Source organism: Nocardia albiluteola (assembly GCF_018860155.1).
In the GTDB taxonomy this organism is placed as follows: Bacteria; Actinomycetota; Actinomycetes; order Mycobacteriales; family Mycobacteriaceae; genus Nocardia; species Nocardia albiluteola.
The window spans coordinates 113,757-171,427 of the sequence record NZ_JAHKNI010000015.1; the positions used below are offsets into that span (position 1 = coordinate 113,757).

Below are 57,671 nucleotides of genomic sequence, written 5' to 3' on the forward strand. Positions count from 1 at the left end.
CTCGGTGTCCCGGCAGGCCAGCGCGATCCTGGTGAGCGCACCGGCATCGACCGGGGGACCGGGCGGGCCGTTCCAGCCGCCGGCGACGGTCATCTCCCGGACCGCCTCGACCCGGCGCCGCAGCCGTGGCGGCATTACCTGTATCAGCTTGGCCAGGGCCCGCACCGACGATTCCGCCACGTCGGGAGCGGACATGCCCGCGGCGGCCTGCAGCCCGGCCACCAGCGCGATCGCCTCGTCGTCGTCGACCATCAACGGCGGCAGCGCGGCGCCCGCCGCGAGTTGATAGCCGCCGTCCACCCCGCGGCGCGCCTGCACCGGATAGCCCAGCGCCCGGAGCCGGTCGACGTCGCGGCGCAGGGTTCGCGGTGACACCTCGAGCCGATCGGCCAATTCGGCACCGGGCCAGTACTTGTGCGTCTGCAGCAGGGACAGCAGGCGAAGCGTCCGCGTGCTCGTATTCGCCATGATTCCGATTCTCCCCGTATTGAGGTCGGAAAGTGGCCGCTATGGGCCATAGCGTGGTTCTCGAACCAGCCGAACACCACCACGACGAAGGGCGAACATCATGGCCGAGACCTCCCTCAGCAACCCGACGACCAGCGGCACCCTCTCGGGCGAGCGCGCCGACCTGCTCGCGCAGCTCGCCGAGGCCCGGCACTTCCTGCGTTTCACCACTCGGGAGATGTCCGACGAGCAGCTCGCGGCGCATCCGACGCCCAGCGAGCTGTGCCTGGGCGGACTGGTCAAGCACGTCACCTCGTGCGAACGCGGCTGGACGGATTTCATCCGGGAGGGCAAGGGCAAGGGAACGGCGATGAAGGACTTCGACGACATGACCGAGGAGGACTTCGCCCGCCGCGCCGACGATTTCCAGATGCAGCCGGGCGACACCCTGGCCGGAATACTTGCCGCCTACGACGAGGTGGCCGCTCGCACCGATGAATTGATCGCGACGGTGCCGGACCTGGACGCCACCCGCGAACTGCCCGCCGCACCGTGGAACCAGGAGACCCGGTGGTCGTTCCGGCGGGTGCTGCTGCACATCATCGCCGAGACCACCCAGCACGCCGGCCACGCCGACATCATTCGCGAGGCCATCGACGGGGCCAAGACGATGGGCTGAGGCCGCGCCCGCGCCGACTACCGGCAGAGGCGGGGTCGCGCGCCCCGGGCAGCGTGCCCGGGGCGCAGCCGACCGGCCGCGTAGCGTGCCGAGGACCATGGCGGCACGAAGCGACGATCGCCTTCGGGATGCGGCCGGATCTACCCGCCCGCGCGGCGGCGGAAGGTGCGCTTGCCGCCGGCTTGGGCGTGGGCGCCGCGTACTTTGGCGGCGTTCTGGGAGGTCCCGCCGGCGGCGGCGTGACCGTTCTTGCGTTCGAGGGCCTCGCGGAACTTGCGCTTGGTTGCCTCTTCCTGTGACTCGTCGGGGTCCGCGAGCGGCTCGGCGGTGACTTCCTTTTCATCGGCCATGATCACAGCCTGCCATCTGCGCGAGGTCGGCGCTGCTTTCCCGGGGTCGTGTCCGAATTCAGGCTCCCGGTTCGCCGTAGGCGGCGGCAATGTCCTCGGACGAGGTCCAGCGGCTGTAGGTGGGGTGCTGGGGCCAGCCCTCGGGGGAGTCCTGCCATTCCTCCTGGCGGCCGTAGGGCAGCAGGTCCAGGAGGCCGAAGGTATGGCCGAGCTGTTCGGTGCCGCGGCCGTTGGTGTGCCAGGTGCGGTAGACGGTGTCACCGTCGCGGAGGAAGACGTTGACGGCGAAGCCCGCGCCGGGAGGGGCGCCGACGTCGGCGCCGAAGGGGCTGTTCGCGGTGGAGTACCAGGTCATGCGGTTGCCGACGCGGCGCTGGTAGGCCAGGGCCTGGTCGATCGGGCCCTGGGTGACGATGACGAAGCGGGCGTCCCAGTTGTCCAGGAATTCCAGGCGGGTGTACTGCGAGGTGAATCCGGTGCAGCCGGCGCACTGCCATTCCTGGTCGGGGAACCACATGTGGTTGTAGACGATGAGCTGGGATTTCCCCTCGAACACATCGGCCAGCCGGACCGGTCCGGCCGCGCCCTCGAGGGTGTAGTCGGGCATCCGGACCATCGGCAGGCGGCGGCGCTGGGCGGCGATCGCGTCGAGCTCGCGGGTGGCGGCCTTCTCCCGGACGCGCAGCGCGTCGAGTTCGCGCTGCCAGGTTTCCTGATCGGTGACGGGCGGCAAGCCTGTGCTCATGGGTCCTCACTTGTCATGCGCGGTGGACGGGTCTGTCGGTACAGACCGGTCCCGGTCGTCGAATTCATCGGTGCCGCACAACATCGCAGCTCACGCCGGTGAGTAGACGACCAGGACCTGCTCGGGGGCGTCGGTGACGGCCAGGGCGGCGTGGCCGAGGGTGAGTTCGCCGCGGACGGGGTGGCGTATCCGTTTGGTGCCGGAGTGATTGGTCGCGATGTCGTAGCGCGGCCACCAGACGGCCGCCTCGGCGCTGTGCTCGCACAGGTCGGCGGTGAGGCGGGCGAAGCGGGGGTCGTTCGGATGCCGTCCGGCGTTGGTGCGCAGCCGCGCGAGCACCGACTGTGCTGTTGCGGTCCAGTCGACCAGGATGTCCCGGGCGGCGGGATCGAGGAAGACCCAGCGCGCGAGATTCGGTGTGCCGGAACGTGATTGCTCGATCAGGCCCGGAAAGTATTCGGCCGCGGCGGCGTTCCAGGCGAGCAGATCGGTCGTCGCGCCGGTGATGTAGGCCGGGGCCGGATGCACCATGGCGGGGATGGCGGCGACCTCGGGCGCAACGGTTTCGGCGGGCGGCGGCGGCGGGGCGGCGCCGTCGGCTCCGCCCGCCAGCGTGCGCAGGTACGCGCGCTCATCGTCGTTGAGCAGCAAAGCATTCGCGATCGCGGTCAGGACCTGATCGGAGGGACGCACGTCCCGGCCCTGCTCCAGATACGCGTACCAGGTCGTGCTGACGCCCGCGATGACCGCCAGTTCCTCCCGCCGCAGCCCGGGGGTGCGCCGCCGGGCCGAACCGGGCAGGCCCACCTCGTCCGGGCTGGTGCGCTCCCGTCGAGCGCGCAGGAATGCGCCCAGCTCGCGCTGCCGCGCCTGCTGAACCGTGCCCGGTTCCGACACCGGCGAGGGCCCGTCCGCGTGGGCGGCTCGCGTGCCCGCGCTCGGTTCCGGCACGGGCGCGGGCCCGTCCGCATCGGCGACGCGCTCACTCATGGCGGCGCTCGGCATCGGCGCGAGGAAGAGCCGCGGTCGGCTCGCTCGAGGCTGGTACTCCCGGTTCCACGATCATCTCGTTCTGGATACCACGCCGGGCCGGGCGTGAACTAGGGGCATGAAGGCATGGCAGATGACAACACCCGACGGCGGCCTGCACCTCGCGGACGTCCCCGAACCCCGGCTGCGCGGCGGCGGCGCCACGCTCGACGTGCTCTCCGCGCTCGTCCCCTCCTACACCGGCGAACTGGTGTCCGGGGGACGCGGCGGGTTCCCGACGCCGATCGTGCTGGGCCCCACCGGAATCGGGCGCGTGACCGCGACCGCCGACGACGTCTTCGGGGTGCGGCAGGGCGATGTCGTCGTCGCCACCGCGCTGTTCCGCTCGCACCGCGTCGCCGATCCGCAGGAGGTCTTGCTGGGCTGGACCGGAATCGGCGGTGACGGGCACCCGACCGAGACGACCGATCGCATGCGCGAGGTCTGGCGCGACGGCCTGTTCGCCGAGCGCGCGCTGCAACCCGAGCGCACGCTCGTCGCGCTGCCGGGTGCGGACGACTATCCGGAGCCGGAGCGCCTGTCGGTGCTGCCCTGGCTGGCTATCGCGGGCGAGGGGATCGAGCGGGCCGGGGTGCGCGCGGGGCAGACCGTTGCGGTGGTCGGTGCGACCGGGCAACTGGGGACCGCGGCGGTGCTGATCGCGCTGGCCCGCGGGGCCGCGGCGGTGGTCGCAGTCGGCCGTAATCGGGCGACGCTGGACATGCTCGCGGGCCTGGACCGGCGGGTGGTGACGGTGCCCCTGACCGGTGACCGCGGCGTGGACGGACGTGCGATCGCCGCGGCGGCCGGGCCGGTCGACGCGGTCCTCGACACGCTCGGCCCGGTGCCCTCCGCGCTGCCGACGATGGCCGGATTCGACGCGATCCGCCCGGACGGGAGCTGGGTTCTCGTCGGCGGGGTGCGTCAGGAGCTGCCCATCCCGTACAACGATCTGATGCATCGGCGGCTGACAGTGCGAGGATCGTGGATGGCCAGCGACACGACCGTGCTCGAGCTGTGGTCCGCGATCCGCGGTGGTGCGCTGGATCTTTCGGCTCTCGATGTCACCGTCGTCGGGCTCGATGATCCCGCGGCGGCGCTGCGGGCCGCACACGATGCGCGCGGGCTCGAGGTAGTCGTCCTGGTGCCCTGACGGGGTACCGCCTCGCAATTCCTGGTCGACCGTGGGACCTCCGGCGCGTATGTGACACGGCCGGCACGATCACCCTCCATGTGCGCCGCATCGCGAACACCGCCCCGGGCATTCGGGCTGGTCGGCGGCGTTCGAGCTGGACCCTGGGCAGATTATGGGTGAACGCACAGTGTCCGCACAGCACGAACGCTTGCCGGACGGAAATAATATGGCCCGATACTGTGACTGGGGCGCTGGCGCTCCGAGCGCCGGGTCCCCCTAGCCTAGGACTCGGCGAATCGGTGTGACATGTGCTGGTCGCGGCGGCCGGATCGAACGATGAGGGTGAGTGAGGCAAAGTATGGCGGGCGAATCCGGGCAACGTCAGCGCAGGGGCGCCGCTGGTCGGCCGGTGCGTCGGCGCGGCCGGTCGGCGCCGACGCTGGCCCAGTTGGTCGCGGCGGCCGTGGAACTGAACCCGCTGGGCATCGCGGTCGACGACGGCGATCTGTCGATGACCTATGCCGAGCTCGACCGCTGGTCCTCGCGCGCGGCGCGGGCGCTGATCGCGCGCGGCATCGGGCCCGAAGATGCTGTCGCGGTGGGTATTCCGCGATCGGTCTGGTCGGTCGCGGCGGTCTGGGCCGTGGTGAAGACCGGTGCGGCCTTCGTGCCGATCGATCCGGGCTACCCGGCCTCGCGCGTGGAGCGGATGGTGGTCGACTCCGGGGCGGTGCTCGGGCTGACGGTCGAGGCGACCGCCGGCGAGCTGCCCGGCGGTCTCGAGTGGCTGGCGGTGGACTCGCCCGAATTCGGCCGTGACATCGAGGACCGTTCCGACGAGCTGGTGCTCAACGAGGACCGGGTGCGACAGCTGCGGATCACCCATCCCGCCTATGTCATCTACACCTCGGGGTCCACGGGCGTGCCGAAGGGGGTGACCGTCACCCACGCCGGCCTGGCGAACTTCTCCGCCGAGCAGCGCGAACGCTACGGCGTGACGTCCGCCTCGCGCACCCTGCACTTCGCCTCGCCGAGTTTCGACGCCTCGGTGCTCGAGCTGCTGCTGGCCCTCGGCGCGGGCGCGACGATGGTGGTGGCGCCGGTGGACGTCTACGGCGGTGCGGACCTGGCGCAGCTGCTGCGCACGCAGCGGGTGACGCACGCCTTCATCACCCCGGCGGCCCTGGCGTCGGTGGATCCGGCCGGACTGGACGACCTGGAAGTACTGGTGGCCGGCGGCGAGGCCTGCCCGCCGGAGCTGGTCAACCGGTGGGCCGGTGGGAGCCGGCGCTTCCACAACGGCTACGGGCCCACCGAGACCACCATCATGACCAATATCAGCGATCCGCTGGTGCCCGGCGAACCCGCCACGATCGGAACGGCCATCCGGGGCATGGCCAGCCGGATCCTGACCGATCGGCTCGAGGTCGAGCCGGTCGGCGGCACCGGCGAGCTGTATCTGGCCGGTCCGGGCGTGGCGCGCGGATATCACGCCCGGCCGGGGCTGACCGCGGCGCGCTTCGTGGCCGATCCGTTCGGGGAACCGGGCTCGCGGATGTACCGTACGGGCGATCTGGGCCGGGTGGACATCGCCGACGGACCGGTACTTCACATGGGCCGCAACGACTTCCAGGTCAAGATCCGCGGATTCCGGATCGAGCTGGGCGAGATCGATTCCGTCCTGAGCGCCCACGAGGCGGTCGATTTCGCGGTGACGGTGGGGCACACCACGTCTCGAGACAACACGGTCGGGGGCAACACCGCCCTGGTCTCGTATGTCATCCCCGTCGCGGGCGCCTCGATCGACACCGCCGAACTGCTCGCCTTCGCCGGGCGGCAATTGCCCGGCTACATGGTTCCGGCGGCGCTGACCGTCCTGGACAAACTGCCGCTCACCCCGGTGGGCAAGCTCGACCGCGCGGCGCTGCCGGAGCCGGTGTTCGCCGCGGCGCAGTACCGAGAGCCGACCGGCCCCGTCGAGCGCGTCGTGGCCGAGGTCTTCGCCGATCTGCTCGGCGCCGAGCGGGTCGGCCTCGACGACGATTTCTTTGCCCTGGGCGGTAATTCGCTGCTGGCAACCCAGGCGGTCGCGCGCATCCGGGCGGCGACCGGTACCCAGTTCCCAGCGCGCGTGCTCTTCGAGGCGTCCACGGTGCAGGCACTGGCCCAGTGGGTATCCGGACTCGAGAGCACGAACCGGCCGGTGCTGGCCGCGCGCGAGCGGCCCGAGGCGATTCCGCTGGCCCCGGCGCAGCAGCGGATGTGGTTGCTCAACCAGTTCGACACCGCCTCGCCCATGTACAACGTGCCGGTCGCCATCCGGCTCACCGGCCCGCTGGACATCGCGGCGCTGGGTGCGGCCGTCGGGGATGTGATCGACCGCCACGAGATCCTGCGTACGGTCTATCCGGAGGTGAACGGCACTGTCGCGCAACGGATCCTGGATCCGGAACTGCCGGATCTGACGCCGGTCGACGCGCCCGGGCCGGACGAGTTGCGCACGGGGATCGAGCAGGTGGCGCTGTCCGGATTCGATGTGTCGGAGCAGGTTCCGTTCCGAATGGCGCTGTTCGCGCTGGGCGCTCCGGGCGAAACCGCCGATCACGCACTGGTGTTCGCCGCCCACCACATCGCCGTGGACGGCTGGTCGCTGGGCCCGCTGACCCGGGATCTGATGTACGCCTACGCCGCCCGCAGCGGTGGCGTGGCGCCGGCGTGGACTCCGCTGCCACTGCAGTACGCCGACTACAGTGTGTGGCACCGGGAACTGCTGGGCGAGGACACCGATCCGGAGTCGCTCGCCGCCGCCCACGTCGAGTTCTGGCGCAACGAGCTGGCCGGTATCCCGGAGCTGATGGGGCTGCCCGCGGACTTCCCGCGCCCGCCCGCGCCCAGTGGCGCCGGAAAGTCCTTCTCCTTCGAGATTCCCGCAGCCGTGCACGCGAAGCTCGGTGAGGTGGCCGCGGCGGCGAACGCGACGCCGTTCATGGTCGTGCACGCCGCGTTCGCGGCGTTGCTGGCGCGGATCACCGGATCGGACGACATCGTGATCGGCACCCCGGTGGCCGGTCGCGGCGAGCCCGAATTGGCCGATCTCATCGGCATGTTCGTCAACACCGTCACGCTGCGCACCCGAATCGACCCGGCGAGAACCTTCGCGGACCTGGTCGCCCACACGCGCGAGCGCGATCTGGTGGCCTTCGACCATGCCGAGCTGCCCTTCGAACGCCTGGTGGAGGTGCTGGCGCCGGGCCGCACGGCCGCCTACAACCCGCTGTTCCAGGTGGCGCTGTTCTTCCAGAACATGGCCGCACCGACTCTCGAGCTGGATGAGCTGACGGTCTCGCAGCTCGAATTGGACACCGAGGCAGCGAAATTCGACCTGCAGCTGACGATCTCCCCGGGTGCCGACGACAACCCCTGGGGTGCGCAGTTCAGCTATGCCACAGACCTTTTCGCCGCGGAGACGATCGCCGGGTTCGCCGAGCGGTTCGTGCGCCTGCTCGAGGCGGTGGCCCACGATCCGGGCGTCGTCGTCGGCGACATCGACGTCCTTGCCCCGCAGGAGCGCGGAGATCTACTGCGCGAGCTCGAGGACACCGCGCACACCGTGCCGGGCACCCTACTGCTGGAGGGCTACCGCCGCGCGGTGGCCGCCGCGCCCGAGGCGGTGGCGTTGGTATTCGACGACGACATCGCCTGGACCTACCGCGAATTCGACGCGTGGGTGAATCGGCTGGCCCACTACCTGATCGAGCAGGGCATCGGCCCCGAATCGGTGGTGGCGCTGGCGATGCCGCGCTCGCCGGAGCTGGTGGTCGCGATGTACGCGGTGATCAGCGCGGGCGGGGCGTACCTGCCGCTGGATCTGGAGCACCCGGCCGGGCGGATCGCGTACGTGCTCGAGACCGCGCAGCCGGTCTGTGTGCTGAGCAAGAGCGGCCATCGGCCGCCCGACACGGATCTGCCCGTCATCAACATCGACACACTGGACCTGTCGCACCTGCCCATCGAGCCGGTGAATGTGCCACTGTCCCAGGATCATCCGGCGTACGTGCTGTTCACCTCGGGCTCGACCGGCCGCCCCAAGGGCGTGATGGTCTCGCACGCGGCGATCCGCAATCAGATCGAGTGGATGGCCGCGCAGTACGAGGTCGATTCCGGCGATGTGTACCTGCAGAAGACCGCCACCACCTTCGACGTGTCGCTGTGGGGCTACTTCCTCCCGCTGAGCGTCGGCGCGCAGCTGGTGCTGGCCGCGCCCGACGGCCAGCGCGATCCCGAATACATCGCGAGTCTGATTGCGCTGCACGAGGTTACGCTGACCGACTTCGTGCCCTCGGTGCTGCAGGTGTTCCTGGCCGCCGCGCGGGCGGAGCAGCTGACCTGGCTGCGCGAGGTCTTCGTGATCGGCGAGGCGCTGCCGCCGTCGACGGTGGCCGCGTTTGCCGCGCTGTCGAGCGCGGGCCTGCACAACCTGTACGGCCCCACCGAGGCCGCGGTGTCGGTGACGTACTGGCCCGCGACTCCCGCGGATCGGACCACGGTGCCGATCGGCCTGCCGCAGTGGAACACCCGCACCTACGTGCTGGATTCGCGGCTGCACCTGACCCCGTTCGGCGCGGCCGGCGAATTGTATTTGGCCGGTGACCAATTGGCGCGTGGCTACCTGCGGCGCCCGGATCTGTCCGCGGACCGGTTCGTCGCGGATCCGTATGGCCCGCCGGGCGCGCGCATGTACCGCACGGGGGATCTCGTGCGCCGCCGCGCCGACGGCGTGCTGGAATACCTGGGGCGCATCGACTTCCAGGCCAAGATCCGCGGCCACCGCATCGAACTGGGCGAGGTCGAGGCGGCGCTGCTGGCCGATCCGGCGATCGCGCAGGCCGTGGCGCTGGTCGCACCCTCGCCGGCGGGGGATCAGTTGGCGGCGTATGTGGTTGCCGCGGACGGCGATATCGATACCGACGCGGTGCGCCGGGAACTGTCGCAGGTGCTGCCCTCCTACATGCTGCCCGCGGCCCTGGTCGTCCTCGACGCGTTCCCGATGAACTCGAGCGGCAAGCTGGACCGCGCCGCCCTGCCCGCCCCGGTCTTCGAGGCTCGCGAGTACCTCGCCCCGGCGACGGCGACCGAGCGGGCCGTGGCCGAGGTGTTCGGTGAGGTGCTGGGGATCGACCGGGTGGGCGCGGCGGACGGCTTCTTCGAACTGGGCGGTACCTCGTTGCTGGCATTCACGCTGCAGCGCGCCCTGAACGCGCGCCTGGGCATCGACCTGCCCATGGCCACGCTGTTCACCGCGCCGACCGTGCGCGCGCTGGCAGCCCGCGTCGACGGCACCGATTCCGCACCCGTCACGGCCGACGAGTCGGACCTGATCGCGGCGGATGCGGTCCTGGAGCCGGAGATCGGCGCGGACGATTCGGCGCCGCCCTACGATTCGGTGCTGGACGTGCTGCTCACCGGCGCCACCGGATTCCTGGGCGTGCATCTGCTGCGGGAGTTGCTGGTGCGCACCGAGTCCCGGGTCTGGTGCCTGGTCCGCGCGGATTCGGCGGAGCTGGCGCACGCGCGGATCCGGGAGTCGTTGCGGCAGTACCGGATCTGGGAGGAGGGGTTCCGCGATCGGATCGTGGCCGTGCCGGGCGATCTCGCCGCGCCCGAGTTCGGGCTCACGCCCGCCGACTACCGCCGCCTGACCGAACGCATCGACGTCATCTATCACAACGGAGCGCGGGTCAACCACATCGAACCGTATTCGCGGCTGCGCGCGGCCAATGTGGAGGGCACCCGGCAGGTGCTGCGGCTGGCCACCACGACGCGGATCAAGCCGGTGCACTTCGTCTCCACGGCCAATGCCGTCATTCCCGCCACCCTCGGGCCGGATTTCCGTGGGGCGGAGGACGATCGGCTGAGCGTCGACCAGCTGTCCGCCAACGGCTACGTGGCCAGCAAATGGGTCGCCGAACAGCTGGTGACGCAGGCCGCCGAGCGCGGCGTTCCGGTGCGGATCTACCGTCCCGCAACGATTTCCGGCGATCCGCACACCGGTGTGAACAGCGCCGACGATTCGTTCTGGAACATGATCCGGGCCGTGGCGGTGCTGGGCCTGGCCCCCGATGTCGGCGACGCGGAGATGGCGCTGGTGCCGGTGAACTACGTTGTCCGCGCGATCGTTTCGCTGGCCACCGAGCCGGCGGACGGCGCGGCCTACCACCTGGTCAACACGAACCCGGTGGCGATCACGGACATCTTCGAGGGCCTGCGCCGGCACGGAATCCCGGTCGCGCCCGCCTCGCTCGAGGAGATCGGGACCAGGCTGGCCGCCGAGGCCGCCGCGCGCGACGCCGCCGGCGACCACTCCCTGGTGCGTGCGGCGCTGCTGAGCGGCAACTACGGTGCCGCGGCGATCGCCATCGACGACACGGCGACCCGCGCGGTGCTGGCCGACCGCGGTATCGAGTGCCCGCGGATCGACGCCGAGACCCTCGACGCCTACATCGAGTCGTTCCTCGAGACCGGGTTCTTCCCGGCGCCCGGCGAGGCCCAGAGCGGCGAGTTGCTGCGGATCCAGTGACCGAACCGGTGCGGGCGAATTCGGTTCGCCCGCACCGGATCAGGTCCCGGGGCAGCTGCGCCCAGGGGCGAATTTACTTGCGGCTCTTGAACATCCGCGAGATGCCGCCCAGCGAAGGGCCGGCCGCCGCGGCGGGGGCACTCACCGCCGAGAGGGCGGCGAAATCCTCATCGCTCAGCGAGACCTGCGCCGCGGCAACATTTTCCTCCAGGTGTGCCACGCTGGAGGTGCCGGGGATCGGCAGCATCACCGGCGAGCGGCGCAGCAGCCAGGCCAGCGCGAGCTGGGAGGGCGTCGCGACGTGGTCCTTCGCGATCGCCTCCAGCGGGCCGCCCGGCCGGGCGAGTTCGCCGGTGGCCATGGGGAACCACGGTATGAACGCGATCTGATGGGCCTGGGTGTAGTCGACCAGCTTCTCCGCGCTGCGGTCGGACAGGTTGTACAGGTTCTGCACCGAGACGATGGGCGCCATCTTGCGCGCGGCCTCCAGCTGCGCGACGGTGACCTGGGACAGGCCGATGTGGCGGATCTTGCCCTCCTGCCGCAGCGCGGCCAGCTCGCCGAGCTGGTCGGCCAGCGGTACCTTGGGATCGATGCGGTGCAGCTGGAACAGGTCGATGCGCTCGACCCCGAGGTGGCGCAGGCTCAATTCCGCCTGCTGGCGCAGATACTCGGGCCGGCCCAGCGGCAGCCACTCGCCCGGGCGGGGCCGGGTCAGGCCCGCCTTGGTGGCGATGACCAGATCCTCGGGATACGGATGCAGCGCCTTGCGAATCAGCTGCTCACTGACGAACGGCCCGTACGAGTCGGCGGTATCGATGAACGTGACCCCCAGCTCGACCGCGCGCCGCAGCACGCGCACCGCCTCGTCCGGATCCTTGGGCTCGCCCCAGACACCGGTGCCGGTGAGTTGCATCGAGCCGAATCCGAGGCGATTGATCGGTAGGTCGCCACCGAGGGTGAAGCTTCCGGATGCGGCGGCGGGACGTGACTCGGTGGGGGTGGCCATGATTCCTTCCGAACGACTGATCGAACTGGGCTCCACACTAGTCATGCGGGAGTGTCTCGGCTTCCCGTTGAACCTTTTCCTCGAGGAGTGCGACGATGTTCACCACGCGACCCACCCTGCAGGGGACCTTCGGCATGGTCTCCTCCACGCACTGGCTGGCCTCGCAATCGGCGATGGCGGTGCTGGAGGCGGGCGGTAACGCCTTCGACGCCGCGGTCGCGGCGGGATTCGTGCTGCACGTGGTGGAACCCCATCTCAACGGCCCCGCGGGCGAGGTGCCGATGATTCTGGCGCCGTCGGGCGGACCGGTCCGGGTGCTGTGCGGGCAGGGGCCGGCGCCGGCGGGCGCGAGCATCGGGCGCTACACCGCGCTGGGGCTGGAATTGATTCCCGGCTCGGGCCCGCTGGCCGCGTCCGTGCCCGGATCCTTCGACGCCTGGATGGTGCTGCTGCGCGACTACGGCACGTGGCCGCTCGACGAGGTGCTGAAATATGCGATCGGGTACGCGGAGCACGGTCACCCGCCCGTACCCCGGATTGCCGCGACCGTGGAGACCGTGCGGGAACTGTTCGAGACCGAGTGGACGACCTCGGCCGAGGTGTACCTGCCCGGGGGTCGCGCGCCCGAACCGGGCACGCTGTTCCGGAATCCGGCGCTGGCCGCCACCTGGCGGCGACTGCTCGATGAGGCGGGCGCCGCGGGCGGCGACCGGGAGGCGCGGATCGAGGCGGCGCGGCGGGTGTGGCGGGAGGGATTCATCGCCGAGGCGCTCGTGGCCGCGGCCGCCCGGCCCGCCATGGACACCTCGGGCGAGCGGCACGCCGGAGTGCTCACCGGGGACGACTTCGCCTCGTACGAGGCGAGTTTCGAGGATCCGGTGCGCTTCGAGCGCGACGGGTGGACGATCTGCAAGGCGGGCCCCTGGTCGCAGGCGCCGGTGCTGGCGCAACAGCTCGCACTGCTGCCGGGCGAACTGCCCGAGTACGGCTCGGCCGAATACGTGCACCTGCTGATCGAGGGCTGCAAGCTGGCGATGGCCGATCGCGAGGCCTGGTACGGCGACGCCGCGCCGGTCCCGCTGGACGAGCTGCTATCGGCCGAATACAACACGGCCAGAAGGGCTCTCATCGGCGCGGAGGCGTCGTACGCGTTGCGGCCCGGCAGCCCGGGCGGGCGGACCCCGGTGCTGAGCAAGCATGCGCTCGCGGTCGCCGCCGGCGCGGGCGGGCAGCAAGCGGCCGCCGGGCTCGGCGCCGGTGAGCCGACGGTCGCCAAGAACGGCGAAACCCGCGGCGACACCTGCCATCTCGACATCGTCGACCGGTGGGGCAACATGATCGCCGCCACCCCGTCCGGCGGCTGGCTGCAGTCCAATCCCGTGGTGCCGGAACTGGGTTTCCCGCTCGGCTCGCGCCTGCAGATGGCCTGGCTCGATCCGGGCCTGCCCAATTCGCTCACCCCCGGCCGTCGCCCGCGCACCACCCTGAGCCCGTCGCTGGCATTGCGGGGCGGCGTGCCGGTCATGGCGTTCGGCACGCCCGGCGGCGATCAGCAGGACCAGTGGCAGCTGCACTTCTTCCTGTCGGTCGCGCTGCGGGCACCGGTGCGCGGCGGGCTGGATCTGCAGGGCGCGATCGATGCGCCCAACTGGCACAACGATTCGTTCCCGGGCTCGTTCTATCCGCGCGCGATGAATCCGGGGTCGGTGACCGTCGAGTCCCGGATCGGGCAGGACGTGATCGAGGGGTTGCGGCGGCGTGGTCACGCGGTGACCGTCGGCGAGGCATGGTCCGAGGGGCGGTTGTGTGCGGTGGCCCGCGACCCGGAGACGGGTGTGCTGTCGGCGGGTGCGAATCCGCGCGGCATGCAGGGCTATGCCGTCGGACGATGATGCTTTATTACACAAGTTAATGGCGCATGAACTATGTGCCATTGAGGGGTGGTATGTACCGTCGGATCGAGGTAGGGTTTACCACGCGCTAACCGGCGCGTTTGTATGGGAGCGCCGCGGACCGAGGATACCCCTTCGGTCTCGGTGCGCCCGCTACTGACGAAGGACTTGCTGGCACGATGACCGCCCCCACCCGCCGCGAACATGATCTGCTCGGGGATCGCGACGTCCCCGCCGACGCCTACTGGGGTGTGCATACCCTCCGTGCGAGCGAAAACTTCCCGATCACCGGCACCCGGCTGTCCAGCTACGCGCACATGGTCGACGCGCTGGCCGCGGTGAAGGAGGCGGCCGCGCGCGCCAACGAGAAGCTCGGGCTGCTCCCCTCGGACAAGGCCGCGGCGATTACTCGCGCCTGCAGGGAGATTCGCGAGGAGGGCCGTCTGCACGATCAGTTCATCGTCGACGTCATCCAGGGCGGCGCCGGTACCTCGACCAACATGAACGCCAACGAGGTGATCGCGAACCGGGCGCTCGAGATCCTGGGCCACGCGAAGGGCGAGTACGGGCACCTGCATCCGAACGAGGACGTCAACCTCAGCCAGTCCACCAACGACGCCTATCCGACCGCCGTGCGCGTGGCCACGATCCTGGCCGTACGCGAGCTGCTGGACGCGATGACGGTGCTGCGCAAGGCCTTTGCGGCCAAGTCCGTGGAATTCCACGACATCCTCAAGATGGGCCGCACCCAGTTGCAGGACGCGGTGCCGATGACCCTGGGGCAGGAGTTCTCCGCCTATGCGGTGATGCTCGAGGAGGATCAGAGCCGGCTGGCCGAGGCCGTGCTGCTGATGCACGAGATCAATCTCGGTGCCACCGCGATCGGCACCCGGCTCAACGCCCCGGAGGGGTACTGCGAGGCCGTGCGCGGGCAGCTGGCGGAGATCACCGGCATGCCGCTGGTGACCGCCTCGAATCTGGTTGAGGCGACGCAGGATTGCGGTGCGTTCGTGCAGCTGTCGGGCGTGCTCAAGCGGATCGCGGTCAAGCTGTCCAAGACGTGCAACGATCTGCGGCTGCTGTCCTCGGGTCCGCGTGCGGGCCTGAACGAGATCAATCTGCCCGCGATGCAGGCCGGTTCGTCGATCATGCCGGGCAAGGTCAATCCGGTGATCCCGGAGGTGGTCAATCAGGTGGCCTTCGAGGTCATCGGCAACGACATGACGATCACCATGGCCGCCGAGGCGGGGCAGTTGCAGCTCAACGCCTTCGAGCCGATCATCCTGCATTCGCTGTCCAAGAGCATCACCCACCTGGGCGCGGCCTGCCGTACCCTCGCCGAGCGCTGCGTCACCGGCATCACCGCCAACGCGGAGGTCACCCACGCGATGGTGCAGAACTCCATCGGCCTGGTCACCGCCCTGAACCCGTACATCGGCTATACCGCCGCCACCGAAATCGCCAAGGAGGCACTGGCTTCGGGCCGCGGCGTGGCCGAGCTGGTGCTCGAGAAGGGCCTGCTGCCGCCCGAGCGCCTGGCCGCCATCCTGCGGCCCGAGGAGCTCGCCGGGCTCGGCGAGGCGCCCGCGGTGGAGGTCGTCGCCTGAGACCGCGCCGCTGCCGATCGCTCAGGCCCGGGAGGCGAGTTCGCGATCGGCGGCGGCGCCGTGGTAGAAGTACTGCCCCAAACCGACTGTGAAGACGAGTATTCCGTACACCGAATGCTCGACCGACGCGGTGAACAGCGAATTGGTCTGCAGGTAGCGCAGCGCGAAGATCCAGCCGCCGGCCCCGCTCAGCACGACCGAGACCCAGCTGCCGAAGACGATGTGCACGTAGCCGAATGCGGCCGCGCTCGCGGCCACCAGCCCGAGGCCATCGCCGAAAACCGGTGCGTAGCGGTGGAACAGGAACGAGCGGTACACCAGCTCCTGCGGATATACGCTCAGCACCGGGTACAACACCATCACCGCCAGCCACAGCCAGGGATTGCGGCGGGGGAGTTCGAACAGCCTGTCCCGCCGCAGCGCGGCCACGGCCGCGGTGAGCCCCAGGGCGCTCGTCGCGGCCAGCGCGCCCATCGGGCGGATCTGCGTGCGCAACGCCCGGGAGCGCCACAGCGCGTCGCGATCGAAGCCGGGGGAGCGGCGCAGGTACGCGCTCGCGCCGAGGGCCAGCGCCAGCAGCGCGGGAATCGGCGGGGTGCCGCGCAGCTTGGCGTTGTACACGGTGGTGGCGCCGAAGAACAGGGCCGCGTACTCGGCGGCGAGGTAGACCCGCCGCCACCGTCGAATCCTCACGAACACACGATAGTTCGCGCCGGTGTGGCGCGCAGTGCGACGCTGCCTACCTCAGCGCGGCGCCATCCGGATGGCGCCGTCGAGACGGATGGTCTCGCCGTTGAGCATCGGGTTCTCGACGATGTGCCGGGCCAGCGCCGCGTACTCGGTCGGGTCGCCCAGGCGGGCCGGGTGCGGCACCTGCGCGCCCAGCGCGGCGATGGCCTCGTCGGGCAGCGTCGCGAACAGCGGGGTGTGGAACAGGCCCGGGGCGATGGTGACGACCCGGATGTTGACGTTCGCCAGATCGCGGGCGATCGGCAGGGTCATGCCCACGATGCCGCCCTTGGAGGCGGAGTAGGCGGCCTGTCCGATCTGGCCGTCGTAGGCCGCGACCGAAGCGGTGTTGATGATCACGCCGCGCTCCTCGCCGTCCAGCTCGGTGGCCGAGATGCGCTCGGCGGCAAGGCGGATGACATTGAACGTGCCGATCAGGTTGACCGTGACGACCTTGGTGAACGCGTCGAGCGGGAACGCGCCCTTCTTGCTGACCGTCTTGATCGCATTGCCGATGCCCGCGCAGTTCACCGCGATCCGCAGCGTGCCCAGTGCCTGCGCGGCATCCAGGGCCGCGGCCACCTGCTCCTCGCTGGTCACGTCGGTCGGCGCGAAGACCACGCCCTCGCCCAGCTCCTTGGCGATGGCCTCGCCGTTGGAGGAGGGCAGGTCCACGATGACGACCTTGGCGCCCTGGCCGTGCAGCTCCCGCACGGTCGCCAGGCCCAATCCGGAGGCGCCGCCGGTCACCACGGCGACGGCGTTGTTGATCTGCATGAGACGGTTCCCTTCTGCTCTCGTCCGCTCGAGGTTAACCGTCGCACGCGGATTAAGTAAATATTGCTTCGCTACACCAGTGAATGAAACGTGTTACAGTTTGCTTGGTGTTACGGCAGGTGGCAACGGTCTGCTTGCGAACCTGCGGCGCGACGTTGTTATTCGCACCGGCACCTATCGCAGCCGCACGGGGAACTCGGTCATGCCATGGATCAGCGTGCTGGGCTGCCAGGCGACCGTGGCCGCCTCCGGCGTCATCGACATGTCGGGGAAGCGTTGCACCAGCCCCCGGAAGGCGATATCGGCCTCCAGCCTGGCCAGCGGCGCGCCGACGCAATAGTGGATGCCGTGGCCGAAGGCCAGGTGCCCGGCGGTCTCGCCGGCCAGATCCAGATTCTCCGGATCGGCGAAGCGGGCCGGATCGCGATTGGCCGCGCCCAGCGCGACGAGCACGAATTCGCCCTCGGGGATATCGATCCCGGCGATCCGCACCGGCTCCCCGGTGTACCGGAAGGTGGACCAGCCCACCGGCCCATCGTGCCGCAGGAACTCCTCCACCGCGGCCGGGGTGCTCGACGGGTCCTCCCGCAGCGCACGCAGCTGTGCCGGATTGAACAGCAGGGCACGAGTGCCGTTGGCGATCAGGTTCACCGTCGTCTCGTGCCCCGCCACCAGCAGCAGGAAGGCCATCGAGACCAGCTCCTGCTCCGACAGGCGGTCGTCCTCGTCGCTGGCCAGGACCAGTCCGGACAGCAGATCCTCGCCCGGCTCGGCCCGCTTGCCCTCCACCAGATCGTGCAGGTAGAGCGACATCTCCGCGGCCGCGGTGCCGACCTCCTCCTCGGTGGCCTTGGCCCCGCCCAGCAGCAGCTTGGTCCAGCGCTGGAAGCGCTCGCGGTCCTCGAACGGCACCCCCAGCAGTTCGCAGATCACCGTGACCGGCAGGGGGACGGCGAAGGCCTGGAGCAGATCGACCTCGTCGCTGCCCTCCATCGCGTCCAGCAGCGCATCGGTGATCTCCTGGATGCGGGGGCGCAGCGCGTTCACCGCGCGGGCAGTGAAGGCCTTGTTGACCAGCTTGCGCAGGCGGGTGTGATCCGGCGGATCGCTGTTGAGCATGTGCACCGAGAGGTCGAAACTGCCCGGGTTCGCGAAGAACTGCTGGGTGTTCTTGCGCTCGAACACTTCCCGCATCCCGGCCACGCCCTTGAGCAGCCGGTGATCGGCCAGGGCGGCGCGCGCCTCCTCGTAGCCGATGACGACCCAGGCGGGAACGCCGTTGCGGGGCATCCGAACCCGCACCACCGGCCCGGTCTCGCGCCAGCGGGCATAGTAGACATGGGGATCGGCGAAGAAATCGTCGCCGAGCTCATCGATTCTCTGGGGGCTCTCGGTGTTGACCATCGTGTCCTCGTAATGTCCAGCGGCCGTGGGTCGGTCGCGCTCGGCTGTGCGGCGATCGGCCTCACCCCACCCAACGTACCTGTCGGTAGCGGCAACCAGTTGGGCTGCAATCGATCACGAATGTCGCGAATGGGGTTGGTGAGACGCCGGATTCGGCGGAGTGGTTAAGCTTGGTACGAAAGCGGGCGAGCCGCCCAGTGGGTACCGTCCGGTACTGCGGCTCGGGTTCAGTCCCGTGGACGGCCGCGGCTGACTCCTCTCGGCGTGTCGCGCGCGCCACGCCGTATTTTGGCCATTGTCGGCAAACGTGCGGTTTCGCCGATGGCGGTCGATCGACTATTAATGCTATGTGCCACTACCAACCGTGACCCCTTGGCTGTCGCAGAATCTCACCCTCCTGGAGGCGCGATGACCATCGAGCGCTCCGGTGAGGACGATGTCACGCATCTGGCCAGACGCGTCGAGCATGCCCGTGGCCGCCTGGCCTATCAGTTCGACCCCGCACTGACCGAAGCCCTGTCCGAAGACGAGCTGCGTGCCGAACGCGATCTCGCCGAGAAGATTCGAGAGGCCGAGCGGGATCAGCGCTGGAAGCATGTCCAGGCCGCGGCCCAAGCCTCCGACGAAGCCCGGACCACCTCTCAGAAGATCGCGAAAGCCGACATGCGTGATCTGTTGCTCGCCCGCCGCGCCCTGGCCGCGCAGCGGCGCGAATCGAGCCCGCACGCCAAACTTGCCTCGCTGTACCGGCATCGGGCGTGGTCGCTGCGCGCGCTGGCCGGTGTCGTCGCGTCCGGCATGCTCTGGTCCGCGGTCAACGTGCAGCACAACATCGCGCCCGGCGGCCCCAGTGATCCGCTGTACTGGTTCAGCTACCTGCTCGAGGCCATGATCAGCGTCTGTCTGGTCATCATCATGATCGGCACCAACAAGGTCGCCGAGTGGGGCATCCTGGACAGCCGCAGGCAGGTCGCGATTGCCGAATTGGCCCTGCTGTCACTGACTGTCGGCCTCAACACCTATCCGTACATCCGCCGCGGTGACTGGTACGACGTGGGCGTGCACGCGGTCGCCCCGGTGATGATCGGTGTCGCGCTGCTCATCCACCACGCGGCCAGCTCCCGGTACGGGCTGGCCATCGCGCACGCCACCGAGCAGGTGCGCGACCTCCCCGATCCCTCCGAGCAGATCCGGCGCACGATGCCGACGTTCGTGAGCTTCTTCCGCCAGAACGTCTCGCCCGACGTGACGCGCCCCAGCGGCGCCCTCACGGCGCTGCCCAGTGGCCACGAGCCCGCGGCGGCCGAGAGCGCCAAGCGCATGGATCCCGTTGCGGAGCAGGACAAGCCGGCCACGGTGGACGTGGACGACATCGACGCGTACCGTTCGACGCTTCCGGACGACACGACCGTCACCGCGGAGACCCACACTCCCAAACCGGAATTCCGCACCTCCTCCGACGGCTGGCTGACCAGCAAGGATGTCAACGGCCGGGAGACCAACGGCGGCAACGGAAACGGGGCCAAGCGCAACGGCAACACCAACGGATCCGCCGCCAACGGCAGGCCCGCGAGCAACGGGGCGCCCGCGGCCAACGGCCCGGATACCGATGCCGCGCAGGACGATTCCGCGAACGGGTACGACACCGGCCAGTTCCGCATCGCCGAGACCCTCGAGCAGGAGCTTGCCGAGCTGCGCGCCGAGCGTCGCCGGGCCCGCGCCAGCCGGCAGCGGACCTCCACCTTCAGCGAGGACTGACCGCGGGTAAACAACATATAGGCACCGCGTGTGAACCCTCTCCGGCCTTCGGAGAGGGTTCACACGCGTCGGAAGAGGTAAGGGCCCGAGTGGCCGGTTTGCGACGTTCGCCCGGGGTGGCGCTGCGCGCGCCGCTCGAGTGGGGCAGGGTTGGTGACGTGGACGGAATCGTTCTGGAGCAACTCGGGGTGAGTTACGGGGAAACGCCCGTATTCGCCGATATCACCGTGACCCTGCCGGGCGGGCGGTGCACCGCGATCGTGGGGCCGAGCGGCGTCGGCAAGACCACGCTGCTGCGGCTGCTCAATCGGCTCGCCGAACCGAGTGCCGGGCGGATCCTGCTGGACGGTGTGCCGATCACCGAGCTCGACGTGCTGGAGCTGCGACGGCGAGTGGGGCTGATACCGCAGCGGGCGACACTGCTCGCGGACATCGTCGTCGACGAGGTGCGGGTGGCCCGCCCCGAGCTGACCGCCACCGATGCCGCGGCGCTGCTGGTGCGGGCCGGGCTGCCCGAGACCTTCCTGCACCGTCAGTGCGCCGAGCTGTCCGGCGGCGAGGCGCAGCGGGTGTGCCTGGCGCGCGGGCTGGCCGTGCGGCCCGACGTGCTCGTGCTGGACGAGCCGACCTCGGCGCTGGACGAGGTGGCCGCCGCCGCGGTCGCGAAACTCATCGCCGAGCACACCGCGGGCGGCGGCGCGGTCGTCCTGGTCAGTCATGACAGCGGTTTCGTCGGCACGGTCGCCGACGACATCCTGCTCATGGAGGGCGGGCGCCTGTCCCGCCTCGGCGAGTCCGATGGTGGCCACCTCGGCGGGACGGACTCCGACTCGGTTCGGGGCGAAGCAGACCGGGCCGCGAGAATCGGGGCCGGCACCGAGCAGGCGGGGGTAGCTCAGGCCCACGAAGATCACGCGTCGGCCGTCGAGGCCGAGGGCGCTGACGCCGACGGGTTCCGGACCCGGGAAACCCAGGCCGAGGTGGCGCCGACGCAGGCACTCGAGGATCGGGAAGCGTGATGGTACAAGGTCTTTCGGTTCCGGACTGGACGGGCGTCGGCGCCTCGGTGCTCCTGGTGGCCCTAGCGGCCCTCATCGCCTATCGGCAGCACCTACACCTGACGCGGGAGTTGCTCATCGCCGCGTTGCGGGCCGGGGTACAGCTGATCGCCGTCGGCGCGATCCTGCTGGTTGTGTTCCGGCGCACCGGATTACCGGGCGCGCTGGTCTGGGTGGTGCTGATGATCATCATCGCCGGACAGGTCGCCGGGCGGCGCGGCGCCGGGTTGCCGCACGCGATCCGCTCGGCCACCATCGGGGTCGCCTTCGGTTCGACCATCACCCTCGGCGCGCTGATACTGCTGCACGTCATCTCCACCCAGGCCCGGGTGGTGGTCCCGGTCGGCGGCATGATCGTGTCGGGCTCGATGCAGGCCACCGGCGTCGCGCTGCGCCGCCTGCGGGAGGACGCGCGCGAGGCCCGTCCGGCCATCGAGGCCCGCCTGTGCCTCGGACTGCCCGCGCACCAGGCATTCCTGCCGTACCGGCGTTCGGCGCTGCGCACGGCGCTCGTACCGACGATCGATGCGACCAAGGTCGTCGGACTGATCAGCCTGCCCGGCGCGATGACCGGCCTGATCCTGGCCGGGGTCGAGCCCTTGACCGCCATCCGCTACCAGATCGTGGTCATGTACATGCTGCTGGCCGCGACGGCGTTGGCCGCCCTCGCCGCCGCCCGCGTGGCCGAGCGCTATCTGTTCGACGACGCGCAGCGCCTCCTGGTGCTGCCCGCGTGACTACCCGCCGGTGCGGTCGGCCAGGCGCACGACGAAGCGCAGCGCCGACCAGTCCTGGTCGACCGCGCAGATCTTGTTGTCCACCAGTCCGGCGGCCAGCCCGTACGCGCGGACCTCGGCCTCGTGGAGATCGGTGGTGAGGGCGCCGGACGCCTTGGGCCAGGCGATCCAGAGTCCCCCGGACGGGGTCAGCCGGGTGCGCCAGTGCGCGAAATGCCGTGCGAGAGCGGCACGGTCGGGGCAGAAGCCGACAATCACGTCGTAGACGCCGCGGCCGGCCCGGCGATGCACCTCGACGTCCTCCGGGAGCGGCGAGACCGTGAATCCGGCGGGCGCGTCACCCACCAGCACCCGATGTCCCGGCTTGATACCAAGTTTCCGGGGCAGCGGCGTGCCCGAGTATCCGGCCATAGAATCAGATAATCCCCGTCCGTTCGGGCGCGTGCGACAGTTCTCAGGAATCCATCAGACGTCTCTGGTGTTGCCCATACGTACAGGGGGTTTACTGAAAGTGCTGCTGATCAGCAGCGTCGGGCACAGCTGAGTCCAAGGAGGCCGGCCGTGGACAGTGCAGTTACCGCCGCGTTTTCTCGTCGCGAGTTGATCCGCGTGCCGGGCATCTCGGGCGCCTCGGTGAGCAGGCGCGGACCGCGCTCGCTCAATGCCGACGCCGCGGCCAGCTGGACCGATCAGGACACCGGGCACCTCGCATTCGTGGTCGCGGATGGCGTCGGCGATCATCTGCCCGCGGCCCGGGCCGCGCGCCTGGTCGCCGCGACGGCCGCCCAGGCCGGTGCCCGCGCTGGGGCCAAGGCCGGAATCCTTGCCGCGCAGGGGGAATTGCTGCGGCAGCTGCCCGAGCAGGAGGCCGACAGCGTCCTGGTCGTAGCGGTGCGGTCCGTGCTGGGCGGGCCGTGGGACATCGCCTGGGTCGGCGACTGCCGCGCCTACCGGTGGAACGGGCGGGTGCTGCACCAGATCACCAACGATCACACCGTGGCCGAATACTTTCGGGCGCTGGGCCGCCCCGCGCCGCCGCGGACGAGCCACCTGGTGACGACCTCCGCCCGCACCGCCGCCGCGGCGGACATCGGGCAGGCCGAGACCGGGGTCAGCGACGGCAGGCTGCTGCTGAGCACCGACGGCGTGCACAAGCGGCTGGACATGCCGGCGATCAAGGACATCCTGGCGCGCCCCGCGACGCCGGGAGTCGCCGCGGATGCCCTGGTGGAGGGCGCCCGCGCGGCCGGTAGCACCGACAACGCCACCGCGCTGGTGGTGGACTGCTTCTAAAGGCGCGCCGGTGCGCGGCGCCTCATAGCGCCGCGAGCACACAGGCGCCGAGGAACAGCACCTGTACCGCGCCGCGCAGCGGCAGCGGCATGGACTTGATGCCCAGATCCCCTCGGGCGGCACGGATATTGGCCGGAAACAGCGCGATCATCAACAGCGCCAGGCAGATTGCCGCCGCGGGCGCGACGGGCGGTATCAGAAGGCCTGCGGCGCCCGCCAATTCGAGTACCCCGGTGAGGGTCACCAGCATCGCCGCGGACGGGAGTCGCGGCGGCACCATCGCGATGAGCGCGTCGCGTCGCGGCTGCAGGAAGTGGGCGCTGGCCGTGAGCACGAGCATGGCCGCCAGGCCGAGGCGCACGGCGTGCGGCCAGGAGTCCGGCCAGTGGCCCAGATGTCCCCACCCGGCGAGGCGGGTGAGTCCGGCGACGACGACGAGAACGAGTAGCGGTGCCATCGGAAGCTCCTGTGGATCGGCCCTAATCTTTACAGTGGAAAGATTAGGGCCGATCCCGGCAACTTGTCAATGGCAAGTTTGGCTCAGTGCGTCGCGCGCGGGCCCGGTGCGGCGTGGTGGCGGCCGGTGGGGTAGGCGTCGGCGCCGAGATCCTCGTCGTCGTCGTAGTAGACCGCGTCGCGGTCGGCACGTTCTGCGAGCAGGTCGCGGATCTCGGCCAGCAGCTCCTCCTGCGTGGCCTTCTTCTCCCCGGGCTTGCCGAAGCGCTTCTTCAGTGTGTTCATCGGCAGGATGAGTACGAAGTACAGCACGGCGGCGACCATCACGAAGTCGATGGCGGCGCTGATGATCGGGCCGATCGCGACGAAGGTGGACGGCTTTCCGGAGATCAGCTGAAAGCCGAGGCCGAGCTGGCTGTTGCCGCCCAGCACCGCCAGTAGCGGTTCCACGACTCCCTTGGTGACCGAGCTCACAATGGCTGTGAACGCGGTGCCCATCACGACCGCGACGGACAGGTCGATCACGTTTCCGCGCATCAGGAAGTCTTTGAAACCCTTGAGCATGGTGCGGCGAACCCCAATCTGAACTGTGTTATTTCTTTCCTTCCGGGAGTGTAATGCAGCGAATTTTCGGCAATCGTACCGTGTCTCAAAAAGGTAACGGCGACCGTGTTTCGCTGGTGGGATGCCATTGCGATTGCGATCGCGATCGTGCGGGCCGGGCTACGCAGCGCGGGCGGCTCCTACCGGGCCGGCGCCGGGCATGGCCGAGACGCTGCCGCCCCGCCGGCGCTCTCGCGCGCCTGGGCCGAACGTGTCGCCGCGGCGCTGGTCGAGGCCCTGAACATGGGTGCGGTGTCGCTGGAGCGGGTGGCCCGGCGCCTGGCGACCAGCCCACGCACGCTGCAGCGGCGTCTCACCGAGGCGGGTACCGCCTGGCGGCAGGAGCTGGATCGGGCCCGGCTGCGGCGCGCCACGGCGGCGGGTCCGCTGAGCCGGTCCCGGCAGGCCTAGCTGCTCGGATATGCGGACGCGGCCTCGATGCGCCGAGCGGCGCAGCGCTGGACCGTCGCCGCGCAGGCGAGGTCGGTCGTCGAGGTCGAGGCGAGCAACTTCCAGGCCCGCCTCTTCATCTCGCATGGAATCGCTTCGCTACGCCCGGATATAGCTGGCCGCGATGCTCCAGAATGTCGTGCGTTCCAGCGAACCGAGGTCCCAGCTTTCCGCGATCGCATGGGAGGCGGCGACGATGCCGGGCACGTCGAAGTCCTCGCGGGTTGCGGTGCCCTTGGCCTCGAGCGCGGCGATGACGTAGGCCGTCGCGCTCTCGCTGGTGTGGTGTGAGCTGACGTGCTGGGGCAAGGCAATCTCCAATCAGTCGCGGGTTTACAGACTGTCGATCCCGAATCAGCCGGACATGTGCTCCAGGTTTGTGTGCTGAACAATTGCCTTGCTAGCCCGGAACACGCCACTTTCGGGCAAACGCGCCACATTCAGTCGCACGCATCGGTACCCGCCGCGAACTCGGATACACCCGTGCGGACCTGCCGATGTGGAAGCGTATCCGAGTCCGATCATGATCGGATCAGGATTCGGTCGACCGGCCTTTCAGGAGTTCTTCGTAGCGGTACTCGGTTTCGATCGGGGTGCCCGCGGAATGTGCCGCCAGTTCGCGGCGACGCAGCTCCACGCGCCGGATCTTGCCCGAGATGGTCTTGGGCAGCTCGGAGAACTCGATCCGGCGCACTCGCAGGTAGGGCGCGAGATGGTCGCGGGCGTATTCGAGGATGGACCGCGCGGTGTCGCGGTCGGGTTCCCATCCGGCGGCCAGGGTTATGTACGCCTTCGGGACGGTCAGGCGGGTGTCGTCGGGTTGCGGCACCACCGCGGCCTCCACCACCGCCGGATGCTCGATCAGGATGCTCTCGAGCTCGAAGGGCGAGACCTTGTAGTCCGAGGACTTGAAGACGTCGTCGGTGCGGCCGATGTAGGTGATGTACCCGTCGGCGTCTCGTGTGGCGACGTCTCCGGTGTGGTAATAGCCGCCCGCTATCGCGGCGGCATTGCGCTCGGGATCGTTCAGGTATCCGGTCATCAGGTTGACCGGATGGGCGCTCAGATCGAGGCAGATCTCGCCCTCGTCGGCGAGCTCGCCGGTGATCGGGTCCACCAGCACCACCGGCACGCCCGGCGCCGGGCGGCCCATCGACCCCGGCTTGACCGGCTGGCCCGGGGTGTTGCCGACCTGCAGCGTGGTCTCGGTCTGGCCGAAGCCGTCGCGGATGGTCAGGCCCCAGGCCTTCTCCACCTGCGCGATCACGTCCGGATTGAGCGGCTCACCGGCGCCGAGGATTTCGCGCAGCCCCGCCGGGCGTTCGCCGAGATCGGCCTGAATCAGCATGCGCCACACCGTGGGTGGCGCGCAGAAGGTGTTGACCTCCGCCCGGCGCAACTGATTCAGCAGCGCCGCCGCGTCGAAGCGGGCGTAGTTGTAGACGAAGATCGTCGCCTCGGCGATCCACGGCGCGAAGAAGCAACTCCACGCGTGCTTGGCCCAGCCCGGTGCGCTGATCGCCAGGTGCACGTCCCCGGGCCGCACGCCGATCCAGTACATCGTGCTCAGGTGGCCGACCGGATAGCTGGTCTGGTTGTGCCGCACCATCTTCGGCTTGCTCGTGGTGCCCGAGGTGAAATACACCAGCAGCTCGTCGGAAACGTCGGTCACCGCCTCGAACGGGCCCTGCGACTCGACCGCCGCGGCGCCGGAATAGGGCAGCCAGCCGGATACGTCGTCGCCCACTACGATTCGTGTGTATTCGCCGGGTACCTCGGCGAACTTCGCGGTGTCGGCCGAGTTGGCGATCGCGAAAGCGACCGCGCCGCGCTCGATCCGGTCGGACAGGTCCGCGGGCCCCAGGGCCGCGGTGGTCGGCATGATGACCGCGCCCAGCTTGGCGACGGCCAGCAGCGCCTCCCACAGCTCGACCTGATTGCCGAGCATCAGCAGGACCCGGTCGCCACGTCGCATGCCGTGCGCGGCGAACCAGGTGGCCACCCGGTCCGAGCGGGCGGCCATCTCGTCGAAGCTCACCCGCTGCTCGCGGCCGTCTTCCTCCACGATCCACAGCGCGGTGCGGTCGTTGCCGCGGGCTATCACGTCGAACCAGTCGATGGCCCAGTTGAACGTCCCGGTCGGCCGGGGCCATTCGAAGGTGGCGCGGGCCGCCTCGTAATCCGTTGCCGCGGCTATCAGTTGGTCGCGGCCGGCGCGGTAGAGCGCTGTGTTGCCGGTCATTTCGTCTCTCCTGCGTCCTCGGGGCCGAACAGTCGTGCGGAGACCTCGCGCATCTCGACCTTCCGGATCTTTCCGGTCACCGTCATCGGAAACTCCTGCACAACGTGCACATAACGGGGAATCTTGTAGCGGGCCAGGCGGCCGTCGCAGAATGCGCGCAGCGCCTGCGCGTCCAGCGGTGCGGCGCCCTCGCGCATTCGCAGCCAGGCCACCAGCTCCTCGCCGTAGCGGGCGTCGGGCACGCCGACCACCTGGGCGTCCAGGATGTCCGAGTGGGTGTAGAGGAATTCCTCGATCTCGCGCGGGTAGATGTTCTCCCCGCCGCGGATCACCATGTCCTTGATGCGACCGGTGATCGCGACGTAGCCTTCCTCGTCCATGGTGGCCAGATCCCCGGTGTGCATCCAGCGCGCGGAATCGATTGCCTCGGCGGTCTTCTCGGGGTCGTTCCAATAGCCGAGCATGACCGAGTAACCGCGTGTGCAGAATTCACCCGGCTCGCCGCGCGGCACCGTCAGCCCGGTGTCCGGGTCCACGATCTTGATCTCGAGATGCGGGCCCACCCGGCCCACGGTGGCGGTGCGCTGGGCCAGCGAATCGTTGCGGCGGGTCTGTGTCGACACCGGCGAAGTTTCGGTCATGCCGTAGCAGATGGACACCTCGGACATGCCCATCCGCTCGATGACCTGCTTCATCACCTCCACCGGGCACGGGGATCCGGCCATGATCCCGGTGCGCAGGGTGGACAGATCGTAGGTTTCGAAGTCCGGCTCGGCGAGTTCGGCAATGAACATCGTCGGCACCCCGTACAGCGACGTACACCCCTCGGCGGCAACGGTTTCCAGTGTGGCGCGCGGATCGAAACCCTCGGCCGGAATCACCATCGCCGCGCCGTGACTGGTCGCGGCGAGATTGCCCATCACCATGCCGAAGCAGTGGTAGAACGGCACCGGGATGCAGATCCGGTCGGCGGCGGTGTAGCCGCACAGCTCGCCCACGAAATAGCCGTTGTTGAGGATGTTGTGGTGCGAGAGCGTGGCGCCCTTCGGGAATCCTGTGGTGCCCGAGGTGTATTGGATGTTGATCGGGTCGTCGGGGGACAGGTTCGCCTGCGCCGCGGCGAGTTCCGCCGGATCCCCGGCGCGGCCGGTGGTGAGCAGCGCGGTCCACTCCGGCCCGTCGAGCAGGATCACCCGTGCCAAGTCCGGGCACTCCGGGCGCGCCTGTTCGATCATCGCCGCATAGTCCGCGCCCTTGAACTCCCGGGCCGCGACCAGCAGTCGAATCCCCGCCTGCTGCAGGACATATCGCAGTTCGTGGGCGCGGTAGGAGGGGTTGATATTGACCAGGATGGCGCCGATCCTGGCGGTGGCGTACTGGGTCAGCGTCCATTCCGCCCGATTGGGGGCCCAGATGCCGACCCGATCGCCCTTGCCGATCCCGGCCGCCAGCAGCCCCAGCGCCGTCGCGTCCACCTCGGCGGCGAATTCGGCATACGTCCATCGCACCCCGGCGCGGCGGTCGATCAGGGCGTCCCGGTCCCCGTACTCGGCGACCGTGCGGTCCAGGTTGGCGCCGATGGTGTCGCCCAGCAGCGGCGCATCCCAGGCCCCGTGTGTATAACTGGCCGACCTACTCACGACTCCACCTCGCTGGCGCTCGGCTCCGTCGTGCGCAAGGCGCGCTGTGTTGATGGTTCTCTCCGCTTCGCTGCGCTCACCTCGTTAGGATCCAGGTCACATTCCCCGCCCCGCTACCCCCGAAAAGGGGTGGTCCTCCCCGGGGCGATCGAAGGAAAGGCGATCGGGATGGAGTTGCTTCGACCCCGTGATTCCGATGCGCTGCGGGCCGAGCTGCGACAGGTCGCCGCCGCGTCCGGGCTGCCGGTGGTATTCGGTGGCGAGGTGCGCGCCGGGACGCTGCTGCTCAGCGAATTCCTGGGCACCCGGACCAGCGCCATGCGCGGACTGCTGGTGCGGCCGGATTCCGGGGTCGGCGGCGCCGCGGTCGTCAGTGGGCGGCTCACGTCCGTCTCGGACTATCGGGTGGCGTCCACGATCACCCACCACTACGACGCGCCGGTGCTGACCGAGGGATTGCGCGCGGTGGTGGGAATGCCGGTGGTCGTCGGCGGGGAATCGCGCGCGGTGCTGTACATCGCCACCCGAGATCCGGGTCCGATCGGCGACCGCGCCGCGGACCTGGCCAGACAGGCCGGGCGGCGGCTGGCGGTCGAACTGGCGATTCGCGACGAGGTCGACCGGCGGCTGCGGCTGCGCGAGGCCGCCGCGCCCGTACCAGAGGGAACCCCCGCGGATGCCGTTGTCGCCGAACAGCTTCGCGGGATCCATGCCGAGATTCGCGGCATTGCGCAGACCCTCGACGACGCCCACGCCCGCTCGAGGCTGCGCGAGCTGTCCGATCGCGTGGCGCGATTGATGTCCGGACCGCATCTGCTCGACGACGCGCCGTCGCTGGCGCCACGGGAGCTCGATGTGCTCGCGCAGATCGCCCTGGGCTGCACGAACGGTGAGACGGCCGAGCGCCTGTCGCTGCGGCCCGAGACGGTGAAGAGCTACCTGCGCAGCGCCATGACAAAGCTCGGCGCCCGCACCCGGCACGAGGCCGTGGTGCGGGCGCGCCGTCTCGGGTTTCTCCCCTGAGGGCCCCGGGACTTACGGCTCGATGAGCTGAATGTCCAGCTCGACGGCGATCTTGTCGCTGACCACGGCGCTGGGCACGCCGGGGGCGACGTCCAGCTCCGTGCGCTTGATGGTGCCGGTCGCGGAGAAGCCCGCGTGCCGCTTGCCGTCCTGGGCCTCCTGCACGCCGCCCCACTCGACATCGAGGGTGACCGGCTTGGTCACGCCGCCGATGGTGACCTCGCCGACGACCTCGAACTCGTCGGCGACCTGCACCGGCTCGATCGCCTTGAAGTGCAGGGTCGGGCGCTTCTCGACATCGAGCAGGTCGGCGCTGCGGACGTGGCCGTCGCGGCCCTCGTTGCCGGTGTCGAACGAGTCCAGGTAGATGGTGGCCTCGATGGTCGCGGCGCCGGCGGCGTCGACGACGAAGCTGGTCTCGAACTTGTTGAAGCGGCCGCGGACCTTGGAGATGCCCAGGTGGCGCACGGTGAAGTTGACCGCGGAGTGGTTGGTGTCCAGCGCCCAGGCGCCGGTGGTGAGGGTCTGCTCGGAAGTCGTCATGTCAACAAGACTTCCGGACCGCGGTCCGTTTAGCCACACCGTCGTTATCCTGGTATTGGCAGGGCGCGGATAACGGGTCCGGGATCCGACAGGATGGTGTGGTGGACAGATCTGAATTCGCCGAGTTTCTCATTGCGCGGCGGGGGCAGCTGCAGCCGGAGGCGGTCGGGCTGCCCTCCGGGCGACGCCGCCGCACACCGGGGCTGCGGCGCGAGGAGGTCGCGGCCCTGGCCGGGGTGAGTGTGGACTATCTGGCCCGCCTCGAGCAGGGCCGGGACACCAATCCCTCGACCGCGGTGCTGGCCGCGCTGGCCGACGCGCTGCGGCTGAACGAGGTCGAGCGCCATCATTTCAGCAAGCTCGCGCTGGGCCTGGACCACCAGGCATCCACCTGCCCGTCCGACGGCCAGGCCTTCGAGCGCGTTTCCGAGACGGTCCAGGCGGTGCTGGACGCCATGCACCCCACCCCGGCCTTCGTGTACGGGCGGCGCCTGAATGTGCTGGCCTGGAACGCGGCCTGGCGCGATTTCGCCGAGCCGATCGGGGTGTTCGACGAGCAGGCGCACGGCAATTTCGCGCACTACCTGTTCGGGCATCCCGCGGCGGCGAAGTGGTGGATCGACTGGCCCGCCGCGGCGGATCTGGTGACCTCGGCGTTGCGCACGGCCCGTACGCACTGGTCCGACGATGCGCAGCTCGGCGAGATGATCCAAGCACTGCAACGGTTTCCGGAGTTCGCGCGGCGCTGGCGCGAGCACCGCATGATGGACTTCCGTTCGGCCACACTGCATCTGGAACATCCCGTGCGCGGCGCGGTCGAGGTAGAGATCGAAACCTTCAACCCGGCAATGGATCAGAGCGTCATGGTGTGGCTGGTGGATCGCCGCCAGGCCCATGTGCCCGGGCTGCGCCTGGTCAACGAGTAGCTCACCGATCCGCGGGCGCATCGCCGCTGGGGCGGGCCCAGCCGAAGCTGAGCTGTACCGCGCGCTTCCAGTCGTTGTATTCCGTCTCGCGGCGCGCGGCAGCCATGCGCGGGGCCCAGCGCCCGGCCGGACGCCAATTGTTGCGCAGGCCTTGGAGATCCGGCCAATAGCCGACGGCGAGTCCGGCCGCGTAGGCGGCACCGAGGGAGACGGTTTCGGGGACGTACGGGCGCATCACCGCAATGCCCAGCGCGTCCGCGACCATCTGCATCAGCAGATTGTTCGAGGTCATCCCGCCGTCCACCCGCAGGGTCGCGGCGGCCAGCCCGGAATCGGCGTTCATCGCCTCGACCACGTCGCGGGTCTGCCAGGCCGTCGCCTCGAGGACCGCGCGCGCGAGATGGCCCTTGGTGATGTAGGAGGTCAGCCCGACCACCAAACCTCGTGCATCGCTGCGCCAATGCGGTGCGTACAGTCCGGAGAACGCGGGCACGATGCGGCAGCCACCGTTGTCTTCCACTGTGCGCGCGAGGGTTTCGATCTCGGGCGCACTGGCCACCAGCCCGATGTTGTCGCGGATCCATTGCACCAGTGAGCCGGTGACCACGATCGGCCCCTCGAGTGCGTACACCGGATCGCGGTCGATCTGGTAGCCGATGGTCGTGAGCAGGCCGTGCGTGGACTGCACGAGCTCGCCGCCGGTGTTCATCATCAGGAAGGCGCCGGTGCCGTAGGTGCACTTGGTTTCCCCACGGGCGAAACAGGTTTGGCCGAACAGCGCGGCGTGCTGGTCGCCCAGCGCGGCGGCGATGCGAATGCCGGGCGCGACCCGGCTGGTGATGCCGTGCGGGGCGGTCGAGGCCTGGATCCGGGGCAGCATGCCGGCGGGAATGCCGAAGAACTCGAGCAGTTCGGTGTCCCAGTCCAGGGTCGCGAGATTCATCAGCAGGGTGCGGCTGGCGTTGGTGACGTCGGTGACGTGCTCGCCGCCGTCGATGCCGCCGGTCAGATTCCAGATCAGCCAGGTCTCCATGGTGCCGAACAGCACCTCGCCGCGTTCGGCGCGCTCGCGCAGCCCGGGAGTGGTGTCCAGCATCCAGCGTAGCCGTGGCGCGACGAAGTAGGTGGCGATGGGCAGCCCGGACAGCTGCCGCACGCGCGGCGCATCCGGGTGCTTCTCGAATTCGGCGACCAGGTCCTCGGTGCGCACGTCCTGCCACACGATGGCGTGGCCGACCGGGATCCCGGTGCGGCGATCCCATATCACGGTGGTCTCGCGCTGATTCGTAATGCCCAGTGCCACAATCTGATCCACGCCGACTCCGGCGTTGCGCAGGGCCTGGGGCACAATCCGGTCGACGTTGCGCCAGATCTCCGTCGCGTCCTGTTCGACCCAGCCGGGCCGCGGGTAGAACTGCTGGTGCTCGCGCTGGGCCACACCGGCCAGCTGCGCTCGCTGATCGAACAGGATGCAGCGGGTGGAGGTCGTGCCCTGGTCGATGGCCAGCACATATCGTTGCGTCATCCGCATTGCCTTCTCATCGGTGAAACTCTCAATGTCCCGCTGCGAGATCCCGTGAGATGGCGGTAGCGGTGTCGCGCACCAGGGTGACCAGGCCCGGTCGGTGCCGCAGCCCGGCGCCGCAGAGCCGGTCCACGGGCCCGGCGATGCCGATGGCGCCGATGACCAGGCCGCCGCGGGCGCGGATGGGCGCGGCGATGCCGGCCTCGCCGGTGCGGAATTCCTCGACCTCACCGGCCCAGCCGTTGCGCCGCACCTCGGTCAGCGTCCGGGTGAGCGCGGCTCGGTCGATCACCGTGCGATGGGTGAGGGAGGGCAGGCTGCTGTGGCGGACCGTGGCGGCCAGGTCGGGCTCGGACGCGAGCAGGACCTTGCCCAGCGCGGTGGCGTGCTGCGGCAGCCGCTCGCCGACCTGCAGGGCCTGCTCGGAGTTGTCCGGCCGGAAGACGTGGTGTACGACCAGGACCTCGCCCTCGAGGGTGGTGCCCACCCGGACGGCCTCGCCGCTGCGCGAGGCCAGCGAATCGGCCCAGTTGATCGCCCAGGACCGCAGCTCGTTGGCGTCGATCGCGTCCGCGCCGAGCCGGCGGACCGCCGCGCCCAGCCGGTACTTGCCGGTGGCGGCGTCCTGCTCGACGAAGCCGACGCCCTGCAGGGTGCGCAGGATGCCGTGCGCGGTGGGTTTGGCGAGATCGAGGGCGGCGGCGATGTCTCCGACGCCGAGGCGGCCGGAGCCGTGGGCGAGCAGCCGCAGCACGGCCGCCGCCCGTTCGATCGACTGGATCGGACCGGGCATGGAGCGAACCTATCTGGAAAAATTTCATTCGACAATGTCGAACGGCGCACGATCCCCGGCCGACCGCCCCGAAGTGGGTGTGACCTGCGACATAGTGACCTCCCGATTGGTCGGACACTAGCGGCGCGGGTCAGGCCCGGCCAGTCCCGGCGTTCGGCATTGTCGAACGCCCGGGATTCCCGGATGGCCGGGAGATTCATACCGTTTGTCGATATGGCCGCAGCGGCGGCCGGTGGCTCTCACGGAGGCTCAACGGTGAACTTCGGGACAATCTTCGTCAGCGAGATGTTCGGGACAGGACTTCTGATCCTGCTCGGCGCGGGTGTCGTGGCGAACGTGCTCTTGACCAAATCAAAGGGATTCGACGGCGGCTGGCTGCTGATCAACTTCGGCTGGGGACTGGCTGTCTTCGCCGGGGTCTACGCGGCCTACAAGACCGGCGCCCACCTCAATCCGGCGGTGACCGTCGGCATCGCGTTCAGCGGCGCGAAGGTGTACGCGCCCGGCATCGCGATCACGGTCGGCAATACCATCGCCTATCTGGCCGGGCAGATGATCGGCGCCTTCCTGGGCGCCTGCGTCGCCTACCTGGCCTACAAACGGCACTTCGACGAGGAACCCGATGCGGGCAAGAAGCTCGCGGTTTTCTCCACGGGTCCCGAGATCCGTTCCTACGGATGGAATTTCGTCACCGAGGTGATCGCCACCTTCGTCCTGGTCTTCGTGGTGCTGGCGTTCGGGCACACGCCCACCGGCCTGGGTCCGGCCGCGGTGGCCCTGCTGGTGGTCGGCATCGGCGCCTCGCTGGGCGGCCCCACCGGATACGCCATCAACCCGGCCCGCGACCTGGGTCCGCGCATCGCGCACGCGGTGCTGCCGATGAAGTTCACCGGTACCGTCGCGCCGGAACGGGTTCCCGAGACGGTGAGCGTCGGCGCGGATGGTCACGCGGTGCAGGAGCGCCCCGTCGGCGCGGCCGCGCCCGCGCAGCCGCAGCGTAAGAACTCCGACTGGTCCTATGCCTGGGTGCCCGTGCTCGGGCCGCTGGTCGGCGGCGCGCTGGCGGGCCTGATCGCGCATCTTGTGCTGTGATCGTGCATCTCACTCACAATCTTCTGCATAAAAAGAGTGGGCCGACAGCTGTAACACTGCCCACCAGACTTTTTCCCGAAAGGACCCAACGATGAGTCAGTTCGTCGGAGCCATCGATCAGGGCACCACGAGCACCCGCTTCATGGTGTTCGACCACGGCGGTAACGAGATCGCGCGCCATCAGCTCGAGCACGAGCAGATCCTGCCGCGGGCAGGCTGGGTCGAGCACAACCCCACCGAGATCTGGGAGCGTACCCGCGCGGTCATCGAGTCCACGCTCACCAAGGCGAATCTGACGGCCGCGGACCTGGCCGCGGTCGGGGTCACCAATCAGCGCGAGACCACCGTGGTGTGGAACCGGCGCACCGGCCGGCCGTACTGCAACGCGATCGTGTGGCAGGACACCCGCACGGACCGCATCGCCGCCGACCTCGAGCGCAACGGGCACGGTGACACCATTCGCCGCAAGGCCGGGCTGCCGCCGGCGACCTACTTCTCCGGCGGCAAGCTGCGCTGGATCCTGGACAACGTCCCGGGCGTCGCCGAGGATGCCGAGCGCGGCGAGGCACTGTTCGGCACCACGGACACGTGGCTGATCTGGAACCTCACCGGCGGTATCGACGGCGGCAAGCATCTGACCGACCCCACCAATGCCAGCCGGACCATGCTGATGGATCTGGAAACCCTGCAGTGGGATCCGGAACTGTTGTCCATCTTCGGAATTCCGCTCGCGATGCTGCCCGAGATCGTCCCGTCCTCGAATCCCGAACTGTTCGGCAAGACCCGCGCGGACGGCCCCTTCCACGGCGAGGTGCCGCTGGCCGGTGTGCTCGGCGATCAGCAGGCCGCGACGGTGGGGCAGGTGTGCTTCCGGCCCGGCGAGGCCAAGAACACCTACGGCACAGGCAATTTCCTGCTGCTGAACACCGGCGAGGAGGTGGTGCGCTCCCAGCACGGGCTGCTCACCACGGTGGCCTACCAGTTCGGCGATGCGAAACCGGTGTACGCGCTGGAGGGTTCCATCGCGGTGACCGGCTCGGCGGTGCAGTGGCTGCGTGATCAGCTCGGCATCATTTCCGGTGCGGCACAGAGCGAATCGCTGGCCGCGCAGGTGGAGGACAACGGCGGGGTGTACTTCGTGCCCGCCTTCTCCGGGCTGTTCGCGCCCTACTGGCGCTCGGACGCGCGCGGGGCGATCGTCGGGCTGTCGCGCTTCAGCACCAATGCGCATCTGGCGCGGGCCACGCTCGAATCCATCTGCTACCAGACCCGCGACGTGGTCGCGGCCATGCAGGCCGACTCGGGCGTCGAGCTCGATGTGCTGCGGGTGGACGGCGGCGTCACCGCCAACGAGCTGTGCATGCAGATCCAGGCCGATTTCCTCGGGGTGCCGGTCTCGCGGCCGGTCGTCGCGGAAACCACGGCGCTGGGCGCGGCCTACGCCGCGGGCCTGGCGGTCGGGTTCTGGAAGAGCACCGAGGAGCTCGAGCAGAACTGGCAGGAGGGTAAGCGCTGGGAGCCCGCGTTGGATGAACAGCAGCGCGAGCGCGGGTACGCCCGCTGGAAGAAGGCGGTGGAACGCACCCTGGACTGGATCGACGTCGACGACTGATTGCCCGGGGCCGTGGCGCGCACCTGGCGGGCGCGCCACGGCCTCGATCGGGCACCGGTGACGCCACAGAAGGAACGAAACACTCGAACAAGGAGATATACCGCTGTGCCCGCAAATCTGGACCCCGCCTACCGCGCCGACGCCCTCGCCTCGCTCGGCGGGCAGGAGTTCGACGTGCTCGTCATCGGTGGCGGCGTGGTCGGCGCCGGAGCCGCCCTCGACGCCGCCTCCCGAGGCCTGACCACGCTGCTGGTGGAGGCCCGGGACTTCGCCGCCGGAACCTCCAGCCGCTCCAGCAAACTCATTCACGGCGGTCTGCGCTATCTCGAGCAGCTGGACTTCGCGCTCGTGCGGGAGGCGCTCAAGGAGCGCGGTCTGCTGTTGAACCGGCTCGCACCGCATCTGGTGCATCCGGTGTCGTTTTTGTTTCCGCTGCAACATCATTGGGAACGGCCGTACATCGGTGCGGGCGTCGCGCTCTACGACACCCTGGGCGGGGCGCGGGCGCTGCCCATGCATCGGCACCTGAGTCGTTCGCGCGCACTGGAATTGGCGCCCGCGCTGCGCAGCGACGCGATGGTGGGCGCGATCCGCTACTTCGATGCCCAGGTCGACGACGCCCGCCACACCATGACGCTGGCGCGCACCGCCGCCCGGCACGGCGCCACGGTGCTGACCAGGTCCAAGGTGACGGGCCTGCTGCGGGACGGCGAACGGGTGGTGGGAGCGCGGGTCACCGATCGGGAGACCGGGCGCGAGTACGAGGTCCGGGCGCGGCGGGTGATCAGCGCGACCGGCGTGTGGACCGATGAGATGAACGCCATGACGGGCGTGGATTTCCCGTTCCACGTGCGCATGTCCAAGGGCGTGCACATCCTGGTGCCGCGGGATCGGCTGGACATGGGCACCGGGCTGATCATGAAGACCGAGAAGAGCGTGCTGTTCGTGATTCCGTGGCAGGAACACTGGATCATCGGCACCACCGACACCGACTGGTCGCTGGACAAGAATCATCCGGTCGCCAGCGCCGCGGACGTGCAGTACATCCTCGATCACGTGAATTCGCTGCTGCGTGAGCCGCTTTCGGCGCAGGACATCGTCGGCACCTACGCGGGGCTGCGGCCGCTGCTGTCGGGCGCGTCGTCCGATACCTCCAAGCTCTCGCGTGAACACGCTGTGGCCGAACCGGTTCCGGGGCTGTTCGTGATCGCGGGCGGCAAGTACACCACGTACCGCGTGATGGCCGCCGACGTCGTCGATGCCGCCGTCGCCGGGTTCGGGCGCGGGGTGGCGCCGTCGGTCACCGAGAAGCTGCCGATCCTGGGCGCGGCCGGATACCACGAGCTGCTCGCCGATATCGACAGCGTCGCACAGCGGGCGGGCTTGTCGGTCGCCGCGGCCACCCATCTGGTGTCCCGCTACGGCTCCCTGGCCACCGAACTGTTCACGCTCATCGACGCCGACCCCGAGCTCGGCATGCCGCTGCCGGGCACCGAGTACCTGGGCGTGGAGGCGGTATACGCCGCCACGCACGAGGGCGCGCTGCACCTGGACGACATCCTGACCCGCCGCACCCGCATCTCCATCGAGGTGCCCGACCGCGGCCTTGCCGCGGCCGCGGTGGCGGCGGACCTGGTCGCCGGGCCGCTGGGTTGGGACGATGCTACGAAGGCGGCCGAGCTGGCCCGTTACCGGGATCGCGTGGAGGCCGAATTGAAGGCCAACACCGCCGCGGACGACGCCTCGGCGAACGCCGCGCGCCTGGTCGCTCCCTGCTGACACGCGTCCATCCGTCCGTCCGTCGCCTCCGGCATTAGGCGAGCCGGCCTTCGTTCGGTCCGGCATCGGTATCCGCCGGTCCGGTGTCTCGCAGCCGCCCCCGCGGCATGCCTTCGGCTGAAATCGCTTGGTACACAGGGATATCAGCCGAGGCGAGCGGTGACAACGACGGTGCGCCTCGGAGCTGGCGGGCGACGAGCCGCGGGGGTGCCGGGCGCCGAGGCGCCCGCGCGGCGGGCGGATGGTGAGCCGGGCCGAGAGGGGTGTCCAGCTCATCGGGTTGCCCGCGACGGTGTGCAGCGTGAACCAGGGTGGTTTGCGAACTGTTAGCTGATGCACCGATCGGGGAATCTCGAGGGGTGGAGTCGTGAGCGCAGCGAACCATCAACACAGCGCGCCTTGCGCACGACGGAGCCGAGCGCCGGCGAGGTGGGGTCGTGAGCGCAGCGATCGTGGCCTGGTACGCCGGATAGGTGCTGGCGTACGTCGTCGGCCATCTGATGCTGACCTTCTTCGGTGACGGCAGCTGGCCAGTTCCGCGTGCTGTGCGTGATCTTCCTGGTCATCCGCCAGCGCACCGCGGGAGTCGCCGCGCTGGCTGGCGCTGCACGGCCGCGCCGACAAGGCCGCGGAGATAATCGAGAAATTCCTGCACGTGTGGGTCGAGCCGCAGGAACTCGTCGAGGCGGCGGCGGACGAACCTGTGGTCAGCAGGTCGCTGCTGGAGCTGTTTCCCACCCATATCCGCGCGACCGCGGTGGGCCTGGCCACCTCGGTCAGCCGCATCGGCGCGGCGCTGTGCACCTACCTGCTGCCCTGGTCGCTCGACCATCTGGGCCGGTTGAGGCGGCTCCGCAGGCCACACCCGGCGCGTGTCATCGAATTATCCGGTTCCATCGGTTATCGTCTGGCTACTGCCGGGGGAGTTGTGCTTGAACCGCATACCGAATCCGGAGGTAGTGATGACGAGCACGGCGACCCCCTCGACGCGCCAGGTGCGCAACGCCAGGCCTGCTGGCGCGTATACGGCATTTCCGGTGGCGGATTCGGACGTCGCGTGGCAATCGGACTCGGTCCTCGATGCCGACGGCGTGTGCGCGATCGTTTCCGCGGCCGCCCGCGAGATCACCGGGGTGGATGCCGAGGTGCGGGTGCGGGCCGCGCTCGATCGGGGAGCGGCGGTGTTGCGCGTGCAGGTGCCGGTCCGATATCCGATGCCGATCTGGCAGGTGACCACCGCGTGCCGGGCCCATGTGCTGGAGCGGATGCGGCAGCGGTGCGGTATCACGGTGCGGCGCTTGGATATCGAGGTGATCGAGCTGACGGAGCCGGCCCGGTGAGGCGGCGCCCTCGACGTGCGATACCCGCCGCCCTGCTGGCGCTGGCGCTCCTCGCGATATGCGTCGCGGTCGTGTGGTCGCTGGTCCAGCGGCTCACCGGCGCACGGGAATTCATCTCCTACCACCGCGTCGCGGCCGGCCTGCACACCATCGCCTGGGACGATCGGCAGGTGCTGATCGCGGGCGCCGCTACGGCGCTGGCAGGACTGGTGCTGCTGGCCCTGGCGGTGCTACCGGGGCGCGCGGTGATGGTGCCGCTGACCGGTGCGGAGGACTTCGCCGCGGGCGTGGACCGCCGCGGCCTGCGCGGCGCACTGCGGGATGCGGCGCAGTCGGTGGAGGGCGTGCGATCGGCACGAGTACGCCTGCGCCGCAATCGGATCCGGGTGACAGCTCGGACAGGATACGCGCACACCGCGAGCCTGGCCGAGGCGGTGAGCGCCGCGGTCGAGGAGCGGATCGGCCGGATCGGCGCGTACCCGGCGTCGCGGGTGTCCACCCGGCTGCGCGCGGCGGGCGTGCGGTGACCTCGGCCAATCGCCCGGCCCGGCTGAATCGGGCGCTGCTGGCGATGTTCGGACTCCTGCTGGCGTGCGTCGGTGGGCTCCTGCTGGCGGCGCACTTCGGCCGCCTGGACTGGGTCGACGCCCGGGCGGTCGTCGTACCGGCCCGTCCCGCGCCCCCGGCCTGGGTGCTCTGGACGGTCGTGGCGTGCGCGGGGCTGGCGGGCCTGGGCTGTCTGCGCTGGCTGATCGCACAGCTGCCCCGCACCCCGCGGACCGTCCGATGGCGTGCTCGCGCAACGGATTCCGGCGATTCCACGACGCTAGACACCGCAACCGCCTGTGCGCCGGTCGCCGCCGATATCGGGGCCTACGAAGGCGTTCGCTCGGCCACGGCCCGGCTGTCGGGCACGAGCGGCGGACCCGGCCTGCACCTGGTGGTGACGGCGGCCCCCGACGCCGACGTCGCCGCCCTGCGCGACCGGATCCGCACGCACGCGGTTCCGCGCCTGTGCCAGGCGCTCGAGCTCGAAACCCTCCCGGTGAGTATGGAATTGCGTCTGACAACTGGTCGATCCCGTTGGCGCCTGCGCCGAACTGGCAGGCCGACAGCGTAATTCGGCCGATCCGCGCAAGCGTGCCGCAGCCGGATCACGTGACCGCCGAGTTCGGTGCTCGTCGGCGCGGGGTCTGCGTCGCTCCGTGCTCCGTGCTCCGTGCTCCGTGGTTGGGGCGGGCCTTGTGCATAACCCGTTGTGCACCAGTCGATTCCAGCGTATACACCCATGGTTTCGGAACCAGTGATCGGCCCGAACCGCGGGTGGCGATCAGCCGATCGGCCCCAGCACCCGGTCGACATATGGATTGCTGAAGCGGCCCTTGGGATCCAGGCGGCGGCGGACCTCCTGGAAGCGGTCCCAGTCGGGGTAGAGCTCGCGCAGGGTGCCGGCGGTCTGATAGTGCCGCTTACCCCAGTGCGGGCGGCCGTGGTAGCGGTTGAAGACCGCCTCGCAGGCGCGGAAGTACGGCTCGAATTCCATTCCGCTGTACTGGTGTACGGCGATATAGCAGGTCTCGCGGCCGCCGGCGGGGGAGAGGAATGCGTCGTCGGGTGCGACGAAGCGGACCTCGGTGGGCATCGGCGTCGCGAACCGCGTGCCGATCTCCTTGATCTCCCGGATGGCCTCGGCCGCATGTTCGCGCGGCAGGGCGTATTCCATCTCGGTGAAGCGAAACAGCCTGGGCGAGGCGAAGACTCGATAGGAGCGGTCGACCTGACGGCGGTAGGATCCGGCGTAGGCGGCCCCGCGCTGCAGCCATGGAATCAGCTGCGGCCAACGGCGGCACAGCCGGGCCAGCGCGTCGAAGGTGTGGTTCGAGACCAGGATGTCGGAGAACCAGTCCGCGGCCTTGCCGCGCGGCTGCGCGGGCAGCTCCGTGCGATTGTTCCGCTTGGTCATCGCGATCGGGCTGTGCGCGAACATGTAGAACTCGAAATGCTCATTGCCATCGGCATATTCGTCGAGATCGGCGAGCACGTCGGCGAGCGGCAGCGGTCGCTCGATACCCTCCAGCACGAATGCGGGCACCAATTGCAGCGTCACGGCCGTAACCACGCCGAGCGCGCCCACGTTCACCCGCGCCGCACGCCAGCCCTCGGGATCGCTGTCCTGGCTGAGTTCGACCCGGCGGCCGTCGGCGAGCATCAGTTCCACCGAATGCAGTGCGGCGGAGATGTTCTGGAGCCGGGCGCCGGTGCCGTGGGTGCCGGTGGCGGTGGCTCCGGCGATCGTCTGCACGTCGATGTCCCCGAGATTCGGGAAGGCCAGGCCCAGGGGATGCAGGGCGTTGCTGAGCGCGTTGAGGGTGGCGCCCGCCTCGGCTCGCACCAGGCCCGAGGCTCGGTCGACGTGCAGGATCCGGTCCATCCTCGACAGCTGCAGCAGCGTGCCGTCGGTCAGCACGGCGTCGGTGAAGGAGTGCCCCGAGCCTGCGACGCGGACGGTGTGCCCGGCGGCCTCGGCCCGCTCGAGCAGCTGTGCCACCTCGTCGGCGGACTCGGGTGCGGCGATCACGGCCGGGGTGCAGCGCTGCTCGCCCGCCCAGTTCACCCACGAATTGGTCATGCGTCCAACTTTAGGGGATGAGTGTGATGATCGCTACTCGGACGCCGATGTGCAGGGCTTTTCCGGGTACGTCGCAGTGGTGATCCGCGCTACTTCCGCCGCTCCCCGAAGCAGGCGGCCTTGGCGCGGTCGATCTCCTCGTCGGTGAACGGCGAGACCGTCAGCGGCTGGCGCGGCATGCAGTCCGCGCGGATGCCGTCCAGCACGATCGCCATATAGCGCCGCCAGATCTCCGGATTCACCGACCGTGCGAAGGAGGCCACCGATTCCACCATGTTGACCATCGCGAAGAAATCCGAGGCCGCGATGCCCTCGCGCAGGGCGCCCGCGGTGCGCGCGCGGTCGATCAGGTGCTCGATCGCCGGCTTGATGCGCTCCCGGACGGACACGAAACGCTCCATGGCATCGGGTATTTCGAGCATTACCTCGCCGAAGCCGCGATTGACCGCCATGTGCTGGCAGGAGTATTCGAAGACCGCCGTCAGTGCCGCCCAGGGGTCCGGGTTGTCGTTGGCCACCTCGACCGCCTCGGCCATCTCCGATACATGGCGATCGAAGACCTCCGCGATCAGCTCCTGCTTGTTCGCGAACCGCCGGTAGACCGTGCCCACGCCGACGCCCGCCGCCTCGGCCACGTCGTCGAGGGTGACGTCGAGCCCGCGCTCAGCGAAAAGGGAGCGCGCGGCATCGAGGATGCGCTGCTGATTGCGGGCGGCGTCGGCGCGCAGGCGCCGCGGCGGCGAGGCGGTAGTGGCGGGGTTCACATCGTCATATTAGCAAGATTCGGGATTAAGTGGAGACAGCATCTCCGTTATTGTGATAGCTTTCATGGGAAGCGGAGGAGCTGCCTCCGCATACGGCATCCGACAGGGGAAATCATGACCACCTCGTTAGATCTGAACCAGGAGCGGGTGAAAACCGCATCCCATCGCAAGAACGACGATCAGGGCCGTCGTGGTTCCCACGCCCTGCGCTGGTGGGTGCTCGCCGTGCTCGGCGTGGCGCAGCTGATGGTCGTGCTCGACGCGACCGTGGTGAACATCGCGCTCCCCGCCGCGCAGCGGGATCTGGGATTCTCGAACGCCGATCGGCAGTGGGTCGTCACCGGATACGCCCTCGCCTTCGGCAGCCTGCTGCTGCTCGGCGGTCGCCTGAGTGACCTGTTCGGCCGGCGCACCACCTTCATCGTCGGCCTGGTCGGCTTCGCCGCGGCCTCCGCGATCGGCGGCGCGGCAACCGGATTCGACATGCTCGTGGCGGCCCGCGTCGCCCAGGGCGCCTTCGCCGCGCTGCTGGCGCCGGCCGCACTCTCGCTGCTCACGGTGACCTTCACCGAACCGTCCGAGCGGGCCAAGGCCTTCGGTATCTTCGGCGCGGTCGCCGGTGCCGGCGGTGCGCTGGGCCTGCTGCTGGGCGGCGCACTCACCGAGTGGGCGAACTGGCGCTGGGTGATGTACGTCAACCTGATCTTCGCGGCTATCGCGCTGGTCGGCGCGATGATGCTGCTGGCCAAGCATGTCGCCACCGAGCGGCCCAAGCTCGACATCCCGGGCACCCTGGTCGTCACCGCGGCCCTGTTCGGCATCGTCTACGGCTTCTCGAACGCCGAGCAGCACGGCTGGGGCAACGGGTTGACGCTGGCGTTCCTGATCGGCGGCGTCGCGCTGCTGGGCGTGTTCGCATGGCTCGAGGCGCGGGTGGCCAATCCGCTACTGCCCCTGCGGATCGTGCTGGACCGCACTCGCGGCGGCGCCTACCTGACCATCTTCGTGATGGGCATCGGGATGTTCGCGATCTTCCTGTTCCTCACCTACTACATGCAGCTGACCCTGCACTACTCGCCGATCGTGACCGGTGTCGCGTTCCTGCCGATGGTGGCCGCGATGATCGCCTCGTCGACGACGGTGCCCTCGCTGCTGCTGCCGAAGATCGGGCCGAAACTCGTTGTCAGCGGCGGCTTCCTGATCGCCGCCCTGGGCATGGCCTGGCTGACGCAGATCGGTCTGCACACCGGCTACGCCACGCACATCCTGCCGCCGCTGATCCTGCTGGGCCTGGGCCTGGGTGGCGCGATGTCGACCGCATTCCAGAGCGCGACCGCCGGCGTGCACCACGACGACGCGGGCATCGCCTCGGCGATGGTCAACACCAGCCAGCAGGTCGGTGGTTCGATCGGCACCGCGCTGCTGAGCACGATCGCGGCCTCGGCGGCCACGGATTACCTCTCGAACCATCGGCCCACCCCGGTGGCCGTGGCGCAGTCGCTGATCGAGAGCTACACCACCAGCTTCTGGTGGGCCGCGGGGATCTTCCTGGCCGGCGCCGCCATCATGCTGGCCCTGGTGCCGAACACCGCCCCGGCTCCGGCCGAGGGTGAGCCGGTGCTCGTGCACTGATCAACCGAATTCCCCACCCGGACAACGCCGTCCACAAGCGCCGCCCGCCTGCTGACAGCAGGCGGGCGGCGTCGTTCGTGCGCGCGATTGCGGGTGTCGGATCCCCGGACCGCCCCGGCCGCGGCGACCGACAGCAGCGTCGCCGCCAAAGCCGGTGCGGGACGCCACCATCCGGTCCGGGGCCGTCCGCGTCGCCGTGCCGGACTGTCAACCGTCGTCGTCACTCCTCGAGTCGTCGGATCGATCGATCGACGGCACATATGCGTCGAGATGGGAGGTTTCGGATACTGTGTGGTGCCGCCTGGCGTGCTCAGGCAAATGATCGGCTAGTTTGTTGAGCGTCGTTATTACAACAGTCCGAATCCCGTGCATTCGGCCGCCGCGCCGAATGGCCAGGACTATTGCGACAGCGCTCCCGTTGCATCGGCACCGGTGAGCGGCCGGATTCGCCCGCACCGATCGGGGCCGGATCGCTGACAGTTAGCATGATTCGATGATCGGCGGACAGCGGTAGGAGGTTTCCGCGTGGTTCGGCGCCGCTGTTGGGTAACCCCCGGGAAGAACGGTGGTGGCGCCCGCGAGGGTGAGGGCACGATGGACGGCACGAGGGGTAGTGCGAGGGATGGTGCGATGTGACACAGCGTGAACCGGTCGTGGAGATCGTGACGGAAGCCGATGCCTGGCAGCCCGATCCGCGCTGGCGTCCGGCGGCGCGCCTGACGGTGCTGCTAGGCGAGGACGACCATTGGCAGCGCAGGCCCCGCTACCACGAGATCGTGCGGCGTGCCCGCGACGCCGGCCTGGCGGGGGCCAGCGTGTGGCGCGGCATGGAGGGTTACGGCGTCACCTCGCGCATCCACACCACCCGGCTGCTGGACCTGGCGGAGAACCTGCCGATCATGGTGATGATCGTCGACGACGCCGAACTACTGCGCGAATTCGTCTCCGGCAACGCCGAACTGTTCGATACGGGCACCGTGGCGCTGTCCGCGGTGCAGGTCTGGAGTTCTGGCGCCGGGAGCCGCCCGTGACGGCGGACGGTGCCGAACCCGCCCCCCTGGAAATAGGGTCTCGGGCCGATCGTCCGGACGCCGGGCGGTTCGATACGGTAGTGGGTCTGGGCGCGACGGCCGGTGTACATGGCGGGGCTCACCCCGGCATCGGCGCACGCCCGGCAGAGCGGGTGTGGCCGTGATCCTGATGACCAGCCGGGCACAGGCAACACGGAAAGGAGGCCCCAGCATGGCCCACGATCGAGCCGGACGACCGGCGCGGGCCACCGATCTGGAGGATCTGCCGCATCTGGTGACGGCCTACTACGCCAACATCCCGGATCCCTCGGTGCCCGCGCAGCTGGTCCAGTTCGGAACCTCGGGGCATCGCGGGTCGAGCCTGGATGCCGCCTTCAACGAAGCCCACATCCTGGCTGTCACCCAGGCGATCGTGGAATATCGCGCCACCCGCGGCATCACCGGCCCGGTCTATCTGGCCCGCGACACCCACGCCCTGTCCGAGCCCGCCTGGACCACCGCGCTCGAGGTGCTGGCCGCCAACGAGGTCACCGCGATCATCGACGCCCGCGACCGCTACACGCCCACCCCGGCGCTGAGTCACGCCGTGCTGCGCCACAATCGGGGCGGCACCCGGCACCAGGCCGACGGCATCGTGGTCACGCCCTCCCACAATCCGCCCGGCGACGGCGGCTTCAAATACAATCCGCCGCACGGCGGCCCGGCCGACACCGTGGCCACCGACGCCATCGCCGAGCGCGCCAACGAGCTGCTACGCGGCGGTCTGGCCGGGGTCAAGCGCACCACCCTGGCACACGCGCTGGCGGGCTCGGTGCGGCGTTACGACTATCTCGACCACTACATCGCCGATCTGCCGAATGTGCTGAACCTGGACGCGATTCGCGGCGCGGGCATCCGGCTGGGCGCGGATCCGATGGGCGGGGCCAGCGTCGACTACTGGGAGGAGATCGGGCAGCGCTACGACCTCGAGCTGGAGGTCGTCAACCCGTTCGTGGACCCGACCTGGCGGTTCATGACCCTGGATTCGGACGGCAAGATCCGCATGGATCCGTCCTCGCGCTACGCCATGGCCTCGCTGGTGGCCATCCGGGACGATTACGACATCTCCACCGGCAACGATGCCGATGCCGATCGGCACGGCATCGTGACACCCGATGCGGGCCTGATGAATCCGAACCACTACCTCGCGGTGGCGATCGAATACCTGATCGCGAACCGGATGGGGTGGGATGCCCTGACCAAGATCGGCAAGACCGCGGTGACCTCCTCGATGATCGACCGGGTGGTGGGCGTGCTGGGGCGGCAGGTGCACGAGGTGCCCGTCGGTTTCAAGTGGTTCGTGCCCGGATTATTCAGTGGTTCACTGGCTTTCGGCGGTGAGGAGAGCGCGGGCGCGTCGTTTCTGCGGCACGACGGCACCGTGTGGACCACCGACAAGGACGGCATCCTGCTGGCGCTGCTGGCCGCGGAGATCACCGCGGTCACCGGGCAGAGTCCCTCGGCACGCTACGCCGAGCTCGAAAAGCGTTACGGCTCACCGGCGTACGCGCGCATCGATGCCGCCGCAACCCCGGAGCAGAAGGCGCGCCTGGCGGCCCTGACCCCCGACGATATCGGCGCGACCGAGGTCGCCGGGGAGGAGATCACCGCCATCGCGACCCGCGCCCGGGGCAACGGCGCGGCGCTGGGCGGGGTGAAGGTGAGCACCGAGAACGCCTGGTTCGCCGCACGTCCGTCCGGCACGGAGGACAAATACAAGATCTACGCCGAATCCTTCGAGGGGCCGGAGCATTTGGCGCAGGTGCAGGCCGCCGCGGAAGAGGTCGTCGGGCAGGCGCTGGGGCAGTAGTCGTCACGCTCGCGGGGCTGTTCGCCGAATGTTGCGGCCCCGGTAGTCGTTCCGGTGGTGTGATGCACTGTGCGACTGCCCGAACTTCCCGGTGCCACGGATCGCCACACTTACCGGGCATTCGAGCCGGGCACTCGGGTGCGGGCCCTGCGCAGTCGGCGTGGGTGTAGGCGTCGGCTGTGGATCAGTATTCGTCGCGTTTGCGGGGCCAGCCCTCGAAGGTGGTTCCGCGGCCCAGGGGAGCGCGGTCCAGCAGTTGCCAGGTGGCGTTCAGGGTGTCGGTTCCGCGGTCGTACGTTGAATACGTGTGGTAGACAACGCCATCCGCAAAGGCAAACGAGCTCAGGGCCATCAGCTCCATCACGTCCAGCATGCCCTGGCCGGCCGGGCGGTGGGCAGACGGGGTGTACATCAGCTTGTAGAAATCCTCGTTGAATCCGTTGTCGCCCATGGATACCCAGTCGATGTCCCAGCCGAAGCGCTCCTTGTAGGCGTTCAGGGTGGCCAGCGGTGAGCGGGAGGCCAGGATGAACGTCACGTCGCGATGGGCCAGGTGGGGGACCGCGCCCACGAGGTTGTCGGTCTCGAAGGTGCAGCCGGGGCAGCCCTCGGGGGTCTTCGGGCCGTGCATGAAGTGCCGGATGATCAGCTGGGACCGGCCGTTGAACAGCTCGGCCAGGGATTTCTCACCGGCGTTGGTCTGGAATCGGTACTCCTTGGTGACCGGCACCCACGGTAGCGCCTGTCGCTGCCGGGCCAATTCGTCGGCGCGGCGGGTCAGCTCCTTTTCCTGGGCGCGCAGGGCCTCGTATGCCTTGTGCCAGTCTTCGCGGGTGCCGATGTCATGTGTGATCATCCTGTGATCCCTTGTTCCGCGGGCGGAGATGTTCTGGAATGGAGACCGGCCGGGTGGGGAGAACTCATCGGTCCGCCGAGTGCATTCGGGGCCGGCGGCCGCGGCGGGCGGCTCGACCTATTCCATGGTCGGTGATGTGCCGATACGGATGGGTCGTGCCGGGTGTACGGACGTCCGTGTCGTGGATGTCGCGCTCGGGCCGCGGGTCAGCGGGGCGGTGACGACGGAGGCCGAACGGCTTCGATGGCAGAGCTACGGACCGGCGGTCGCGCCGGTACGGGCCGATGCGGCGCGGGCTGATGGTTCGGTGTGGGAAGAATATGACGTGCAGATGAGGTTGTGGTCGGGCGTGGACGGATGTTGTCGATGAGGAGCGGTAAGGCCGGGCGGCTGCCCGTCGAGATCTGGGTGCTGATCGGGGCGGCGTTCATCATCGCCCTCGGATTCGGGCTGGTGGCCCCGGCGTTGCCGCAGTACGCGCGCAGTTTCGGGGTCGGGGTGGCCGCCGCGTCGGCGATCGTCAGCACCTTCGCGCTGATGCGGTTGTTGTTCGCGCCGGTCAGTGGGCGTCTGGTGCAGCGGCTCGGCGAACGCTCGGTGTATCTGGTGGGCCTGCTGGTGGTGGCGCTGTCGACGGGGGCGTGTGCGCTGGCGCAGAGCTATTGGCAGCTCATCGTGCTGCGATCGCTGGGTGGCATCGGGTCGACCATGTTCACGGTGTCCTCGGTGGGACTGGTGATCAGGTTGTCGCCCCCGGGGCAGCGCGGGCGGGTGTCCGGGCTGTGGTCGACGAGCTTTCTCATCGGCTCGCTGCTCGGGCCGCTGCTCGGCGGTGTGCTTGCGCGATTCGGGCTGCGGATGCCGTTCGTGATCTACGCGGTCGCGCTGCTGGTCGCGAGCGCGGTCGTCTACTGGAATCTGCGTGGCTCGCAGCTGACCGCGCCCGAGCGCGCCGAGGCGGTGCGCGTGATGACCCTGCGCGAGGCACTCTCGCACGGCGCCTACCGGGCTGTGCTCTGGTCCAACTTCGCCAACGGCGCGGCCGTGTTCGGGGTGCGGATGGCGCTGGTGCCGCTCCTGGTGGTGGAGGCGTTGCATGCCTCGCCCGGCGTGGCCGGGGTAGCACTGACGATGTTCGCGGCGGGCGACATCTCGGTGATGTTCGCCGCCGGCCGGCTCTCGGATCGGCTGGGCCGCAAGCCCTTCCTCATCGTCGGCACCCTGGTGTGCGCGGCAGGCACCACCGCGCTCGGTATGTCGCCCAGCGTGCTGTGGCTGCTGGCCCTGTCGTTCGCGGCCGGCATCGGCTCCGGCATGTTCACCCCCGCCCAGCAGGCCGTCCTGGCCGACGTGATCGGCCCCGACGCGCGCGGCGGCCCGGTGCTTGCCGGCTTCCAGATGGCGGCCGACCTGGGCACGGTCCTGGGCCCGGTGGTGGTCGGCGCGATCGCCCAGCGGGTGTCGTTCGGCTTCGCCCTCGGGGTGACCGGGGCGCTGCTGGTGCTGGCGGCGGGGGGCTGGGCGGTGGCGCCGGAGACGTTACGGCGGCGGGCGGTCGCCGCGTAGGTGTCGGGGCAGGTATAACCCGTGTTGATCGGTCCCGGGGTACATGTTGTCGGGCGCCCGCGCTGTCACCCGTGAGCGCCCGCGATCGACCAGGACCGGCTCGCGATGTCGTTTGCGCAACGGTTCGACCCGGCCCGTAGCTACGGCTGGGGGTGCAGCACCTGCTGTGCCAACGTGCAACGGCCGGAACGGTTCATGGGCGTCTCTCGGTAATCGCCAGCGTGACATGATAATTCGCGGTCGTGCTGCCTTCGCGCCGCGCCCGTTGCCGGAGGTGTGTTGTAGACTCCCGGCAACGAGACCGGGGCCGGATCCGGCGCCATCCATGGGGGAGAGTCATGCAACGTATCCGAGTTCGATCGATTCTCTGTGCTAGCTGTTGCGCCGGTGCGTGATTCGCGATGACGATGTCGGACTCCGCCTCGACGACCAAGCTCGGCACACTCGACGGCATCGGCTACTCGCTGGCGCAGACGAACCGGCCGTGGACGCTGGACGTCGATGCGATGGTGGTGTCGGTGGGGTCGAGCCTGGGTCAGCTCGGCGAGGCGCTGCGGGCCGAACTCTACGACAGGGCGTGGGACGCGGTCGATTTCGAAACCATCACCCCGCGACGGCCGCTCGTACTGGCGTTGCCCACCGCCGACCGACCGGATGTGGTTCTCGCCCATGCGATCCTGGTCGCGCCCCAGGAATACAACGACGGCCACCCCGAGACCACGGACCTGTCGCTGCTCAGCGCCACCCGCAGCGCACTCGACGCGGCCGTGGCAATCGGCGCGCGCCGGATCGCGATACCCCTCCTCGCCGCCGGTGCGTTGACCGAACCGGCCCGGAGGGTGGCCCGCATCCTCGTCCCCGCCGCCATCCAGACGATGCGGCAGCACTCCTCGCTCGTCGTGGAAGAGCTGGTCTTCCTGTGCCGGGACGACACGACCGCCGAGGTCATCACGAAAGAATATGCCCGGACGGCCGCCGCTCCGTCCTCGTCGTTCGATCCCGAACTGGCGGGCGGCATCTCGCGAGATCTCGTCGATACGAACGAGGGCATACCGCTGGCACAGGATCGGCTCGATGTCGCGCCGTATGTGGGGATGCTCGCGACCGTGATCGCGGACCGGAGCACACCGCTGCCCCTGTCGGTCGGGCTGTTCGGCGAATGGGGTTCGGGCAAAAGCTATTTCATGGCGATGCTACGTGATCAGATTCAGATGCTGGCCGAGTCCGGAGATTCGCGATACTGCCACGAGGTCGTGCACATCGGTTTCAATGCCTGGCATTACGCGGACAGTAATCTGTGGGCCAGCCTCGGCGACGAGATCTTCCGTCAGCTCGCCGGTGCCGAGGCGGAATCGCGCCCGCGCGCCGAACTGATTCGGGCCGATATGGCCGAGCGCCTCCATCAGTACCACCAGCTCGAGAGTCGCAAGAACCACGCTCGCGACACCGCAGCCCGCTTACAGACCGAGGTGGACCAGGCCGTCGCGGACCGGGTAACCTCGGCGAAGAACCTGCTTGCGGCAGTGTGTAATTCGCCGACCTATCGCGACACGATCTCGAGTATGTGGCGCACGCTCGGGATCGACGACGCCACGAAGCAGGCCGAACTGCTTGCCGACCAACTGCAGGGTAGCGCGAGCGAGGCGGCGACACTCACTCGGGCGGCGACGACCAAGATCGGCCGGCTTTCGCTGGCGGCGGCCGTCGCGGTGCTCGGGCTCGGCGTTTTGGTCCCGGTGCTGGTGGCCGGGATCAAGGACCACGCCGCGTTGGGTGTCGGGCTCTCGGCCACCGTCACCGGTCTCGGCGGCCTGACCTATCTGCTGGCCCGAATGCGTGCCGGCCTGCAGCGGCTGCGCACGGTCGGGGAGGAGCTGCGCGGCGAGCTGACCAAGGCGGCGGAGAACTCGGTCGACCGCGAGTTGGCCGACAAGCTGCGGAGCCTGCGTGCGGCCGAGGCCGATGAGCGGGTCGCGCAGGCGCAACTCGATGATGTCATCGCCCATGTCGGTGAGCTCGGCCGCGAACTCGCTGAGCTGGAACCGGGGCGGCGGCTGTACTCCTTCCTGGCCGCGCGGGCCCAGGGGGACTCGTACACCGGACAGCTCGGCCTCATCTCCACCATTCGCAAGGACCTGCAGCAGCTGGTCGGCCTCATGGCCGAGTGGCGCGCCGATCCCGATCCGGATTCGTCCCGGAGGCCGATCGATCGGATCGTGCTCTATATCGACGATCTCGATCGGTGCTCGCCGGACCAGATCGTCGATGTGCTGCAGGCGGTGCATCTGCTGCTGGCCTTCGATCTGTTCGTCGTTGTCGTCGGGGTCGACCCGGGCTGGCTGCTGCGATCGCTGCGCGGCCGGTATGCGGAACTGCTCCGCGATGGTGACATCGATGCCGACGGCGGCCAGTGGCGGACGCCGCAGGACTACATTCAGAAGATCCTCAACATTCCCCTGGTGCTACCGCGGATGGACAGCACCGGTCTCGCCAACCTCCTGCAGGGGCTCGCCGAACCAGCCGGGTCGGCCGCCGATTCCTCAGCCCCGCAAGGTCTTTCGCTGCCGCCGATATCGCCGGTCCCGCCCGCGGAATCGGCCGACCGAGCGGCCGGCGTGATCCTGATCGAAGCGGGTTCCCAGGTCGACGACATCGAGCGTCCGGTCGAGCCCGAAACCGAGCGCGCCCTTGCCCTCACCAAACCCGAATTGGCTCTGCTCGGCGCGTTGGACTGTTTCATCGAGACGCCGCGTGATGCCAAGCGCCTTCTCAACCTGTACCGCATGGTGCGAGCCACGCGCTCGCTGTCTCCGGTCTCCCGTTTTCTCGGACTCGACGGCCGGCCAGGCGAGTTCGAGGCCGTGGTGATCATTCTCGCCCTGTCGACCGCCCGTTCGGGTCTGGCCGGCGCGATACTGGACGCCCCACCGAATCCGCACTCGCCCGCCGCTGGCGGACTGGCCCATCGGGTGCCGAGCACCGACTGGAGCATATTCGTTGCGGATGTCGCCCCGCTGCGCTCGGAGAGCGGATGGGCGAATCAGATCGTCGGACCGATACCGGATGCTCAAGTGCCGCAGTGGAATAGGCTTCATCTCGGCCTGAGTCGGGTGTCCCGGATGACCACGTTCCCGGATCTGTCGGATCTGCTGATCTGGTTGCCGAAATTGCGGCGCTTCTCCTATACATTGAACTCCTATTGAAATACCGTCCCGATTTGCTTCTGTGACAACGGATTTCCACTATGGCGTAGCTAATTGCCGTGCGCGGCCACCGGCACCGCGCAGGCTGATATGGGCGCTCGCCCGTCTTCTTCGCAGCTGACACTGCCGTAGTTTCTGCAGGCCTGCCACACTCCGACCACGGGCGTCGGTGCGATGGTCCCGCAGAACCTTCCAGAACCGCTGTTGGACGGGGTCTGCTTCGCCGTCGCCGGGGCGGTGCTCGGTTTGGCGACGATCAGTGCCGCGAGCGGCAGCGTGATCCCGATTCCCTGATTCCTACGTCGGATGCCGAGCGAGTCCGGCGGGCACGGCGGGTTCCCGTGGCCCATCGGGCTTTGGCAGAGTGTTGGCCGTGAACTCCTCCGGATCGAAGTATCAGCCGCGACCGATGTCCAGCCGCACCACCTTCCTACTGGGTGGGGTTGCGCTAGTGGTGATCGTGCTGGTGGTGGTGTATCTGGTGCACTCGAACAGCGGTGGTGCGCTGAAGGTCCAGGAAGACGGGTATGGTGCCGCGCACGATCCGGCCGTGAGTGCGCTGCTGGATTCCGACGGCGCGATCGTGCTCGGAAAGCCGAACGCGGCCAAGACGATCGATGTGTACGAGGATCCGATGTGCCCGGCGTGCGGATCGCTCGAACACTATTACGGGCAGCAGATTTCCAAGGAGGTCGACGCCGGCAAGCTGGCGGTGCGGTACCGGATGGTGAACTTCCTGGACCCGAAGTCGGGCACCAAGGACTACTCCACCCGCGCCATCGCCGCCATCGACTGCGTCGCCGCCGACGGTGAGGGCCCGGCGTTCTCGAAGTTCCACCTGGCGCTGTTCACCACCAAGCAGCCCAGCGAGGAGAACGGCGGCAGCCTCAGCAACGACGAGCTGGCCGCGATCGCCAAGGATGCCGGTGCATCCGCCGACGTGCAGCAGTGCATCGCGAAGGGGGATCGGGTCGACGAGGCCCGCGATCACGCGCAGGCCGCGCTGGCCGGGCTGAAGAAGGCCGTCGGCCAGGTGGAGACGCCGACCGTGCTCGACGGGGGCAAGAACGTGGACGTGAGCGATCAGAACTGGGTAACCAAGCTCGCGGGGTAGGCGTACCTTCATTCGCTCCGGCCGTGTGCGGTCTGTGAATGGTTTCGCTGGCAGCGCTTGCTGGCGTAACCTCCGCATTTGCTCCGGCCGTGCGCGGTTCGCGCACGGCTTCGCCGACAGCGCCCAGCATGCGTACCTCTGCAATGCGCTGCGGCTGTGCGCCGTCTGCGGGCGGCTTCGCCAGTAGCGCTCATGCGGCGTAGCTATGCATGCGCTCCGGCCGTCCGTGGTCTGCGGCGGCTTCGCCGGTAGCGCCTGCTGGCGTACCTCCGCATTCGCTGCGGCCGTGCGCGGTTCGTGCACGGCTTCGTCGGCAGCGCCCAGCATGCGTACCTCTGCTTACGCTCCGGCTGTGCGTGGTCGGTGGGCGGCTTCGCCAGTAGCGCTCATGCGGCGTAGCTCTGCATGCGCTCCGGCCGTGCGCGGTCGACGGACAGCTCCGCTGACAGCGCCTATCCGGCGTGCCTCTGCATTCGCACGATAGCGCGAAGTATGCAGCGGCCTCACCGGCCGCGCCCATGCGGGGCTGGTCGCCCGGACGGCATCCCCAGCTGTCCGGGCGACGGTCCGCGGGCATCCATGGCCGCGATGCTTTACGTCGCGGCCGCATATCGCGGGCGCGGTCTCTTTGTCCCCTCAGGGTTCCTCGTCGATCAGTGCCTCGTAGATGCGGTTGCGCGCATCGGCGATCGCGTTGATGGTCTCGCGCAGCTGCCCGGCCATGGCCGCGTACTCGAATCCCGGTGGGGTCCGGTCGAGTTCGACCTCGAGCCGCCGATGGAGCCTTTCGAGGGCCGCGATGCGGTCGCGTTCGACGGTGACGTCGATGACGGTCGGTGCGGGCGGACGGTCGGCGTGCTCCATTGTGCTCGGTGCCCTCGTGATCCGGATCTCGTTCTGCCGGAACGACAGTGGCTGGGTCGGCTCGGGGTGACGGGCATAGAGGCGAGGGCCGGGCGTGCGGTCGATATCCGGTTGCAGCAGAACCATGAATGAATTCCCCTCAGCGGCTCGGGTTGTCGACGGAGTAGCGCCCGGAATAGTCGTCCTCGGGGGCCGCGGGGCGCAGGCCGGGACGGACGAAGGCGCCGTGGTCGATCGGATAGGTGAGATCGATGGTGGACGGGCGCGGGGCAGCCGGAGTCGTTGCGGGATTGGGCCATAGGACATCGGGCTCCTCGATATCGCTGTGCGGGAACAGATATCGAGTGCCCTCCCGGCCCGATGTGTGTTCGCCGCCGGTGGGACTGGTCCAACGCAGCGTATCGGCGTCGGACCGGTGCACTCGCCATGCCCGCTGTGCCCTGTCCGACAAGGATTTCAGCCGATAGTGGCGTGCACACAGCACCGCTAGATTCGCCATCAGTGTGCCACCGCCGCGGCCCGGATGCGCCGGATCGAACGGATCGGTGTGGTCCAACAGCGATTCGGCCGCGGGCATGGTGCACCCCGGAAACCGGCACAGCGCGTCCAGGGCGCGAATCTCCCGCTCCTGCCACGGTGCGGGTTCGGCTGCCATCGCCTCCTGCGTGCTGGTCGGATCCTCGGTGCGCTCGGGAATCAGTTCGAACTGTGCGTGTTCGGCGATCCGGCGGACCGATTCGGCGTCGATGGGCCCGTACCCGGCCAGGTGGGCCGGGGCATCCAGTTCGCCCAGCAGGGTGCCCACCGGTACGCCGATCTGGATCAGCGGCCGCCGGGGCGCCTCGGCGCGCGGTGCGGGACAGCCGGTTTCGCGGCCGCAGCCGCAACGCAGCCGCCGCGAGCCGTCGGCGAGCGCCACGAGGGCATCGGCACGCCGCTGCGGCATTGTGCGCGGATCGAGGCCGCAGACCTCCAGCGCCATCTCGCGCAACCGCATGGCAACCGTCTGGGCTCCCGGCGCGGGCAACAGGCCGTCGAAGACCGCCATCCCGTCCTGCACCGCCTTGATTCGCACATCGCGGTCGCCCTCGCGGCGCTCGCGACGGTTCCGCTCGCCGCCGGGATCGAGCTTGGCCACCCAGCGCCGCGCCGTCTGACGCAGGCGCGCCGGATTCGTCCGGGCGGCGGCCTCGATCAGCGTCTTCTCCACCTCGGCGAGCATCTCCTCCGGCAGGTCGCGGATGCTCTCGGCGATGACCTGGGCCCGCGCCAGGTCGATCCGCCCCGAACCGAAGGCCTCCCGGGTGCGCGGCAACCGATCCAGCCCGAGCCCGATATCGATCAACGCCGCCGCGACCCCCTCGGTGATCTGTACCGCCACTGCCGCCTCCGCGACCGCGAACTCCCCGGCAGGCTCACCCCCGGAAGCCTCCCGCCGCCGATACAGCTCCCGGGCGGCCAGCACCTCGGCCGCCTGCGCGAACGCCGCCGCCCCGTGTGCCCGCTGCAGCGCATCGATCAGCCCCTCATCACTCATCGCCTGAAGCTCTCTGCTATCGAACATGTGTTCGAGACTACCTGTCGAACTTCTGTTCCACCACCCCGTTATCCAGGCGATTTGGTACCAAAACCAACAGTGGTGTAACTTCGTTCAAGCCGACGGGGAAACCCCCGGCAAGCACCACGGGGCTATGGCGCAGCTGGTAGCGCACCACACTGGCAGTGTGGGGGTCAGGGGTTCGAGTCCCCTTAGCTCCACAGAAATAGCAGGTCAGGCTCGGTATAGTACCGGGCCTGACCTGTTCTATTAGGCCCAGTCCCGCGGAAACCCCACGGTTTCGGTGTTGTATGGGTATGGGCGGTGACCGAGTTGGTCCTGTGTCTATGTGGACGGCTCGGGTGGCGCGGCAAGAGTGCTCAGGGCGCCTTCGTACCATGCGTGTACTGCTAGCCAGACGTACGGGGGCTGTCCTTCTTCATTCTCCGGTTCACCGGCTTTGCACGTCTTCGAACGCCGCGTTCGAGAACGACGGTGAGGAGCAATCCGTGGTGGACCGCTCCCGCACCGGGTCTGCGTTTGGAAGTGCGGCGCTACGGCTACAGTCCGAAGCGCATGACGCCTCCGGCGGCGGTCGCAGTCGGAGCCACCGGCACGAACACGTTTCCGGTGTTCGAGTCGACCGCGACGGAGTGCGCGTCGCTGACGGTGGGAAGGTTGGCGATCCAGGTATTCGACCCGGCGTCGATGATGCCGAGAACCGGAGTGAACTTTGCGCCCTTCACGCCGGTCTGCGACGTGCCGTTCGCCGTCCAATTGCGCGATGCGGTGTAGTACCGGTTGAGCTTGGAGTCGTAGGCAACCTCATCCGACCCGCCGACCGAGGTAATCGTCTTGACGATCGAACCGTTGGTCGCGCTCACGATCAGGGTGATCTGCGGACTCCCCGGCGCCGCGTCGCAGCCCACGACCAGGTTCTCATTCGGCCCGAGAGCCATGCCCGTAGGGCCGCAGGCCCCCTCGGTGTAGGTCGCGCTCACCGCCGGCGTCCCAGCGACGACGCTGGCCGCCGAGATCACGTCGAGCTCACCGTGCGGGTTCGCCTGCGTGCCGTCGTTGTTGATGAAGAAGTTCTTCGTCCCGGGGTCGTACGCGCACTGCTCGAGACCTTTCGAGTCAGCGAAGGCATGTGTCGCTTTGACGGTATTGGTCGTCGTCGAGATCCAGGTCGTGTTCGGCGGTGAGTCTGCCGGGTTCGCGAACATCATCAGCTTGTCTGCCGGGTCGTAGCAGCCCTCGTCGGTGCGAAACCCGGCGCTCCCCGTCGCGATCGGCGCGGAGGTCGTCCCCGCGGCCGGGTCGACTACCTTCACCGCGTTGATGTCGCCGACGTAGACGCCGCCCGGGGTGGACAC

47 protein-coding genes and 1 tRNA gene (2 of these 48 cut by a window edge) are annotated in these 57,671 nt (G+C 69.1%); 25 read left to right on the forward strand and 23 right to left on the reverse strand.

Going from position 1 to position 57,671, the window contains the following annotated elements; all coding sequences use genetic code 11:
- Window positions 1-468 carry the start of a helix-turn-helix transcriptional regulator gene (locus KO481_RS34415; protein WP_215922680.1) on the reverse strand. The gene continues 486 nt to the left of window position 1, outside the view, so the window shows 468 of its 954 coding nt (coding positions 1-468); the start codon lies at window positions 466-468; its stop codon lies off the left edge, out of view.
- Between the two features lie 100 nt (window positions 469-568).
- On the opposite strand from KO481_RS34415, the gene KO481_RS34420 reads away from it, so the two are divergent.
- Entirely contained in the window at window positions 569-1,126 is a 558-nt protein-coding gene (locus KO481_RS34420) for a DinB family protein (RefSeq protein WP_215922681.1), read from the forward strand.
- Between the two features lie 140 nt (window positions 1,127-1,266).
- Here the strand turns inward: KO481_RS34420 and KO481_RS34425 are convergent, their stop codons facing one another.
- From KO481_RS34425 to KO481_RS34435, 3 genes are all read right to left on the reverse strand, one after another.
- Window positions 1,267-1,476 carry a DUF5302 domain-containing protein gene (locus KO481_RS34425; protein ID WP_215922682.1) on the reverse strand — a complete coding sequence of 70 codons (210 nt, stop codon included), beginning with the start codon at window positions 1,474-1,476 and terminating at the stop codon, window positions 1,267-1,269.
- 58 nt (window positions 1,477-1,534) lie between these two features.
- The gene (locus tag KO481_RS34430; protein ID WP_215922683.1) at window positions 1,535-2,221 is read right to left on the reverse strand and encodes a DUF899 domain-containing protein; all 687 of its coding nucleotides are present in this window, start codon (window positions 2,219-2,221) and stop codon (window positions 1,535-1,537) included.
- A 90-nt stretch (window positions 2,222-2,311) separates the two neighbouring features.
- Window positions 2,312-3,211 (reverse strand): helix-turn-helix transcriptional regulator, encoded by a 900-nt coding sequence (locus KO481_RS34435; RefSeq protein ID WP_215922684.1) that lies wholly within the window; start codon window positions 3,209-3,211, stop codon window positions 2,312-2,314.
- 133 nt (window positions 3,212-3,344) lie between these two features.
- On the opposite strand from KO481_RS34435, the gene KO481_RS34440 reads away from it, so the two are divergent.
- Together KO481_RS34440 and KO481_RS34445 are read left to right on the forward strand one after the other, a co-directional pair.
- The gene (locus tag KO481_RS34440; protein ID WP_215922685.1) at window positions 3,345-4,403 is read left to right on the forward strand and encodes a zinc-binding dehydrogenase; all 1,059 of its coding nucleotides are present in this window, start codon (window positions 3,345-3,347) and stop codon (window positions 4,401-4,403) included.
- A 340-nt stretch (window positions 4,404-4,743) separates the two neighbouring features.
- Window positions 4,744-10,962 carry a non-ribosomal peptide synthetase gene (locus tag KO481_RS34445; protein WP_245401954.1) on the forward strand — a complete coding sequence of 2,073 codons (6,219 nt, stop codon included), beginning with the start codon at window positions 4,744-4,746 and terminating at the stop codon, window positions 10,960-10,962.
- A gap of 73 nt (window positions 10,963-11,035) precedes the next feature.
- Here KO481_RS34445 and KO481_RS34450 read toward each other — a convergent pair whose 3' ends face one another.
- Window positions 11,036-11,971 carry an aldo/keto reductase gene (locus tag KO481_RS34450; protein WP_215922687.1) on the reverse strand — a complete coding sequence of 312 codons (936 nt, stop codon included), beginning with the start codon at window positions 11,969-11,971 and terminating at the stop codon, window positions 11,036-11,038.
- A gap of 95 nt (window positions 11,972-12,066) precedes the next feature.
- Here KO481_RS34450 and KO481_RS34455 point away from each other — a divergent pair, with 95 nt between their 5' ends.
- Both KO481_RS34455 and aspA read left to right on the forward strand, forming a co-directional pair.
- On the forward strand, window positions 12,067-13,863 hold the full coding sequence (locus KO481_RS34455) for a gamma-glutamyltransferase family protein (protein ID WP_215922688.1): 1,797 nt from the start codon (window positions 12,067-12,069) through the stop codon (window positions 13,861-13,863).
- A gap of 179 nt (window positions 13,864-14,042) precedes the next feature.
- Entirely contained in the window at window positions 14,043-15,470 is a 1,428-nt protein-coding gene (aspA, locus tag KO481_RS34460) for an aspartate ammonia-lyase (RefSeq protein WP_215922689.1), read from the forward strand.
- Between the two features lie 21 nt (window positions 15,471-15,491).
- On the opposite strand, the gene KO481_RS34465 is transcribed toward aspA, so the two are convergent.
- From KO481_RS34465 to KO481_RS34475, 3 genes are all read right to left on the reverse strand, one after another.
- Window positions 15,492-16,163, reverse strand: coding sequence for a CPBP family intramembrane glutamic endopeptidase (locus KO481_RS34465; RefSeq protein WP_215922690.1), 672 nt, complete (start codon window positions 16,161-16,163; stop codon window positions 15,492-15,494).
- A 51-nt stretch (window positions 16,164-16,214) separates the two neighbouring features.
- Window positions 16,215-16,976, reverse strand: a complete 762-nt coding sequence (locus tag KO481_RS34470; RefSeq protein ID WP_215922691.1) for a 3-hydroxyacyl-CoA dehydrogenase — start codon at window positions 16,974-16,976, stop codon at window positions 16,215-16,217.
- Window positions 16,977-17,150: 174 nt separating this feature from the next.
- Window positions 17,151-18,380: a cytochrome P450 family protein gene (locus KO481_RS34475; RefSeq protein WP_215922692.1), complete on the reverse strand. Its 1,230-nt coding sequence runs from the start codon at window positions 18,378-18,380 to the stop codon at window positions 17,151-17,153.
- Between the two features lie 408 nt (window positions 18,381-18,788).
- Here KO481_RS34475 and KO481_RS34480 point away from each other — a divergent pair, with 408 nt between their 5' ends.
- From KO481_RS34480 to KO481_RS34490, 3 genes are all read left to right on the forward strand, one after another.
- On the forward strand, window positions 18,789-20,138 hold the full coding sequence (locus KO481_RS34480) for a hypothetical protein (RefSeq protein ID WP_215922693.1): 1,350 nt from the start codon (window positions 18,789-18,791) through the stop codon (window positions 20,136-20,138).
- Window positions 20,139-20,227: 89 nt separating this feature from the next.
- Entirely contained in the window at window positions 20,228-21,157 is a 930-nt protein-coding gene (locus KO481_RS34485; RefSeq protein WP_308166882.1) for an ABC transporter ATP-binding protein, read from the forward strand.
- Window positions 21,157-21,933, forward strand: coding sequence for an ABC transporter permease (locus KO481_RS34490; RefSeq protein ID WP_215922771.1), 777 nt, complete (start codon window positions 21,157-21,159; stop codon window positions 21,931-21,933). Before KO481_RS34485 ends, KO481_RS34490 begins: the two co-directional genes overlap by 1 nt.
- On the opposite strand, the gene KO481_RS34495 is transcribed toward KO481_RS34490, so the two are convergent.
- Window positions 21,934-22,344 (reverse strand): DUF3052 family protein, encoded by a 411-nt coding sequence (locus tag KO481_RS34495; RefSeq protein WP_215922694.1) that lies wholly within the window; start codon window positions 22,342-22,344, stop codon window positions 21,934-21,936.
- A 150-nt stretch (window positions 22,345-22,494) separates the two neighbouring features.
- Here KO481_RS34495 and KO481_RS34500 point away from each other — a divergent pair, with 150 nt between their 5' ends.
- Window positions 22,495-23,226, forward strand: coding sequence for a PP2C family protein-serine/threonine phosphatase (locus KO481_RS34500; protein WP_308166883.1), 732 nt, complete (start codon window positions 22,495-22,497; stop codon window positions 23,224-23,226).
- Between the two features lie 22 nt (window positions 23,227-23,248).
- Here the strand turns inward: KO481_RS34500 and KO481_RS34505 are convergent, their stop codons facing one another.
- On the reverse strand, window positions 23,249-23,683 hold the full coding sequence (locus tag KO481_RS34505) for a DoxX family protein (RefSeq protein ID WP_215922695.1): 435 nt from the start codon (window positions 23,681-23,683) through the stop codon (window positions 23,249-23,251).
- Between the two features lie 83 nt (window positions 23,684-23,766).
- Window positions 23,767-24,246 (reverse strand): large conductance mechanosensitive channel protein MscL, encoded by a 480-nt coding sequence (gene mscL, locus KO481_RS34510; protein ID WP_215922696.1) that lies wholly within the window; start codon window positions 24,244-24,246, stop codon window positions 23,767-23,769.
- 105 nt (window positions 24,247-24,351) lie between these two features.
- Here mscL and KO481_RS34515 point away from each other — a divergent pair, with 105 nt between their 5' ends.
- Entirely contained in the window at window positions 24,352-24,696 is a 345-nt protein-coding gene (locus KO481_RS34515) for a hypothetical protein (protein WP_215922697.1), read from the forward strand.
- A 138-nt stretch (window positions 24,697-24,834) separates the two neighbouring features.
- Here KO481_RS34515 and KO481_RS34520 read toward each other — a convergent pair whose 3' ends face one another.
- From KO481_RS34520 to KO481_RS34530, 3 genes are all read right to left on the reverse strand, one after another.
- Complete coding sequence (locus tag KO481_RS34520; RefSeq protein ID WP_215922698.1) at window positions 24,835-25,044, reverse strand: hypothetical protein; 210 nt, start codon at window positions 25,042-25,044, stop codon at window positions 24,835-24,837.
- Window positions 25,045-25,267: 223 nt separating this feature from the next.
- Window positions 25,268-26,977, reverse strand: coding sequence for an AMP-binding protein (locus tag KO481_RS34525; RefSeq protein WP_215922699.1), 1,710 nt, complete (start codon window positions 26,975-26,977; stop codon window positions 25,268-25,270).
- Window positions 26,974-28,617 (reverse strand): AMP-binding protein, encoded by a 1,644-nt coding sequence (locus KO481_RS34530; protein WP_215922700.1) that lies wholly within the window; start codon window positions 28,615-28,617, stop codon window positions 26,974-26,976. The genes KO481_RS34525 and KO481_RS34530 overlap by 4 nt, the downstream gene beginning before the upstream one ends.
- 168 nt (window positions 28,618-28,785) lie before the next feature.
- Here KO481_RS34530 and KO481_RS34535 point away from each other — a divergent pair, with 168 nt between their 5' ends.
- On the forward strand, window positions 28,786-29,640 hold the full coding sequence (locus KO481_RS34535) for a helix-turn-helix transcriptional regulator (protein WP_215922701.1): 855 nt from the start codon (window positions 28,786-28,788) through the stop codon (window positions 29,638-29,640).
- Between the two features lie 12 nt (window positions 29,641-29,652).
- Here KO481_RS34535 and KO481_RS34540 read toward each other — a convergent pair whose 3' ends face one another.
- A complete protein-coding gene (locus KO481_RS34540) occupies window positions 29,653-30,183 on the reverse strand; it encodes a YceI family protein (protein WP_215922702.1) in 531 nt (176 codons plus the stop codon).
- A gap of 101 nt (window positions 30,184-30,284) precedes the next feature.
- On the opposite strand from KO481_RS34540, the gene KO481_RS34545 reads away from it, so the two are divergent.
- Entirely contained in the window at window positions 30,285-31,109 is an 825-nt protein-coding gene (locus KO481_RS34545) for an MmyB family transcriptional regulator (protein WP_215922703.1), read from the forward strand.
- Between the two features lies 1 nt (window position 31,110).
- Here the strand turns inward: KO481_RS34545 and glpK (KO481_RS34550) are convergent, their stop codons facing one another.
- Both glpK (KO481_RS34550) and KO481_RS34555 read right to left on the reverse strand, forming a co-directional pair.
- The gene (glpK, locus tag KO481_RS34550) at window positions 31,111-32,634 is read right to left on the reverse strand and encodes a glycerol kinase GlpK (RefSeq protein WP_215922704.1); all 1,524 of its coding nucleotides are present in this window, start codon (window positions 32,632-32,634) and stop codon (window positions 31,111-31,113) included.
- Between the two features lie 28 nt (window positions 32,635-32,662).
- Window positions 32,663-33,427, reverse strand: coding sequence for an IclR family transcriptional regulator (locus KO481_RS34555; RefSeq protein WP_215922705.1), 765 nt, complete (start codon window positions 33,425-33,427; stop codon window positions 32,663-32,665).
- Between the two features lie 255 nt (window positions 33,428-33,682).
- On the opposite strand from KO481_RS34555, the gene KO481_RS34560 reads away from it, so the two are divergent.
- The 6 genes from KO481_RS34560 (at window position 33,683) to KO481_RS34585 (ending at window position 40,370) form a co-directional block, all read left to right on the forward strand.
- Window positions 33,683-34,519 (forward strand): MIP/aquaporin family protein, encoded by an 837-nt coding sequence (locus KO481_RS34560; RefSeq protein WP_308166884.1) that lies wholly within the window; start codon window positions 33,683-33,685, stop codon window positions 34,517-34,519.
- A 91-nt stretch (window positions 34,520-34,610) separates the two neighbouring features.
- Window positions 34,611-36,131: a glycerol kinase GlpK gene (gene glpK, locus KO481_RS34565; protein WP_215922707.1), complete on the forward strand. Its 1,521-nt coding sequence runs from the start codon at window positions 34,611-34,613 to the stop codon at window positions 36,129-36,131.
- A 105-nt stretch (window positions 36,132-36,236) separates the two neighbouring features.
- A complete protein-coding gene (locus tag KO481_RS34570; RefSeq protein ID WP_215922708.1) occupies window positions 36,237-37,910 on the forward strand; it encodes a glycerol-3-phosphate dehydrogenase/oxidase in 1,674 nt (557 codons plus the stop codon).
- A 962-nt stretch (window positions 37,911-38,872) separates the two neighbouring features.
- The gene (locus KO481_RS34575) at window positions 38,873-39,250 is read left to right on the forward strand and encodes a hypothetical protein (RefSeq protein ID WP_215922709.1); all 378 of its coding nucleotides are present in this window, start codon (window positions 38,873-38,875) and stop codon (window positions 39,248-39,250) included.
- Complete coding sequence (locus tag KO481_RS34580; RefSeq protein ID WP_308166891.1) at window positions 39,247-39,777, forward strand: DUF6286 domain-containing protein; 531 nt, start codon at window positions 39,247-39,249, stop codon at window positions 39,775-39,777. Before KO481_RS34575 ends, KO481_RS34580 begins: the two co-directional genes overlap by 4 nt.
- Entirely contained in the window at window positions 39,774-40,370 is a 597-nt protein-coding gene (locus KO481_RS34585) for an Asp23/Gls24 family envelope stress response protein (RefSeq protein WP_215922710.1), read from the forward strand. The genes KO481_RS34580 and KO481_RS34585 overlap by 4 nt, the downstream gene beginning before the upstream one ends.
- 210 nt (window positions 40,371-40,580) lie before the next feature.
- Here the strand turns inward: KO481_RS34585 and KO481_RS34590 are convergent, their stop codons facing one another.
- Together KO481_RS34590 and KO481_RS34595 are read right to left on the reverse strand one after the other, a co-directional pair.
- Window positions 40,581-41,879 carry a D-arabinono-1,4-lactone oxidase gene (locus KO481_RS34590; RefSeq protein WP_215922711.1) on the reverse strand — a complete coding sequence of 433 codons (1,299 nt, stop codon included), beginning with the start codon at window positions 41,877-41,879 and terminating at the stop codon, window positions 40,581-40,583.
- An 89-nt stretch (window positions 41,880-41,968) separates the two neighbouring features.
- Window positions 41,969-42,643: a TetR/AcrR family transcriptional regulator gene (locus tag KO481_RS34595; protein ID WP_215922712.1), complete on the reverse strand. Its 675-nt coding sequence runs from the start codon at window positions 42,641-42,643 to the stop codon at window positions 41,969-41,971.
- A 114-nt stretch (window positions 42,644-42,757) separates the two neighbouring features.
- On the opposite strand from KO481_RS34595, the gene KO481_RS34600 reads away from it, so the two are divergent.
- The 3 genes from KO481_RS34600 (at window position 42,758) to pgm (ending at window position 47,155) form a co-directional block, all read left to right on the forward strand.
- Entirely contained in the window at window positions 42,758-44,275 is a 1,518-nt protein-coding gene (locus KO481_RS34600) for an MFS transporter (RefSeq protein ID WP_215922713.1), read from the forward strand.
- Between the two features lie 632 nt (window positions 44,276-44,907).
- Complete coding sequence (locus KO481_RS34605; RefSeq protein ID WP_308166885.1) at window positions 44,908-45,306, forward strand: DUF190 domain-containing protein; 399 nt, start codon at window positions 44,908-44,910, stop codon at window positions 45,304-45,306.
- 211 nt (window positions 45,307-45,517) lie between these two features.
- Window positions 45,518-47,155, forward strand: coding sequence for a phosphoglucomutase (alpha-D-glucose-1,6-bisphosphate-dependent) (gene pgm, locus KO481_RS34610; RefSeq protein WP_215922714.1), 1,638 nt, complete (start codon window positions 45,518-45,520; stop codon window positions 47,153-47,155).
- A gap of 184 nt (window positions 47,156-47,339) precedes the next feature.
- Here the strand turns inward: pgm and KO481_RS34615 are convergent, their stop codons facing one another.
- Window positions 47,340-48,011 carry a DUF899 domain-containing protein gene (locus KO481_RS34615; protein WP_215922715.1) on the reverse strand — a complete coding sequence of 224 codons (672 nt, stop codon included), beginning with the start codon at window positions 48,009-48,011 and terminating at the stop codon, window positions 47,340-47,342.
- A gap of 366 nt (window positions 48,012-48,377) precedes the next feature.
- Between KO481_RS34615 and KO481_RS34620 the strand changes: the two genes are divergently transcribed.
- From KO481_RS34620 to KO481_RS34630, 3 genes are all read left to right on the forward strand, one after another.
- Window positions 48,378-49,577 carry an MFS transporter gene (locus KO481_RS34620; RefSeq protein WP_215922716.1) on the forward strand — a complete coding sequence of 400 codons (1,200 nt, stop codon included), beginning with the start codon at window positions 48,378-48,380 and terminating at the stop codon, window positions 49,575-49,577.
- 401 nt (window positions 49,578-49,978) lie between these two features.
- Window positions 49,979-52,780, forward strand: coding sequence for a P-loop NTPase fold protein (locus KO481_RS34625; protein ID WP_215922717.1), 2,802 nt, complete (start codon window positions 49,979-49,981; stop codon window positions 52,778-52,780).
- A gap of 373 nt (window positions 52,781-53,153) precedes the next feature.
- Entirely contained in the window at window positions 53,154-53,894 is a 741-nt protein-coding gene (locus KO481_RS34630; protein WP_308166886.1) for a DsbA family protein, read from the forward strand.
- Between the two features lie 636 nt (window positions 53,895-54,530).
- Here KO481_RS34630 and KO481_RS34635 read toward each other — a convergent pair.
- Together KO481_RS34635 and KO481_RS34640 are read right to left on the reverse strand one after the other, a co-directional pair.
- Window positions 54,531-54,884, reverse strand: a complete 354-nt coding sequence (locus tag KO481_RS34635) for a hypothetical protein (protein WP_215922718.1) — start codon at window positions 54,882-54,884, stop codon at window positions 54,531-54,533.
- A 13-nt stretch (window positions 54,885-54,897) separates the two neighbouring features.
- The gene (locus tag KO481_RS34640) at window positions 54,898-56,295 is read right to left on the reverse strand and encodes an HNH endonuclease signature motif containing protein (RefSeq protein WP_215922719.1); all 1,398 of its coding nucleotides are present in this window, start codon (window positions 56,293-56,295) and stop codon (window positions 54,898-54,900) included.
- Between the two features lie 148 nt (window positions 56,296-56,443).
- Here KO481_RS34640 and KO481_RS34645 point away from each other — a divergent pair.
- Window positions 56,444-56,516: transfer RNA gene (locus KO481_RS34645), tRNA-Ala, on the forward strand.
- Window positions 56,517-56,855: 339 nt separating this feature from the next.
- On the opposite strand, the gene KO481_RS34650 is transcribed toward KO481_RS34645, so the two are convergent.
- Window positions 56,856-57,671, reverse strand: partial view of a YncE family protein gene (locus KO481_RS34650; protein ID WP_215922720.1) — the 3' portion only. 321 nt of this gene lie beyond the right edge of the window; only the last 816 of its 1,137 coding nucleotides appear in the window; its start codon lies off the right edge, out of view; the stop codon is at window positions 56,856-56,858.

Excerpts from the sequence above, each read along its gene's own strand:
- KO481_RS34420 (WP_215922681.1), top strand. The coding sequence starts at position 569 with ATGGCCGAGACCTCCCTCAGCAACCCGACGACCAGCGGCACCCTCTCG.
- KO481_RS34425 (WP_215922682.1), bottom strand. The coding sequence starts at position 1,476 with ATGGCCGATGAAAAGGAAGTCACCGCCGAGCCGCTCGCGGACCCCGAC.
- KO481_RS34430 (WP_215922683.1), bottom strand. The coding sequence starts at position 2,221 with ATGAGCACAGGCTTGCCGCCCGTCACCGATCAGGAAACCTGGCAGCGC.
- KO481_RS34435 (WP_215922684.1), bottom strand. The coding sequence starts at position 3,211 with ATGAGTGAGCGCGTCGCCGATGCGGACGGGCCCGCGCCCGTGCCGGAA.
- KO481_RS34440 (WP_215922685.1), top strand. The coding sequence starts at position 3,345 with ATGACAACACCCGACGGCGGCCTGCACCTCGCGGACGTCCCCGAACCC.
- KO481_RS34445 (WP_245401954.1), top strand. The coding sequence starts at position 4,744 with ATGGCGGGCGAATCCGGGCAACGTCAGCGCAGGGGCGCCGCTGGTCGG.
- KO481_RS34450 (WP_215922687.1), bottom strand. The coding sequence starts at position 11,971 with ATGGCCACCCCCACCGAGTCACGTCCCGCCGCCGCATCCGGAAGCTTC.
- KO481_RS34455 (WP_215922688.1), top strand. The coding sequence starts at position 12,067 with ATGTTCACCACGCGACCCACCCTGCAGGGGACCTTCGGCATGGTCTCC.
- aspA (WP_215922689.1), top strand. The coding sequence starts at position 14,043 with ATGACCGCCCCCACCCGCCGCGAACATGATCTGCTCGGGGATCGCGAC.
- KO481_RS34470 (WP_215922691.1), bottom strand. The coding sequence starts at position 16,976 with ATGCAGATCAACAACGCCGTCGCCGTGGTGACCGGCGGCGCCTCCGGA.
- KO481_RS34475 (WP_215922692.1), bottom strand. The coding sequence starts at position 18,380 with ATGGTCAACACCGAGAGCCCCCAGAGAATCGATGAGCTCGGCGACGAT.
- KO481_RS34480 (WP_215922693.1), top strand. The coding sequence starts at position 18,789 with ATGACCATCGAGCGCTCCGGTGAGGACGATGTCACGCATCTGGCCAGA.
- KO481_RS34490 (WP_215922771.1), top strand. The coding sequence starts at position 21,157 with ATGGTACAAGGTCTTTCGGTTCCGGACTGGACGGGCGTCGGCGCCTCG.
- KO481_RS34495 (WP_215922694.1), bottom strand. The coding sequence starts at position 22,344 with ATGGCCGGATACTCGGGCACGCCGCTGCCCCGGAAACTTGGTATCAAG.
- KO481_RS34505 (WP_215922695.1), bottom strand. The coding sequence starts at position 23,683 with ATGGCACCGCTACTCGTTCTCGTCGTCGTCGCCGGACTCACCCGCCTC.
- mscL (WP_215922696.1), bottom strand. The coding sequence starts at position 24,246 with ATGCTCAAGGGTTTCAAAGACTTCCTGATGCGCGGAAACGTGATCGAC.
- KO481_RS34525 (WP_215922699.1), bottom strand. The coding sequence starts at position 26,977 with ATGACCGGCAACACAGCGCTCTACCGCGCCGGCCGCGACCAACTGATA.
- KO481_RS34535 (WP_215922701.1), top strand. The coding sequence starts at position 28,786 with ATGGAGTTGCTTCGACCCCGTGATTCCGATGCGCTGCGGGCCGAGCTG.
- KO481_RS34540 (WP_215922702.1), bottom strand. The coding sequence starts at position 30,183 with ATGACGACTTCCGAGCAGACCCTCACCACCGGCGCCTGGGCGCTGGAC.
- glpK (WP_215922704.1), bottom strand. The coding sequence starts at position 32,634 with ATGACGCAACGATATGTGCTGGCCATCGACCAGGGCACGACCTCCACC.
- KO481_RS34555 (WP_215922705.1), bottom strand. The coding sequence starts at position 33,427 with ATGCCCGGTCCGATCCAGTCGATCGAACGGGCGGCGGCCGTGCTGCGG.
- glpK (WP_215922707.1), top strand. The coding sequence starts at position 34,611 with ATGAGTCAGTTCGTCGGAGCCATCGATCAGGGCACCACGAGCACCCGC.
- KO481_RS34575 (WP_215922709.1), top strand. The coding sequence starts at position 38,873 with ATGACGAGCACGGCGACCCCCTCGACGCGCCAGGTGCGCAACGCCAGG.
- KO481_RS34590 (WP_215922711.1), bottom strand. The coding sequence starts at position 41,879 with ATGACCAATTCGTGGGTGAACTGGGCGGGCGAGCAGCGCTGCACCCCG.
- KO481_RS34600 (WP_215922713.1), top strand. The coding sequence starts at position 42,758 with ATGACCACCTCGTTAGATCTGAACCAGGAGCGGGTGAAAACCGCATCC.
- pgm (WP_215922714.1), top strand. The coding sequence starts at position 45,518 with ATGGCCCACGATCGAGCCGGACGACCGGCGCGGGCCACCGATCTGGAG.
- KO481_RS34615 (WP_215922715.1), bottom strand. The coding sequence starts at position 48,011 with ATGATCACACATGACATCGGCACCCGCGAAGACTGGCACAAGGCATAC.
- KO481_RS34620 (WP_215922716.1), top strand. The coding sequence starts at position 48,378 with ATGAGGAGCGGTAAGGCCGGGCGGCTGCCCGTCGAGATCTGGGTGCTG.
- KO481_RS34625 (WP_215922717.1), top strand. The coding sequence starts at position 49,979 with ATGACGATGTCGGACTCCGCCTCGACGACCAAGCTCGGCACACTCGAC.
- KO481_RS34635 (WP_215922718.1), bottom strand. The coding sequence starts at position 54,884 with ATGGTTCTGCTGCAACCGGATATCGACCGCACGCCCGGCCCTCGCCTC.
- KO481_RS34640 (WP_215922719.1), bottom strand. The coding sequence starts at position 56,295 with ATGAGTGATGAGGGGCTGATCGATGCGCTGCAGCGGGCACACGGGGCG.